This is a genomic window from Variovorax paradoxus EPS, from assembly GCF_000184745.1.
Classification (GTDB): domain Bacteria; phylum Pseudomonadota; class Gammaproteobacteria; order Burkholderiales; family Burkholderiaceae_C; genus Variovorax; species Variovorax paradoxus_C.
Window position 1 is genome coordinate 850,066 of the sequence record NC_014931.1, and the last position, 56,112, is coordinate 906,177.

Annotated in this window: 51 protein-coding genes and 2 riboswitches (2 of these 53 cut by a window edge); of the genes, 30 read left to right on the forward strand and 21 right to left on the reverse strand. The window is 65.2% G+C overall.

Annotation, left to right across the window (positions count from 1 at the left end; translation table 11 throughout):
• Positions 1–721, forward strand: the end of a protein-coding gene (locus tag VARPA_RS03755) for a chloride channel protein (RefSeq protein WP_013539216.1). The gene continues 1,025 nt to the left of window position 1, outside the view; 721 of the gene's 1,746 nt are visible here — the last part of the coding sequence; the start codon falls outside the window, past its left edge; it ends in the stop codon at positions 719–721.
• Between the two features lie 4 nt (positions 722–725).
• On the opposite strand, the gene VARPA_RS03760 is transcribed toward VARPA_RS03755, so the two are convergent.
• Positions 726–1,736, reverse strand: a complete 1,011-nt coding sequence (locus VARPA_RS03760; RefSeq protein WP_013539217.1) for a zinc-binding alcohol dehydrogenase family protein — start codon at positions 1,734–1,736, stop codon at positions 726–728.
• Between the two features lie 84 nt (positions 1,737–1,820).
• Between VARPA_RS03760 and VARPA_RS03765 the strand changes: the two genes are divergently transcribed.
• Entirely contained in the window at positions 1,821–2,726 is a 906-nt protein-coding gene (locus VARPA_RS03765) for a LysR family transcriptional regulator (RefSeq protein ID WP_013539218.1), read from the forward strand.
• A gap of 369 nt (positions 2,727–3,095) precedes the next feature.
• Here VARPA_RS03765 and VARPA_RS03770 read toward each other — a convergent pair whose 3' ends face one another.
• On the reverse strand, positions 3,096–3,893 hold the full coding sequence (locus VARPA_RS03770; protein ID WP_013539219.1) for an SDR family oxidoreductase: 798 nt from the start codon (positions 3,891–3,893) through the stop codon (positions 3,096–3,098).
• Positions 3,894–3,960: 67 nt separating this feature from the next.
• Between VARPA_RS03770 and VARPA_RS03775 the strand changes: the two genes are divergently transcribed.
• On the forward strand, positions 3,961–4,788 hold the full coding sequence (locus VARPA_RS03775) for a creatininase family protein (protein WP_013539220.1): 828 nt from the start codon (positions 3,961–3,963) through the stop codon (positions 4,786–4,788).
• A 7-nt stretch (positions 4,789–4,795) separates the two neighbouring features.
• Here the strand turns inward: VARPA_RS03775 and VARPA_RS03780 are convergent, their stop codons facing one another.
• The 9 genes from VARPA_RS03780 to VARPA_RS03820 form a co-directional block, all read right to left on the reverse strand.
• Positions 4,796–5,776 (reverse strand): threonine dehydratase, encoded by a 981-nt coding sequence (locus VARPA_RS03780; protein ID WP_013539221.1) that lies wholly within the window; start codon positions 5,774–5,776, stop codon positions 4,796–4,798.
• 17 nt (positions 5,777–5,793) lie between these two features.
• Positions 5,794–6,426 carry a LysE family translocator gene (locus VARPA_RS03785; protein WP_013539222.1) on the reverse strand — a complete coding sequence of 211 codons (633 nt, stop codon included), beginning with the start codon at positions 6,424–6,426 and terminating at the stop codon, positions 5,794–5,796.
• A 2-nt stretch (positions 6,427–6,428) separates the two neighbouring features.
• A complete protein-coding gene (locus VARPA_RS03790) occupies positions 6,429–7,121 on the reverse strand; it encodes a VOC family protein (protein ID WP_013539223.1) in 693 nt (230 codons plus the stop codon).
• A 20-nt stretch (positions 7,122–7,141) separates the two neighbouring features.
• Complete coding sequence (locus tag VARPA_RS03795) at positions 7,142–8,065, reverse strand: PhzF family phenazine biosynthesis protein (protein WP_013539224.1); 924 nt, start codon at positions 8,063–8,065, stop codon at positions 7,142–7,144.
• A gap of 132 nt (positions 8,066–8,197) precedes the next feature.
• Positions 8,198–8,839 (reverse strand): glutathione S-transferase family protein, encoded by a 642-nt coding sequence (locus tag VARPA_RS03800; RefSeq protein WP_013539225.1) that lies wholly within the window; start codon positions 8,837–8,839, stop codon positions 8,198–8,200.
• 4 nt (positions 8,840–8,843) lie between these two features.
• Positions 8,844–9,509 carry a LysE family translocator gene (locus VARPA_RS03805; RefSeq protein ID WP_013539226.1) on the reverse strand — a complete coding sequence of 222 codons (666 nt, stop codon included), beginning with the start codon at positions 9,507–9,509 and terminating at the stop codon, positions 8,844–8,846.
• Positions 9,510–9,526: 17 nt separating this feature from the next.
• A complete protein-coding gene (locus VARPA_RS03810) occupies positions 9,527–10,729 on the reverse strand; it encodes a PLP-dependent aminotransferase family protein (RefSeq protein ID WP_013539227.1) in 1,203 nt (400 codons plus the stop codon).
• Positions 10,730–10,825: 96 nt separating this feature from the next.
• Positions 10,826–11,788 (reverse strand): DMT family transporter, encoded by a 963-nt coding sequence (locus VARPA_RS03815; RefSeq protein WP_013539228.1) that lies wholly within the window; start codon positions 11,786–11,788, stop codon positions 10,826–10,828.
• A gap of 55 nt (positions 11,789–11,843) precedes the next feature.
• The gene (locus tag VARPA_RS03820; protein WP_013539229.1) at positions 11,844–12,443 is read right to left on the reverse strand and encodes a LysE family translocator; all 600 of its coding nucleotides are present in this window, start codon (positions 12,441–12,443) and stop codon (positions 11,844–11,846) included.
• Positions 12,444–12,533: 90 nt separating this feature from the next.
• Between VARPA_RS03820 and VARPA_RS03825 the strand changes: the two genes are divergently transcribed.
• From VARPA_RS03825 to VARPA_RS03835, 3 genes are all read left to right on the forward strand, one after another.
• Positions 12,534–13,979: a PLP-dependent aminotransferase family protein gene (locus VARPA_RS03825; protein ID WP_013539230.1), complete on the forward strand. Its 1,446-nt coding sequence runs from the start codon at positions 12,534–12,536 to the stop codon at positions 13,977–13,979.
• A gap of 90 nt (positions 13,980–14,069) precedes the next feature.
• The gene (locus VARPA_RS03830; RefSeq protein ID WP_013539231.1) at positions 14,070–14,843 is read left to right on the forward strand and encodes a PhaM family polyhydroxyalkanoate granule multifunctional regulatory protein; all 774 of its coding nucleotides are present in this window, start codon (positions 14,070–14,072) and stop codon (positions 14,841–14,843) included.
• A gap of 45 nt (positions 14,844–14,888) precedes the next feature.
• Positions 14,889–16,166, forward strand: a complete 1,278-nt coding sequence (locus VARPA_RS03835) for an FIST signal transduction protein (protein ID WP_013539232.1) — start codon at positions 14,889–14,891, stop codon at positions 16,164–16,166.
• A gap of 9 nt (positions 16,167–16,175) precedes the next feature.
• Here VARPA_RS03835 and VARPA_RS03840 read toward each other — a convergent pair whose 3' ends face one another.
• Complete coding sequence (locus tag VARPA_RS03840; protein WP_013539233.1) at positions 16,176–17,477, reverse strand: D-amino acid dehydrogenase; 1,302 nt, start codon at positions 17,475–17,477, stop codon at positions 16,176–16,178.
• A 90-nt stretch (positions 17,478–17,567) separates the two neighbouring features.
• A riboswitch (glycine riboswitch) is annotated at positions 17,568–17,684 on the reverse strand.
• Between the two features lie 33 nt (positions 17,685–17,717).
• Positions 17,718–17,808: riboswitch (glycine riboswitch) on the reverse strand.
• Positions 17,809–17,923: 115 nt separating this feature from the next.
• On the opposite strand from VARPA_RS03840, the gene rfbB reads away from it, so the two are divergent.
• The 19 genes from rfbB (at position 17,924) to VARPA_RS03935 (ending at position 41,818) form a co-directional block, all read left to right on the forward strand.
• Positions 17,924–18,994: a dTDP-glucose 4,6-dehydratase gene (gene rfbB, locus VARPA_RS03845; RefSeq protein ID WP_013539234.1), complete on the forward strand. Its 1,071-nt coding sequence runs from the start codon at positions 17,924–17,926 to the stop codon at positions 18,992–18,994.
• Positions 18,991–19,881 (forward strand): dTDP-4-dehydrorhamnose reductase, encoded by an 891-nt coding sequence (gene rfbD / locus VARPA_RS03850; RefSeq protein ID WP_013539235.1) that lies wholly within the window; start codon positions 18,991–18,993, stop codon positions 19,879–19,881. Before rfbB ends, rfbD begins: the two co-directional genes overlap by 4 nt.
• Before the next feature lie 39 nt (positions 19,882–19,920).
• Positions 19,921–20,823, forward strand: a complete 903-nt coding sequence (gene rfbA, locus VARPA_RS03855; RefSeq protein WP_013539236.1) for a glucose-1-phosphate thymidylyltransferase RfbA — start codon at positions 19,921–19,923, stop codon at positions 20,821–20,823.
• A 32-nt stretch (positions 20,824–20,855) separates the two neighbouring features.
• Positions 20,856–21,860: a GDP-mannose 4,6-dehydratase gene (locus tag VARPA_RS03860; RefSeq protein WP_013539237.1), complete on the forward strand. Its 1,005-nt coding sequence runs from the start codon at positions 20,856–20,858 to the stop codon at positions 21,858–21,860.
• 13 nt (positions 21,861–21,873) lie between these two features.
• A complete protein-coding gene (locus tag VARPA_RS03865) occupies positions 21,874–22,590 on the forward strand; it encodes a sugar phosphate nucleotidyltransferase (RefSeq protein WP_013539238.1) in 717 nt (238 codons plus the stop codon).
• A gap of 2 nt (positions 22,591–22,592) precedes the next feature.
• A complete protein-coding gene (locus tag VARPA_RS03870; protein WP_013539239.1) occupies positions 22,593–23,519 on the forward strand; it encodes an NAD-dependent epimerase/dehydratase family protein in 927 nt (308 codons plus the stop codon).
• Between the two features lie 78 nt (positions 23,520–23,597).
• On the forward strand, positions 23,598–27,005 hold the full coding sequence (locus tag VARPA_RS03875) for a glycosyltransferase (protein ID WP_013539240.1): 3,408 nt from the start codon (positions 23,598–23,600) through the stop codon (positions 27,003–27,005).
• Positions 27,006–27,234: 229 nt separating this feature from the next.
• Positions 27,235–27,789 (forward strand): dTDP-4-dehydrorhamnose 3,5-epimerase, encoded by a 555-nt coding sequence (gene rfbC, locus VARPA_RS03880; protein ID WP_013539241.1) that lies wholly within the window; start codon positions 27,235–27,237, stop codon positions 27,787–27,789.
• Entirely contained in the window at positions 27,786–28,784 is a 999-nt protein-coding gene (gene galE, locus VARPA_RS03885) for a UDP-glucose 4-epimerase GalE (protein ID WP_013539242.1), read from the forward strand. Before rfbC ends, galE begins: the two co-directional genes overlap by 4 nt.
• A gap of 188 nt (positions 28,785–28,972) precedes the next feature.
• Positions 28,973–31,216 carry a glycosyltransferase family 2 protein gene (locus VARPA_RS03890; RefSeq protein ID WP_013539243.1) on the forward strand — a complete coding sequence of 748 codons (2,244 nt, stop codon included), beginning with the start codon at positions 28,973–28,975 and terminating at the stop codon, positions 31,214–31,216.
• A 571-nt stretch (positions 31,217–31,787) separates the two neighbouring features.
• Positions 31,788–33,116, forward strand: a complete 1,329-nt coding sequence (locus VARPA_RS03895) for a hypothetical protein (RefSeq protein WP_013539244.1) — start codon at positions 31,788–31,790, stop codon at positions 33,114–33,116.
• On the forward strand, positions 33,116–34,285 hold the full coding sequence (locus tag VARPA_RS03900; RefSeq protein ID WP_013539245.1) for a glycosyltransferase family protein: 1,170 nt from the start codon (positions 33,116–33,118) through the stop codon (positions 34,283–34,285). Before VARPA_RS03895 ends, VARPA_RS03900 begins: the two co-directional genes overlap by 1 nt.
• 43 nt (positions 34,286–34,328) lie before the next feature.
• Positions 34,329–34,982: a NeuD/PglB/VioB family sugar acetyltransferase gene (locus tag VARPA_RS03905; RefSeq protein WP_013539246.1), complete on the forward strand. Its 654-nt coding sequence runs from the start codon at positions 34,329–34,331 to the stop codon at positions 34,980–34,982.
• Positions 34,983–35,463: 481 nt separating this feature from the next.
• On the forward strand, positions 35,464–36,111 hold the full coding sequence (locus VARPA_RS03910) for a NeuD/PglB/VioB family sugar acetyltransferase (protein ID WP_013539247.1): 648 nt from the start codon (positions 35,464–35,466) through the stop codon (positions 36,109–36,111).
• Positions 36,112–36,145: 34 nt separating this feature from the next.
• Positions 36,146–37,246, forward strand: a complete 1,101-nt coding sequence (locus VARPA_RS03915; protein ID WP_013539248.1) for a DegT/DnrJ/EryC1/StrS family aminotransferase — start codon at positions 36,146–36,148, stop codon at positions 37,244–37,246.
• Positions 37,243–38,415: a glycosyltransferase family 2 protein gene (locus tag VARPA_RS30090; RefSeq protein WP_013539249.1), complete on the forward strand. Its 1,173-nt coding sequence runs from the start codon at positions 37,243–37,245 to the stop codon at positions 38,413–38,415. Before VARPA_RS03915 ends, VARPA_RS30090 begins: the two co-directional genes overlap by 4 nt.
• A complete protein-coding gene (locus VARPA_RS03925; protein ID WP_013539250.1) occupies positions 38,412–39,482 on the forward strand; it encodes a glycosyltransferase family 4 protein in 1,071 nt (356 codons plus the stop codon). The genes VARPA_RS30090 and VARPA_RS03925 overlap by 4 nt, the downstream gene beginning before the upstream one ends.
• A gap of 69 nt (positions 39,483–39,551) precedes the next feature.
• Positions 39,552–40,724 carry an acyltransferase family protein gene (locus tag VARPA_RS03930; protein WP_080559346.1) on the forward strand — a complete coding sequence of 391 codons (1,173 nt, stop codon included), beginning with the start codon at positions 39,552–39,554 and terminating at the stop codon, positions 40,722–40,724.
• Positions 40,721–41,818 (forward strand): acyltransferase family protein, encoded by a 1,098-nt coding sequence (locus VARPA_RS03935; RefSeq protein ID WP_013539252.1) that lies wholly within the window; start codon positions 40,721–40,723, stop codon positions 41,816–41,818. Before VARPA_RS03930 ends, VARPA_RS03935 begins: the two co-directional genes overlap by 4 nt.
• Positions 41,819–41,827: 9 nt before the next feature.
• Here VARPA_RS03935 and VARPA_RS03940 read toward each other — a convergent pair whose 3' ends face one another.
• From VARPA_RS03940 to VARPA_RS03950, 3 genes are all read right to left on the reverse strand, one after another.
• Positions 41,828–42,943, reverse strand: a complete 1,116-nt coding sequence (locus VARPA_RS03940; protein ID WP_013539253.1) for a class I SAM-dependent methyltransferase — start codon at positions 42,941–42,943, stop codon at positions 41,828–41,830.
• Between the two features lie 136 nt (positions 42,944–43,079).
• On the reverse strand, positions 43,080–43,781 hold the full coding sequence (locus tag VARPA_RS03945) for an ABC transporter ATP-binding protein (protein WP_013539254.1): 702 nt from the start codon (positions 43,779–43,781) through the stop codon (positions 43,080–43,082).
• Positions 43,782–43,784: 3 nt separating this feature from the next.
• Positions 43,785–44,588, reverse strand: coding sequence for an ABC transporter permease (locus VARPA_RS03950; RefSeq protein ID WP_013539255.1), 804 nt, complete (start codon positions 44,586–44,588; stop codon positions 43,785–43,787).
• A 316-nt stretch (positions 44,589–44,904) separates the two neighbouring features.
• On the opposite strand from VARPA_RS03950, the gene VARPA_RS03955 reads away from it, so the two are divergent.
• Together VARPA_RS03955 and VARPA_RS03960 are read left to right on the forward strand one after the other, a co-directional pair.
• A complete protein-coding gene (locus VARPA_RS03955) occupies positions 44,905–45,909 on the forward strand; it encodes a glycosyltransferase family 2 protein (protein WP_013539256.1) in 1,005 nt (334 codons plus the stop codon).
• Positions 45,910–45,937: 28 nt separating this feature from the next.
• On the forward strand, positions 45,938–46,993 hold the full coding sequence (locus VARPA_RS03960) for a glycosyltransferase family 2 protein (RefSeq protein WP_013539257.1): 1,056 nt from the start codon (positions 45,938–45,940) through the stop codon (positions 46,991–46,993).
• Here the strand turns inward: VARPA_RS03960 and VARPA_RS03965 are convergent.
• Both VARPA_RS03965 and VARPA_RS03970 read right to left on the reverse strand, forming a co-directional pair.
• Positions 46,990–49,035, reverse strand: a complete 2,046-nt coding sequence (locus VARPA_RS03965; protein WP_013539258.1) for an acyltransferase family protein — start codon at positions 49,033–49,035, stop codon at positions 46,990–46,992. The two genes, VARPA_RS03960 and VARPA_RS03965, sit on opposite strands and share 4 nt — an antisense overlap.
• A 78-nt stretch (positions 49,036–49,113) precedes the next feature.
• On the reverse strand, positions 49,114–49,884 hold the full coding sequence (locus VARPA_RS03970) for a glycosyltransferase family 2 protein (RefSeq protein WP_013539259.1): 771 nt from the start codon (positions 49,882–49,884) through the stop codon (positions 49,114–49,116).
• A 45-nt stretch (positions 49,885–49,929) separates the two neighbouring features.
• Between VARPA_RS03970 and VARPA_RS03975 the strand changes: the two genes are divergently transcribed.
• The 3 genes from VARPA_RS03975 to slmA all read left to right on the forward strand — a co-directional run bounded on the left by VARPA_RS03975 (position 49,930) and on the right by slmA (position 52,684).
• The gene (locus VARPA_RS03975; protein WP_013539260.1) at positions 49,930–51,027 is read left to right on the forward strand and encodes a glycosyltransferase family 4 protein; all 1,098 of its coding nucleotides are present in this window, start codon (positions 49,930–49,932) and stop codon (positions 51,025–51,027) included.
• Positions 51,028–51,077: 50 nt separating this feature from the next.
• Positions 51,078–51,971 carry an acetylglutamate kinase gene (argB, locus tag VARPA_RS03980; protein ID WP_013539261.1) on the forward strand — a complete coding sequence of 298 codons (894 nt, stop codon included), beginning with the start codon at positions 51,078–51,080 and terminating at the stop codon, positions 51,969–51,971.
• Between the two features lie 65 nt (positions 51,972–52,036).
• Positions 52,037–52,684, forward strand: coding sequence for a nucleoid occlusion factor SlmA (slmA, locus tag VARPA_RS03985; RefSeq protein ID WP_013539262.1), 648 nt, complete (start codon positions 52,037–52,039; stop codon positions 52,682–52,684).
• A 114-nt stretch (positions 52,685–52,798) separates the two neighbouring features.
• Here the strand turns inward: slmA and VARPA_RS03990 are convergent, their stop codons facing one another.
• The 4 genes in view from VARPA_RS03990 to VARPA_RS04005 are tightly spaced (at most 40 nt apart) and all read right to left on the reverse strand, a layout consistent with a single transcriptional unit that may run on beyond the window.
• Entirely contained in the window at positions 52,799–53,860 is a 1,062-nt protein-coding gene (locus tag VARPA_RS03990; protein WP_013539263.1) for a malate/lactate/ureidoglycolate dehydrogenase, read from the reverse strand.
• A 3-nt stretch (positions 53,861–53,863) separates the two neighbouring features.
• Positions 53,864–54,805, reverse strand: coding sequence for an SMP-30/gluconolactonase/LRE family protein (locus VARPA_RS03995; protein WP_013539264.1), 942 nt, complete (start codon positions 54,803–54,805; stop codon positions 53,864–53,866).
• Between the two features lie 40 nt (positions 54,806–54,845).
• Positions 54,846–55,844, reverse strand: a complete 999-nt coding sequence (locus VARPA_RS04000) for an ABC transporter permease (protein WP_013539265.1) — start codon at positions 55,842–55,844, stop codon at positions 54,846–54,848.
• Positions 55,841–56,112, reverse strand: partial view of an ABC transporter permease gene (locus tag VARPA_RS04005; protein WP_013539266.1) — the 3' portion only. 643 nt of this gene lie beyond the right edge of the window; the window shows 272 of its 915 coding nt (coding positions 644–915); the start codon falls outside the window, past its right edge; it ends in the stop codon at positions 55,841–55,843. The genes VARPA_RS04000 and VARPA_RS04005 overlap by 4 nt, the downstream gene beginning before the upstream one ends.

Below are 56,112 nucleotides of genomic sequence, written 5' to 3' on the forward strand. Positions count from 1 at the left end.
GATGATGGGCGCAGGCCTCGGCGTGGTGCTCTCGCACGTGCTGCCCGGCAACGACCCGATTCTGTGGCCGCTGGTCTGCATGGCCGCCACGCTCGGCGGCGTGATGCGCGCGCCGCTCACCGCCACCATCTTCGCCTTCGGGCTCACGCACGACAGCAATGCGCTGCTGCCGCTCTTGACCACCTCTGCCGTGGCCTACGGCTTCACTGTGCTCACGATGCGCCGCTCGATCCTCACCGAGAAGATCGCGCGCCGCGGCTATCACATCTACCGCGAATACGGCATCGACCCGCTGGAGCGCCACTCGGTCGAGGAAGTGATGACGCGCGAGGTGCGCAGCATCGATGCGGCGCTGCCCGTGGCCGAGGCGCTCGCGCAGTACTTCGGCGAAGGCCAGATGCACCGCGCGTACCCGGTGCTGCGCGGCAACGCGGTGATCGGCATGGCCGACCGCGCGATGCTCGCGGCGTTCAGCGTCGGCACCGTGGGCGATGCCTGCGAAGGTTCGGCGCCGCTGTTCGCGCTCGCGGGTGAAAACTGCCGCGTGGTGGCCACGCGCCTCGCGCGCCACCGGCTCGAGCGGCTGCCGGTCGTGAAAGATGCACAGTCGCTCGCGCTGGTCGGACTCGTCGCGCGCAGCGACCTCATCAAGCCTTCGCTCGCGCACTTCGATGAGGAAGAAAAGCGCGAGCGAATGCGCGGCCTGCCCTGGCAGGCCTAGAAAGTCAGAACCCGGCCAGAACGACCTTGCCCTGCGCCTTGCCGCTCTCGATGAGCGCGTGCGCTTTCTTCAAGTTGGCGGCGTTGATGGTGCCGAAGCTCGCATTCGCCGTCGTGCGGATGCGGCCCGCATCGACCAGCGCGGCCACTTCCGCCAGCAGTGCGCCTTGCTCGGCGATGTCGGGCGTGGTGAAGCGCGAGCGGGTGAACATCATTTCCCAGTGCAGCGAGATGCACTTGGTCTTCAGCGGCATCGCGTCGAGCACCTTCATGTCGTCGATCACCGCGAGCTGGCCCTGGGGCTTCAAGCTCTCGATGATCTGCGCGTAGTGCTGCTCGGTCTGCGTGAGGCTGGCGACCATGTCGACCTCGCCGATGCCGGCCGCCTTGAGCTCCGCCGCGAGCGGCTTCGAATGGTCGATGACCGCGTGCGCGCCGAGCGCCAGGCACCACTCGCGCGTCTCGGGACGCGAGGCGGTGGCGATCACGCGCAACTGAGTGAGCTGGCGGGCGAGCTGGATGAGGATCGAGCCCACGCCGCCCGCACCGCCGGTGATCAGGAGCGTCTGGCCCGCGCCGCCGCCCTTGGGCACCTGCAGGCGGTCGAACAGCAGTTCGTACGCGGTGATGGTGGTCAGCGGCAACGCTGCGGCCTGTGCGTCGTCCAGGCTCTTGGGCGCGATGGCGGCGATGCGCTCGTCCACCGCATGCAATTCCGAATTGGCGCCGGGGCGAATGATCGAGCCCGCGTAGTACACGCGGTCGCCGACCTTGAAGTTCTCGACGCCGCTGCCGATGGCTTCGACGATGCCGACCGCATCCCAGCCCAGCACCTTGGCCTGGCCGGCTTCGGGCGCGGCGTTCTTGCGGACCTTGGTGTCGACCGGGTTGACCGACACCGCCTTCACGCGCACCAGCAGGTCGCGCGGGCCGGCGACGGGCGCGGGCAGTTCGATGTCCTGCAGCGATTCGGCGTTGTCGATGGGAAGGGGCTGGTAGTAACCGATGGCTTGCATGACGGGACCTTTCTGTAACGATGGCTCCACTGTAGGATGGCAACGGGCATTTGATAAGACTGCCTCGAACAGCAACACTTTCAAATGAAGATTGAAAATACCTCGGACCTGCAGGTGCTGGTGCATACGGCGCGCGGCGGCACGCTCACGGCTGCGGCCCATGCGCTGGGCATCACGCCGGCGGCCGCCAGCGCCACGCTCAAGCGGCTGGAAACGCAGCTCGGCGCGCGGCTGTTCGAGCGCTCCACACGTGCGATGCGCCTGACGCCGCAGGGGCAGACGCTGCTCGACTACGCGGTGCGGGCCTTCGAGCTGCTGGACGAAGGCGAGTCGCTGGTCACGGCGGACCGCGGCGAACTGGTCGGCACTTTGCGCGTTGCCGCGCCTTCCGACCTCACGCGCAGCACGCTCTTGCCCTGGTTCGATGAATTTCTCGCGCTGCATTCCGGCGTGCAGCTCTCGCTCTCGGTCGGCGACCGGCCGCTGGATGTGATGCGGGACGAGGTCGATGTGGCGCTGCGTTATGGCGCGCTGGCCGATTCGCGCCTGGTGGCGCGGCCGTTTGCGATGACGAATCCGCTGCTCACCGCCTCGCCCGAGTACCTCAGCCGCCATGCCGCGCCGAAGACGCCGCAGGACCTGGTGCATCACAACTGCCTGATCTTCAATCGCGGTGGGCGGCGGCACCGCGTCTGGCGGTTTGCGCAGAACGGGCAGTGGACGGAAGTGCGGGTGAATGGCAATCGCAGCGTGGATGACGCCTCGCTGGCGCGCGAGTGGGCTGTGGCGGGGTATGGCATCACGCTGAAGTCGGCGCTTGATGTGCGGGATGACGTTCGCAGTGGGCGGCTGGTGCAGCTCATGGCCGATTGGCAGACGGAGCCTTATCCGCTGCATGCGTTGCTGCCTAGTGGGCGTTTTGTGCCTGCTCGGGTTCGGGCGTTTGTGGATTTTCTTGCGTTGAAGTTCGAGGCGCTGACGGGTCGATAGGGGGTTTTTTGTTTGAGTTCCGAGGCCGGGTCTCGCCCCGGCGGGCGACTTACTTTCTTTTGCTTCGCCAAAAGAACGTAAGCAAAGAAAAGGCGACCCTGCTGTCTGCGTCCCTACGCTTCGCTTCGGGCAACCTGCGGTGCTCACGTTTCGCGGGGTCTCGCCCAAACTCGCTTCGCTCAAACAAGGGCGAGCCCTGATCCGCGAAACGCTCCGCTCCTCGGCGCATACAGAAGGGCTTTGGGAACCGACACGCCTTCGCTGCGCTCGGCCAGCTCACGGGCCTTTGCTTCGCTCGGCCTGGGACTTGCTCCCTCTTCCCTTGGGAGAGGGCTGGGGTGAGGGCAGCGGCGGTCGAACGCCGCGCGGTCAGATCATCGGCGTGACCGCGCCATCCATCGCGACGATCGCGCCCGTCACGTAGCTCGCCTTCGGCGACGCGAGGAACACGACCGTGTTGGCGATTTCTTCCGGTGTCGCGATGCGGCCGAGCGGCAGGCGCGCGGTGGCGCGCTTCAACGCTTCGTCGGTGTCGATGCCCTGCAGCTTCGCATCGGCCTTCATGCCTTCCTGCAGCCGCGCGGTCAGCGTGAGGCCGGGGTTCACGGCGTTCACGCGCACGCCCTTGGCCGCGTAAGCGGCGGCCATGCCGGCGCTTACCAGCATCAGCGCCGCATTGGCGGCACCGCCGGCCATGTGCACGGGGCTCGCGACCTTGCCGCCCTGGCCGATCACGTTGACGATCGCGCCGCGGCCGCGCTCGCCCATGCGCTTGACCACCGGGTCGATCATGTGGATGTAGGTGAAGTACTTCGCGTCCATCGCGTCGTGCCACGCGGTGGGGGTCAGGTCGTCGGGCGGGGTGCGGCGCGCGGCGCCGGCCGAGTTGATGAGCACGTCGACAGGGCCGAAGACCTTCTCGGCCGCGTCGAGCGCGGCGACGGCGCTGGCCGGGTCCTTCAGGTCGGCGGCATGCACCGAGACCCGGCCATCGGCCTCGGCGAACGCCTCGATCAGCGTCTTGCGGCCTTGCTCCAGGTTCTGCAGGTCGCGCGAGACGAGGCTCACGCGCGCGCCTTCGCGGAGGAACCCCAGCGCGCAGGCGAGGCCGATGCCCTTGCTGCCGCCGGTGATGAGAACGTGCTGGTCCTGGAGCTGGAGATCCATGTGAAGGTCCTTGTGTCGTTGAGGGGGCGGGGTCGCGTGGATTGAATCACCGCTCTAAGATCGCCGGATGAACGCATCCCCGGTATCCCTGCCCCGCTTCTGGTCTCAACTCACGACGCGCGACTTCGCGGGGCTCGATATGGCAGCCACCGTGGCGGTGCTGCCGCTGGGCGCGACCGAGCAGCACGGGCCGCACCTGCCGCTGGGCGTGGACTCGGTGCTGGCCGACGGCATCGTGGCCGCGTCGCTGCCGCTGCTGCCGGCGGCGCTGCCGGTGCTCTTTTTGCCGACCCAGCAGATCGGCCTGAGCCCCGAGCACGCGCGCTTCGCGGGCACGCTCACGCTGTCGGCCGAGACCTTGATCCGCATGTGGCGCGAAATCGGCGCGGGCGTCGCGCGTGCCGGTGTGAAGAAGCTGGTGCTCTTCAATGCGCACGGCGGCCATGTGGGCGCGATGGACATCGTGGCGCGCGAACTGCGCGCGGCGCACGGGCTCATCGTCTACAGCGTGAGCTGGTTCAACCTGCCGCTGGGCGATGCGGGTGCACAGTTCAGCACGCAGGAGCACCGCTTCGGCGTCCACGCGGGCGAGATCGAGACCTCGATGATGCTGGCGCTGACCCCGCGGCTCGTGCGCATGGGCGAGGCGAAGGATTTCCGTTCGACGTCCGAGAAGCGCGCGGCCGACTACGCGATCCTCGGCAATGGCAAGAGCGCCAAGCTCGGCTGGGCGATGGAGGACTACAACGCAGAGGGTGCGGCTGGCAATGCAGCCGCGGCGACTGCGGCCAAGGGGCAAGCGGTGATCGATGCGGCCGCGCAGCAATTGGCACTGCTGCTGGCCGAGGTGTCGCGCCTGCCGCTGGACACGGCCAACACCCAGCCGCTGCCCTGATCCGCCTTCAGGAAGTTGAGGAAGCGCTGCGCGCGAGCACCCCGGCGAACATGTCTGAATCGACATTCCCGCCGCTCACGCTGATGCCCACCGTCTTGCCGCGCCAGCGCGCCTGCTGCTGAAGCGCGCCCGCCAATGCGGCGGCACCGGCGCCTTCGGCCACGTTGTGCGTGTCGCTGAAAAGGATGCGCATTGCCTCGCCCACCTCGTCGTCGGTGACGGTGATCACGTCGTCGGCTTCGCGCAGGATCACCTCGACCGATTCGGGCACCGGCACGCGGCAGGCCATGCCGTCGGCCAATCGTGTGCTGACCGGCGATTCGACGGGCTTGCCCGCGCGAAAGGAATCGCGGTACGCCGTCGCGTGGGCCGACACCACGCCGATGATCTTGGTCGACACGCCGCAATGCGCGCGCGCCACGGCCGCGCCGGCAAAGCCGGAGCCGAGGCCAATGGGCACGAACAGCACGTCGGGTGGCGCATCTTTCAGCGCGCTGAAGAACTCGACATACGCAGTCGACACGCCACGCACCAGCTCGCGGTGGAACGAAGGCACGCGGTGCAGCGCGTCACGCTCGGCCAGCAGGGCCGCGTGCTCCGACGCCGCCTGGAAATCGTCGCCATGCTCGACCAGCTCGACGCCGAGCGCGCGCATCGCGGCGTTCTTCTCCAGCGAGTTGCCGTGCGGCACCACGATGGTCGCGCCGAGGCCGTGCCGCCGCGCCGCGAAGCCGAGCGACTGGCCGTGGTTGCCGCGCGTCGCGCTGATCACGTGGCGTACTTCGGGGTGCTCGCGCGCAAGGGTCTCGAAGTAGGTGAGGCCGCCGCGGATCTTGAAGGCGCCGACCGGCGTGTGGTTCTCGTGCTTGGCCCAGAGCGTCGCGCCCAGGCGCTGCGACAGCAGCGGCCAGGTGTATTGCGGGGTCGGCGGCATCGCCGCATGCACGGTGCGCTGCGCGGCTTCGATCTCTTCGCGGGTGAATTTCACTGGCGTCCCTTTGTTGTCTATTTGCGTTCCGTCAGCGCGACCCGCACCGCCAGCGCGGCCAGCACACTGCCCATCACGTAGCGCTGCGCGCGCAGCCAGCTGGCGCTTTGCGACAGCACCGCCGTGATGCTCGCGGCGCCGAAGATCATCACCGTGTTGACCACGGCGCTGCTCGCCATCTGCGCGATGCCCAACTGCATGCTCTGCAGCAGCACCGAGCCGCGTTCGGGATGGATGAACTGCGGAAAGAACGACAGGTAGAACATCGCCACCTTCGGGTTCAGCAGGTTGGTGAGAAAGCCCATGCGGAACAACTTGCCTGGCGGATCGGCCGGCAGCGCGCGCGCTTCGAAGGGCGCATTGCCGCCGGGCCGCACCGCCTGCCACGCGAGCCACAGCAGGTAGGCCGCACCCGCGATGCGGATCGCATCGAACGCGAGCGGCACCGCCAGCAGCAGCGCGGTGAGACCGAGCGCGGCGGCGAAGAGGTGCACGAGGAAGGCCATCAGCACGCCGCCCAGCGAAATCATTCCCGCGCGGCGGCCCTGGATCAGCGTGCGCGAGACGCAATAGATCATGTTCGGCCCCGGCGTGAGCGCCAGCAGCAGCGAGGCGAGGGCGAACCAGGCGATTTCGGTGAGGGTCAGCATGCTCAGAGTCCTTGCGATTCGAGGGTGACGATGCCGCGCGGCGTATCGAGCACGGCGACGAGGTTCGGCGGGCCGGCGTCCACTTGCAGGCCCTTCATGCCGACGGCCGAAAGCGCCGCCGACAACGCCGGCGCGCGCGGATGCGCGGCGCACAGCGAACGCAGGGCGAGGCCCGACGAAGGCATCGCATCGGTCGGATGCACAGCGCCCCACTGGATCAGCGTCGGCAGCGCGCCATAGAAAAGGCGCTGCCCATCGTCGCGCACCGTGATCTGCCATTCGAGCCGGCCGGCCGGCGTGTCGCGCGAAGCCTCGAGCACGCGGCCGCGGTCGATGTGCGCATGCTCCTCGCGGGCCAGTGCCTGCACGGCGGCGTGCGCATCGGGCACGCGCGCCACGAAGTGGATCAACCGCGGGCCGTGCTGCGCGAGCGCGGCTTGCAGTGCCGCATCGTCCAGGTCGAACCAGCGGCGTGTCTTCGGCCGCGACGGCGCCTTGCCGGGCTCGATCGCGATGATTTCCGCATAGGCCTTCGGATAGGCCTCGCTCGCCACATTCAGCAGCCGGTTGTGCGTGCCCATCAGCGGATGCGTGCCGCCAGGGCCGGGCGTGATGCCGAGCGTGGCCTCGCACCATGCGACGCCCTCGGCCAGCGAACGGGCGGCAATCACCAGGTGGTCGACTTCGGCGTGCATGGCGGCGTCCTCGTTCGCGATCAGAGCGTGACGCTGCCGTCGATGCAGGTCACGGCATCGCCGCCGACCCAGATCTTTCCTTCGGCGTCGCGCTCGATGTAGACGCGGCCCGCGCGGCCGAGGCACTGGCCTTGCGCCGCGAGGTAGCGCTCGGGCATGTGGCCGTCGGCGATCAGCCATTCGGCGAGGCTCGCGTTCAGGCTGCCGGTGACCGGGTCTTCCTGCACGCCGATGGGTTCGGCAAAAGCGCGCACTTCCAGGTCGATCTTCGCGCCGTCGTCGTTCGGCGTGGCGGGCCGGTTGCCGAAGGCGCGCGCCTCGCGGTTCGAGCGGCCGATGAGCAGCGAGGTGTCGTGCGCCGCTGGCACTCCCGCCACGCCGGCCTTCACGCCCAGCTCCTTCAGCGCGCGGTGGTCGGGCTGCAGCGCCAGAACCGCGTCGGCGTCGTTCAGCAGCAGGCCGAACCAGACAGGTCCGTTGTCCAGAACCTGCGCCGCAACGACGTGCTGCGCCTTCAAGCCCAGGGCGCCGGCCACCTTGGCCAGCAGCGCGGGGCTCGGCGCGCTGCGCTTGAGCGGCGGCGCGGCAAAGGCAAGGCGGTCGCCGTCGCGGCGCAGCGGCACGAGGCCGGCGCCGCATTGCTGCACCACGCGACCGGCCGCCTTGGGCTTGCCGCCCGCCTGCAGCCACGCATGGCAGCTGCCGATGGTCGGATGGCCCGCAAACGGCAGCTCGCCGCCGGGCGTGAAGATGCGCACGCGGTAGTCGGCCGCCGCGTCGGTCGGCGGCAGAAGGAACGTGGTCTCGGACAGGTTCGTCCATTGCGCGAAGCGCTGCATCGCGGCGTCGTCGAGGTCCTGCCCATCGATCACCACGGCAAGCGGGTTGCCGTAGTAGGCGGTGGCGGTGAAGACGTCGACTTGCTTGAAGGGGCGGGATTTCATCGATTTCAAACGGTTCAGGTCAATGGGCAATGTCAGTCAGGGAGACACCGTGGAACCGGCTTTGCCGGGCCACTGGTGTCGCCCCCTGCAAGGGGGTTGGCGAAGCGACACGAAGTGCGCGAAGACTGGGGGTCATTCCAGTCCTAGATCGAGCACGCCGCGCGTGCCCGGGCGTGAGAGGAGGTCGGCGTACCAGCGCTCGACGTTCGGCCAGCTCGGCCGGTGGTATTCGGCGGCCGGCAGGCCGAACCAGCGGTGCGCTTCGCAGCCGATGGGAATGTCGGCCATGGTGAAGCGCTCGCCGGCCATGTAGGGCTGCTTCGCAAGGTGCGCATCGAGCATGGCGAAGAGCGCCTCGCTCTCGCGCACCGAGGCCTCGATGAGCGCCGGCTGCCGCTCCGAAGGGGCCGTGCGCACCCACTGGATGAAAGCGTCGCGGCTCGCGCGGTTGAGCGTGGTCTGCTGCCAGTCCATCCAGCGCTCGGCATCGAAGCGCGCGGGCAGGTCGCTCGGGTAGAGGGTGCCGTGCGAATGCTTCGCGCAGAGGTAGCGCACGATCACGTTCGACTCCCAGAGCGTCACGCGCTCGGCGCCTTCGCCGTCGTCGATGGCCGGCACCATCGCATTCGGATTGAGCGCGAGGTACTCGGCCGTCTGCACCACGCCGAACTTGCCGCCGGCCTCGGTGCGCTGGAAGTCCAGGCCGAGTTCCTGCGCGCACCACACGACCTTGCGGACGTTGATCGAGCTGATGCGGCCCCAGATGTTGAGCATGATTTCAGTGTCCTTGTGCGGGAAGTGCGGCCATGGCGGCCGCGGGGCGGTCGAGCATCAGCAGGCGGATCGCCAGGCCGATCATCACGAGGGCGAGCAACGTGCGCTGGAATTTCTCGGCTCCCGGCCGGCGCTGCAGCCAGCGCCCGACCTGTCCGCTGCAGGCGCCCAGCAACGTGTTGAAAGCGAGCGCGGCCACCGACAGCACCACGCCCAGCTGCACCAGCTGCAGCGCCACGCTGCCACGCGACGGATCGACGAACTGCGGCAGGAACACCATGAAGAACAGCAGCGCCTTCGGATTGACGAGGTTGTTCAGGAGCGCCATGCGCACGATGCGCCCGAAGCCGGCGGGTTGGGCCTCCGCACCCACGCGAAGCCCGCCGCCGCTGCGCAGGGCCTGCACCGCGAGCCACACCAGGTACAGCGCGCCCGCATAGCGCAGCACGTCGAACGACGGCGGCCAGGCGGCCACCAGCGCGGTGACGCCGGTCGCCGCGAACAGCGTGTGCACCAGGTCGGCGGCCGAGATGCCGATGGCCGCCGCGAACCCGCCGCGCGGGCCGTGCGCCACGCCGTGCGAGAGCACGAAGGCCATGTTCGGGCCGGGCGAGAGGAACAGCGCCAGCACCGCGAGCAGGAAGAGCGAGAGCGTCGCGAGTCCGATCATCGGCAGGCCCCTTTTCTTTACACCGGTGCGGGGGCGAGCTTGTGCTCGCCCAGCAGTTCCAGCTCTTCGCGCAGCGTGATGGCGAGCGCGGCGATGGCGACATCGATTTCTTCCACGCTGGCTGTCACGAACGACAGGCGCAGCGTGCGCGGATCGCCCAGGCCCGCGTAGAACGGCGCGCCGGGCACGAAGGCCACGTTGCGCTCGACGGCCTTGGGCAGCAGCTTCACCGTGTCGATGCCCTCGGGCAGGCGCGCCCACAGGAACATGCCGCCCTTGGGCGCGTTGAACTTCACGTCCAGGCCCGCCATTTCGCGGGTGAGCGCGGCGATCATCGCGTCGCGCTGGCGCTTGTAGAGGGCGCGGATCGTGGGCACGTGGCGGTCGAGGAAACCGTCCTTCATCACGGCCGACACCATGCGTTGCGTGAAGATCGGCGTGTGCAGGTCGACCGCCTGCTTGGCTTGCAGCAGCTTCGGGTAGATGGCCTTCGGCGCGACCAGGAAACCCAGGCGCAGGCCCGGTGCCAGCACCTTCGAGAACGAGCCCAGGTAGATGCAGCCCTCGGGGTTGCGCGCGGTCAGCGGCAGCGGTGGGGCTTCGTCGAACCAGAGTTCGCCGTAGGGGTTGTCTTCGATGATCGGCAGGCCCGCTTCGGCTGCAGCGGCCGATACGGCGGCGCGGCGCTCTTCGGTCATGGTGCGGCCCGTCGGGTTCTGGAAGTTGGGCAGGAGGTAGACGAAGCGTGCGTCCTTCGCCTTGGCGACCAGGTCGTCGACGATCACGCCGTCTTCGTCGCTCGCCACGCTCACCGGGTTGGGCTCCATCGGGCCGAAGGCCTGCAGCGCGCCGAGGTAGGTGGGCGTCTCGACCAGCACCTTGCTGCCCGGATCGATCAGCACCTTGGCCACCAGGTCGAGGCCCTGCTGCGAACCGGTGGTGATGAGCACCTGCGCGGGGTCGACGTTCCACGGCAGCATGTCGGCCACGGCCTGGCGCAGCGGCGCGTAGCCTTCGCTCGCGGCGTACTGCAGCGCGGCCTGGCCGTCGTTGTGCAGCACTTCGGCGCAGGCATCGGCGAAGGCCTGGATCGGGAAGGTCTTGGGCGAGGGCAGGCCACCCGCCAGGCTGATGATGCCGGGGCGTTCGGTGACCTTGAGGATTTCACGCAGCACCGACGGGTTCATCTTGGCGGCGCGGGCGGCGAGTTTCCAGTTCATGGTGTTTCTTCTTTCAAGCGGGTGAGGTGAGATTCGAGGGCAGGTCGCCAGGGGATGCAACAAGGATTTTGTTGCAGCCGGCGTGGCGTGGAGCGGTCATCGGCTTCTTCCGGCCGCGCCTGCCGGGAGCGGCGCCGCAGCGGGAGCGGCCTGCGGCTGCGAGAGCTTCTTGCCGATGACCACGGTGACCACCACCGCGATCGCGAAGCCCAGGGTCACCACATCGAGCGGTTCGCCCAGGATCGGGATCGACGCGAGGATCGACAGAAAGGGCTGCAGCAACTGCGTCTGGCTCACGCGCAGCGCGCCGCCGAGGGCGAGGCCGCGGTACCAGGCGAAGAAGCCGATCCACATCGAGAACATGCCGACGTAGACGAAGCCCAGCCATGACGCCGTGGCGATGGGCGTCGTGGGCCAGAGGAACAGCGTGGCCGGCAGCGTCACCGGCAGTGCCATCACGCAGACCCAGCAGATCACGCGCTCGGCACCCAGCGAAGGCGTTACCTGCGCGCCGTAGATGTAGCCGAATGAAGCGGCGATGACCGCGCCCACCAGCAGCAGGTCGGCCCATTCGAAGCCGAAGCCGTGTCCGCTTTGGCTCGCGCGCAGCACCGAGAACACCACCACCAGCAGGCTGCCGGCGACCGCGCAGAGCCAGAAGCCGAGGCGTGCGCGCTGATGCAGCACCCAGGCCGCGACCGCGGCGGTGACCAGCGGCAGCAGCGCCGTGACGACCGCCGCGTGGCTGGCCGTGACCACCCGCAGTGCGTAGCCCAGCAGCAGCGGATAGCCGATGACGTTGCCCAGCACCGCCATGCCCAGCGGCTTCCACTGGTGCGATGCAGGCCGCGGCGAGCGCGTGGCCAGGAGGAAGATGGCCGACAGCACGCCCGCCAGCGCCGCGCGCCCGAGCGTGACGAACCACGGCGACAACTGAGGCGCAGCCTGCGTGCCGGTGGCCAGCCGCGTCATGGGCAGGGTCACCGCGAACAGCGCCACGCCGATTACGCCGAGCCACATGCCCAGCGTCTCGTCCTTGATGTCGAAGCGCTTTGTCATGGCGCAGCCTTCGCGCTGCGCGCTGCGGCATTCGCCTTGGGAGCGGCCCGGCGGCTCATACGCTCACCATCCACCATGCGGTCAGCACCAGCACGAAGCCCATCGCGCGGTTGAACCACAGGAGGCGCTTGCCCTTGGCGAGCCAATCGCGCAGCAGCGCGCCGACCAGCGCATAGGCGAAGTTGCTGACGAAGGCATAGAACAGCATCACCGGCGCGACGATGGCGAAGCGCGAGAGCGCATCGGGCTGGCCGGCGATCCATCCGGCCACCAGCGTGAGCGCGAGGAGCCACGCCTTGATGTTGACGAACTGCAGCATCACGCCCTGGCCGAAACCGACCGAGAGGCTGGCGTTGTCGGCCTTGCCGAGCTTGGCGCTGCCGCTGAGCTTCCAGGCCAGCCACAGCAGGTAGGCGATGCCCAGGCCCTTGATCGCCAGCCGCAGCGGCGGCACCGCGACCACCAGCGCGCCCAGGCCGGCAGCGCAGATCGCCAGCAGCAAGGTCCAGCCGACCGGCACCGCGACCACGAAGCGCATCGCGCGCGACAAGCCGCCGTTGGCCGCCAGGGCGGTGGAAAGCGTGGTGTTGGGACCGGGCGAAAAACTCATCGCCGTGGCCAGCACCAGCAGCGCGGTGAATTCTTGCCAGTTCATGACGCACACTCTAAACTTGAGACCATTACAGTGCCAGTACAGATGGTCGGACAAATCCGGAATCTGTATTGGTCAATCTTTCGACACAGCATGCTGACACGAACCTCCACCCAGTCGTTGACCAGCCAGCTCGCAGACCGCCTGGCCGAGCGCATCCGCACCCGGCTGCTGCCGCCCGGCGCCCGATTGCCCTCGGTGCGCGAGTGCGCGCGGCAGCAGGGCGTGAGCCCGTACACGGTCGTCGCCGCCTACGACCAATTGCTGGCGCAGGGGCTTGTCGAAGCCCGCCGGCAACGCGGCTTCTACGTGCGGGATTCGGCCCCGATACAGGACAGCCGCTCAGGCAAAACCTCCGACGTCGTCGGCGTGGGCGACATGCCGGCGGCAATGGCCGTGCAGATGATGGCCTCGCGCGTACCGGCCGACGCGAGTTCGCTGATCCGCAGCATGTTCCACCGCCCGAGCGACAAGCCGCAGCCCGGCATGGGCGTGTTCCCGCCGGACTGGATGACGTCCACCTTCATCCCCACGGCGGTGCGGCGCATGACCGGTACAGCCGTGCTGCAGGAGCTGTCGCTCCAATACGGCGAGCCCTCCGGCGACATGAGCCTGCGCCGCAGCCTCTCGCAGAAGCTGGTGGGCATCAACGTGCCGGCAGCGCCGGACCAGATCATCACCACCATCGGCGCGACCCATGCGCTGGACATCGTGAGCCGCACGCTGTTGCGGCCGGGCGATCCAGTGATGGTCGAGGAGCCGGGCTGGGCGTTGGAATTCGCGCGGCTCGAGGCGCTGGGCATGCGCATCCTGCCGGTGCCGCGCCGTGCCGACGGGCCCGACCTGGAGGTGATGGCGCAGTACTGCGTGCTGCACAAGCCCAAGCTCTTCGTGAGCGTGAGCGTGCTGCACAACCCGACCGGCTACAGCCTCACGCCCGGCAGTGCCCACCGGGTGCTCAAGCTGGCGAACGAGCACGACTTCCACATCGTCGAGGACGACACCTACAGCCACCTCGCGCCCGAGCACGCCACGCGGCTGAGCGCGCTCGACGGGCTGCAGCGCACCGTCTACGTGAGCGGCTTCGCCAAGATCATTGCGCCCAACTGGCGCATCGGTTTCCTGGCCGCGTCGCCCGCGCTGAAGGAGCGGCTGCTGGAGACCAAGCTCCTGGCCACGCTCACTTCGCCCACGCTGTTCGAGCGGGCCTTGTCGTGGTGCATCGACCAGGGGCAACTGCGCCGGCATGCGGACCGCATACGCATCCGGCTCGACGGCGCGCGCGGACGGGCGGTGAAGCTCGCCATGTCGCACGGCTGCACCTTCGCCTCGGAGCCGGCGGGCCTGTTCGGCTGGGTCGACACGGGCGTCGACACCGACTCGCTCACCCAGCGCATGCTCGACCAGGGCTATCTGCTCGCGCCGGGCTCGCTCTTCCATGCGCGCCGGCCGCCGAGCACCATGATGCGGATCAATTTCGCGACCTCGCAGGACGCCACTTTCTGGAAAGTTTTCAGCAAGGTGCGGGGCGAGCTCTGACACAGGTAAAAGCCCGCGCCCGGCGGGCCAAAGGCCAAGGCCTTGGAGTAAGCTGGCAGCACAAGAAAACCCAGCCAGGAGACCTCCCGCATGACCAACGCCAGCAAACCCTTCGACTTCAGCCAGTTCGTCCCCGGATTCGACTTCCTGAAGAACCTGGCCGGGGGCGCCGCAGCAGGCACCGGCGCCGCATCGTCGGTGCCGGGCATCCCCAGCCTCGCGAGCTGGGTGGCGCCCACGCTGAGCGTGGAGGAGGTCGACAAGCGCATCCAGGAACTCAAGACCGTGCAGTACTGGCTCGAGCAGAACGGCCATGCGCTCAAGGCCACGATCCAGGCGCTCGAGGTGCAGAAGATGACGCTCTCGACCCTGCGCGGCATGAACGTGCGGATGGAAGACCTGGCCAGCGTGTTCACCAAGCAGGCCGCTGCGGCCACGGCGGCTCCTGCGCCCGCGCCCTTTGCAGCGGCCGCCGCGCCCGAACCCGAGCCTGTCGAAGAAGAGGAAGAAGACGAGGCCGAGATCGAGGAAGAAGAAGCACTGGTGCCGAAGAAAAAGCCGCGCGGCAAGGCTGCTGCCGACGGCGCTGGCGTGGTCGATCCGATGCAATGGTGGGGCTCGCTGACCGAGCAGTTCCAGCAGATCGCCAGCACGGCGCTGCAGGACGCGGCCCAGCTCAAGGTCCCCGCCATGGCCCAGCCGCTGGCCGATGCGGTCGGCAAGGTGATGGGCAAGACAACGGCCGCCGCGAAGAAGCCCAAGGCCAAGACTGCGGCAAGAACCGCGGCCAAAAAGGCGGCAACGCCCGCCGCGAAGAAAAAGACGTCGACCGCCGCGCGCAAGCGAACCACCGGCCGCCGCTGACGTCCTACACATTCCACTTTTGAAGAGAACGGGTTGGCACGCATCATGAAGTTGTTTCCTACGGGTCATGCCACCCATCCGCAATGGCGCATGGCCGCCGGCCTCGTGCTGGCCCAGTTGCGCGCGCAGATGGCCTTGCCCGACTACGCGTCGTCCCCGACGCTCGGGCTGCTCTACATCACCGACCACTACGCGCCCGAGGCGCAGGAGATCCTCGATCACCTGAGCGCCGAGTTGCCCGAGGTGACCGACTGGTCGGGCACCGTCGGCATCGGCGTCTCGGCCAACAACGCCGAGTACTTCGACGAGCCGGGCATGAGCCTCATGCTCTGCGCGCTGCCGAGCGACCAGTACCGCGTGTTCTCGGGCGTGGCGCCGCTGAGCAATTCGGAGATGAGCGGCTTCGAGGCGCACACCGCGCTCGTCCACGCCGACCCCGCGACGCCCGACCTCACCGAGCTGATCGGCGAGATGGCCGGCCGCGTCGACACCGGCTACCTCTTCGGCGGACTCTCGTCGGGCCGCGGCGGCGCGCTGCAGTTCGCGGTCGGCGGCAACGGCAACATCCGCGGCCACGGCGCTGCGGGCGGCGTGTTCTCCGGCGGCCTCTCGGGCGTGGTGTTCGGTGAAGGCGTGCGGGTGGTGTCCCGCGTCACCCAGGGCTGCCAGCCGCTGCGCTCGGGCGTGCGCGAGCGCGAGATCACTGAAGCCGACGGCAACCTCCTGCTCAAGCTCGACGGCGAGCCCGCGCTCGACGTGCTGCTGGCCGACCTGCAGGTGTCGCTCGAACGGCCGCAGGAGGCCATCGACGCGGTGCGCAACACGCTGGTCGGCCTGGCCGATGCGGGCAGCGACGGCGTGCGCCGCACCGGCGACCTGGGCGCCGACGTGCTGGTGCGCCACATCATCGGCCTGGACCCGACGCGCCGCGGCATCGCGATCGCCGACACGGCCGAGGCCGGCATGCGGCTGACCTTCTGCCGCCGCAACGCGCAGGCTGCGCGCGCCGACCTGATGCGCATCTGCGCGGAGATTCGCGAAGAGCTGGAGCCGGAAGAGCAGACGCTGGCCACCGCCCGCGCCGTTGCTGCTGGCGAAGCGGAGGCTGCCCCGCACCCCGCGCGCCGAATTGCAGGCGCGGTGTACGTGAGCTGCTCCGGACGCGGCGGCCCGCACTTCGGCGCACCGGGCGCCGAACTGCAGATCGTGCGCCACGCGCTGGGCGACGTGCCGCTGGTCGGCTTCTTCGCCGCGGGCGAGATCGCCCGCCATCACCTGTATGGCTACACCGGTGTGTTGACGGTGTTCACCAGCAAGGATTGACGACCGCGGTCAGGCCGGCTGCAGCACGCGCGGCTGCGGCGCCGGCATGCCCGTGAACGCAAAGTCCACCTCGGGCGCCAGCCCGCTCACGATCCGCGCGATCGACTTGCCCGAGCCGCACGCGTGCGTCCAGCCGAGCGTGCCGTGGCCGGTGTTCAGGTACAGGTTCGGCAGCTTCGTCTTGCCGATCATCGGCACGTTGCTCGGCGTCGCGGGGCGCAGGCCGGTCCAGAACTGGGCCTGCTCGGTGTCGCCGGCGCCGGGGAACAGCTCCTCGACGCGCCGCACGATGGCTTCGCAGCGCACGCGGTTCAGGTCGCGGTCGTAGCCGTTGAGTTCGGCCGTGCCCGCGATGCGCAGGCGGTCGCCCGATTCAGACGTGTAGCGCGAGAACACCAGCTTGTATTCGTCGTCGGTCAGCGAGACCTGGTGCGCCTTCGAGGCGTCCTTCACGGGCAGCGTCACCGAGTAGCCCTTGGCCGGGTAGATCGGCAGGCGGATGCCCAGTGGCGCCGCGTACAGCGGGCTCAGCGAACCCATCGCCAGCACGAACGCGTCGCCGCGGATGCGCTGGAAGCGGCCTTCGTTGTCGGTCGCCTCGACGTGGTCGATGCTGCCGCCGGCTTCGCGCAGCGCGGTCACCGTGTGGCTCATGAGGAACTTCACGCCAGCCGCGGCCGCGAGGCCGACCAGTTCGCGGGCGAAGCGATTGGCGTCGCCCGATTCGTCCTCGGCCGTGTAGGTGGCGCCGGCCAGCTGGGGGCGGATGTGAGCGAGGGCAGGCTCGATCTTCACCGCCTCGTCGGCCGAGATCACCAGCCGTTCGCAGCCGAGGGCGCGCATCTGCTCGGCCGGCTTGAGTGCGCCGTCGAACTCCTTCTGCGTCGTATAGAAATGCAGGATGCCCTGGGTGCGCTGGTCGTAGCTCAGGCCCGTATCGCGGCGCAGCTGCTGCAGCGTGTCGCGGCTGTAGGTGCCCAGGCGCACGATCTGCTCGATGTTGTGCTTCGTGCGCGCCGGGGTGCACTCGCGCAGGAACTGCAGGCCCCAGAGCCACTGGCGCATGTCGGCGCGGATGCGAAAGAGCAGCGGGGCGTCTTCCTTGCCAAGCCACTGCAGCACCTTGAGGGGCGCGCTGGGGTTGGCCCAGGGTTCGGCGTGGCTGACGGATATCTGCCCGCCGTTGGCGAAGCTGGTTTCGGCGGCGGGGGTGGCCTGCCGGTCGATGACGGTCACTTCGTGGCCGAGTTGCTGGAGGTAATAAGCCGAAGTCACGCCGAGCAGGCCGGCGCCAAGAACGATCACGCGCATTGCAAGTACCTTTGAGGTGCAGCGCTTGAATGGCGGGCGTGGCGTGCTACTTAATCAATAGCAAGCAACCGGACGTCCGCCGTCCAAGTTGCCGCTCCCCCTGTCCTCGATACCTGAGAGATTCACCTGTTGCGCCTTGCAACGGGTTTGCTCCTTCGGTGCATCGCGACACCTTTGCGGGTGCGATGGCTCTCCAGACGGCGTTTGATTTGATGCAGTACTGACCCCTTGCCGAAATTACAAAGAACTTCGTTGGGCCGACCTGAGCGTTTATGGGAGTTTGCGCCTTCGGTAGGGCCACCGGGGTGGCCCGCTCTCCTGCAGTGGGGGCGATTGTAGGTGGGCCCCGCGGATGCGCCAACCCTGGATTTCGGCCCTGTGGGCCGGTGGGATAATCTCCCGTTCATTCGCCAAAGGGCGATCGTTCGACAACAACAGGGGACCCCATGATCCTGGTTACCGGCGGCGCAGGCTTCATTGGCGCCAATTTCGTACTCGACTGGATCGCGCAGAGCGATGAGCCGGTCGTGAATCTCGACAAGCTGACCTACGCAGGCAATCTCGAGACGCTCGCGTCCCTCAAGGACAACCCGAAGCACATCTTCGTGCAGGGCGACATCGGCGACAGCGCGCTGCTCGACCGCCTGCTGGCCGAGCACAAGCCCCGTGCCATCGTGAACTTCGCCGCCGAGTCGCACGTCGACCGCTCGATCCACGGCCCCGAAGACTTCGTGCAGACCAACGTGCTGGGCACCTTCCGCCTGCTCGAATCCGTGCGCGGTTTCTGGAATGCGCTGCCGGCCGACCAGAAGGCCGCCTTCCGCTTCCTGCACGTGTCGACCGACGAGGTCTACGGCTCGCTCTCCAAGACCGACCCGGCCTTCACCGAAGAGAACAAGTACGAGCCCAACAGCCCCTACTCGGCCAGCAAGGCCGCCAGCGACCACCTCGTGCGCGCCTGGCACCACACCTACGGCCTGCCGGTGGTCACCACCAACTGCTCGAACAACTACGGGCCGTTCCATTTCCCCGAGAAGCTCATCCCCCTGATGATCGTCAACGCACTCGCAGGCAAGCCGCTGCCCGTGTACGGCGACGGCATGCAGGTGCGCGACTGGCTCTACGTGAAGGACCACTGCAGCGCCATCCGCCGCGTGCTCGAAGCCGGCAAGCTCGGCGAGACCTACAACGTCGGCGGCTGGAACGAGAAGCCCAACATCGAGATCGTCAACACCGTCTGTGCGCTGCTCGACGAACTGAGCCCCAAGGCCGACGGCAAGCCGTACAAGGAACAGATCACCTACGTGACCGACCGCCCGGGCCACGACCGCCGCTATGCCATCGACGCGCGCAAGCTCGAGCGCGAGCTCGGCTGGAAGCCCGCCGAAACCTTCGACAGCGGCATCCGCAAGACGGTCGAGTGGTACCTCGCGAACGGCGAGTGGGTGCGCAACGTGCAGAGCGGCGCATACCGCGAATGGGTCGAAAAGCAATACGACGCGAAGGCGACCGCATGAAGCTGCTGCTGCTGGGCAAGGGCGGACAGGTCGGCTGGGAGCTGCAGCGCAGCCTCGCGCCCCTGGGCGAACTGGTGGCGCTCGACTTCGACAGCACCGATTTCAACGCCGACTTCAGCCGCCCCGAGCAACTGGCCGAGACCGTGCTGAAGGTGCGGCCCGACGTCATCGTCAATGCCGCCGCGCACACCGCGGTCGACAAGGCCGAGAGCGAGCCCGACTTTGCCCGCAAGCTCAACGCCACCTCGCCCGGTGTGGTGGCCGAAGCCGCGCAGCAGATCGGCGCGCTGATGGTTCACTACTCGACCGATTACGTCTTCGACGGCAGCGGCAGCAAGCCCTGGAAGGAAGACGATGCGACCGGTCCGCTCAGCATCTACGGCAGCACCAAGCTCGAAGGCGAGCAACTGGTGGCAAAGCACTGCGCGAGGCACCTGATCTTTCGCACCAGCTGGGTGTATGCCGCACGCGGCGGCAACTTTGCCAAGACCATGCTGCGCATCGCCAAGGAGCGCGACAAGCTCACGGTCATCGACGACCAGTTCGGCGCGCCCACCGGCGCGGAACTGCTGGCCGACATCACCGCGCACGCCATTCGCGCGACGCTGCAGGACCCGTCCAAGGCCGGTCTCTATCACGCGGTGGCCGGTGGCGTGACCACCTGGCATGGCTATGCGCGCTTCGTGATCGAGCAGGCGAAGGCGGCGGGCGTGGAACTCAAGGCCGGCCCCGAGGCGGTCGAGCCCGTGCCCACCACCGCATTCCCGACGCCGGCCAAGCGGCCGCACAACTCGCGCCTGGACACCACCAAGCTGCAATCGACCTTCGGCCTCGTTCTGCCCGAGTGGCAGTCCGGCGTCGCCCGCATGTTGCGCGAAACCTTCTGACATCCGTCGAGCAAGACAAGAGACACGAACGAACATCCCATGACCCCAACGACGCAACGCAAAGGCATCATCCTCGCCGGTGGCTCGGGCACCCGCCTGCATCCCGCGACGCTCGCCATGAGCAAGCAACTGCTGCCGGTGTACGACAAGCCGATGATCTATTACCCGCTGAGCACGCTGATGCTCGGCGGCATGCGCGATATCCTGATCATCAGCACGCCGCAGGACACGCCGCGTTTTCAGCAGTTGCTGGGTGATGGCAGCCAATGGGGGATCAACCTGCAGTACGCGGTGCAGCCGAGCCCGGACGGGCTGGCGCAGGCTTTCATCATCGGGGACGAGTTTCTGGGGAACGATCCCAGTGCGCTCGTGCTGGGCGACAACATCTTCTACGGGCACGACTTCGCGCACCTGCTCGCCGACGCAGACGCAAAGCAGTCCGGCGCGACCGTTTTCGCGTACCACGTGCAAGACCCCGAGCGTTATGGCGTGGTGGCCTTCGATGCCCAGGGCAAGGCCAGCAGCATCGAAGAAAAGCCGCTCAAACCCAAGAGCAACTACGCGGTGACCGGCCTCTACTTCTACGACAACCAGGTCGTCGATATCGCCAAGGCCGTGAAGCCCAGCGCGCGCGGCGAGCTCGAGATCACGGCGGTCAACCAGGCCTACCTCGACCTGGGCAAGCTCAATGTGCAGATCATGCAGCGCGGCTACGCGTGGCTGGACACGGGCACGCATGAAAGCCTGCTCGAAGCCGGCCAGTTCATCGCCACGCTGGAGCACCGCCAGGGCCTGAAGATTGCATGCCCTGAAGAGATCGCCTGGCGCAACGGCTACATCGACAAGGAGCAGTTGGCGCGGCTGGCCGCGCCGTTGCAAAAAAACGCCTATGGCAAGTACCTCAACCGCCTGCTTGTCGAAGACGCTCAATCCGGTCTCTGACACCTAAAACAATTCCTTCAGCAATACAAGTCATGCACTCATCAAGCCAGACCCTGACGGGTCAGAAGTACCTCGTAACCGGCGCAGGCGGATTCATCGGCAGCCACTTGGTCGAAGCACTCGTGCGTGCCGGCGCCGATGTGACGGCCATGGTCCGCTACGGTTCTGCATCGAGCTGGGGCAACCTCGAGTTCGCGCCGGATGACGTGAAGGGCCAGTTCCGCGTCGTGGCGGGCAACATCGATGACGGCGACTTCGTCATGCACGCCATGCAGGGCATCGACGTCGTCTGCCATCTGGCGGCCTTGATCGCCATTCCGTATTCGTACGTTGCCCCGCGCAGCTACGTGCGCACCAACGTCGAGGGAACGCTCAACGTCGTGGAGGCCGCGCGCCGGCTGTCGGTTCGCCGCGTCGTCCACACGAGCACCTCGGAGGTGTACGGCACCGCGGTGCGCGTGCCGATCGACGAGGAACATCCGCTGCAAGGGCAGTCGCCCTACTCGGCCTCGAAGATCGGAGCGGACAAGATCGCCGAGAGCTACTACCGTTCGTTCGATACCGGCGTCGTGACCTTGCGCCCGTTCAATACTTTCGGTCCGCGCCAATCGGCCAGGGCATTCATCCCGACGATCATTTCGCAGGCTCTGACGCAGGATGTGATCAAGCTCGGATCGCTGACGCCCGAGCGCGACATGACCTTCGTGACGGACACGGTCGCCGGCTTCGTCGCCGCTTCGGTGACGCCCGGCATCGAGGGACAAACCATCAACCTCGGAACCGGCTCGACCTACACGATCGGCCACTTTGCCGAGCGCATCCTCAAGCTGATGGGCGTGGAAAAGGAGATCGTTGCGGACACCGCGCGCATGCGTCCCGACAAGAGCGAGGTCTTGAAGCTCGTCTCCGACAACGCGCTGGCCGCGAAGTTGATGGGATGGTCGCCGCAAGTCGATCTGGATGAGGGGTTGCGCCAGAGCATCGAATTCATCCGGCGCAATATCCACCTGTACCGCCCCGCGGTCTACACCGTCTAAGGGAGCAAGCACCATGAAAGCAGTCGTCATGGCGGGCGGCAAGGGCACGCGCCTTCAGCCGTTCACCGCCTCGTTTCCGAAGCCTCTCATGCCCCTCGGGGACATGCCCGTGCTGGAGCTGCTGTTGCGGCAGCTTCGCCGTGCCGGCGTCGACGAAGTCATCCTTGCGGTCAACCATCTGCATCATCTGATCCGCGCGTTCTGCGGCGATGGTTCGCGGTTCGGTCTGAAGATCGACTACAGCCTCGAGGACAGCCCCCTGGGGACGGCAGGCCCGCTCGGCGCATTGATCGACAAGGTCGGCGAGAACTTCATCGTCACCAACGGCGACCTGCTCACCACTTTCGATATCGGCCAGCTCATCCGCACCCATGCCGAGCGGCAGTCGGATGCCACGATCTGCGTCTACGAAAGAGAAGTGAAGATCGATTTCGGGCTCATCCAGGTCGATGCGGAAATGAATCTCCAGGGCTACCTCGAGAAGCCCATGAGCAAGCACCTGGTCAGCATGGGCCTCTACATGCTCAATCGCGATGCGGTGAAGCCGCACGTCAGCGAGGGCGTTCATCTGGACATGCCGGACCTGTTGCTCAAGCTGAGTGCGGCCGGCAAGAAGGTTCGCTGCCATCAGCAGCCCGAGAGCTTCTGGCTCGACATCGGGCGGCCGGAAGACTACTCGACGGCGCAGAAGATGTTCGACGAGAGTCGCGAGCTTTTCCTGCCCGAATAACCATGCGCGTGCTTGTCACCGGCGCCAGCGGATTCGTCGGACGGGCGGTGCTTGATGAACTGCGGGCGCGTGGCCTTGAAACCATCGCCGTCAGCAGAACCGAACGGGCTGCCGTCGCAGGCGAAGCGAGGCGTGTGCTTTCCAACCCTGGCGACGCGGCCGAGGTTCGAGATCTGCTCCTGGCCGTGGCGCCGCAGATCGTCATGCATCTGGCGGGCGTTTCCGCTGCGCCCTCCTACAGCGAGCTCTACGAGGCCAACGTGGTCTTCGCGGCCAATCTTCTGGACGCCGCGCTCGCCATGCCGCTCAAGCCCCGTGTGGTTCTTGCGGGCAGCGCGGCCGAATATGGGCCGGTGCCCGCCGCCCTTCAGCCTGTGCGAGAGGACGTGGCGTGCCGCCCCAACACGGCCTACGGCGCCAGCAAGCTGGCCCAGACAAGCCATGCCTTCATCGCCGCGTCACGCGGCTTGTCCGTCGTGGTGGCCCGGCTGTTCAATCCCATCGGGCCCGGCATGCCGAAGTCCCTGGCCCTGGGAAGCTTCGCGCACCAGATCGCGAGCATGGGCGGGCAGGGAGGCGTGCTCGCGACGGGTGATCTCGATGTCGTGCGCGACTTCATGGATGTACGGATCGTTGCGAAGCTTCTCGTCGATCTGTCGCTGGCAAGCGATGCCCCTGCGGAGGTGGTGAACATCTGCACCGGCAACGGCCAGCGGCTGCTCGACCTGACACAGCGTTTGATTGCCGTCTCCGGCGTGCCGGTCGAATTGCAGCATGACGAATCGCGGCGCGGCAACAGCGATGTCAGGGCGTTCGTCGGCGATCCATCCCGGCTGAAGGCATTGGGGCTTCGCACCGAGCCTTCCGACATGGATGCCGTTCTCGAAGCAATCCTGCACAGCGCACGCAAAGCGATCTCCGCAACCTAGAACGAGGGCTCGCAAGGAACGTGTCCAGCCCGGTGCCGGATATACAGCCCTTCGTTTTTCACAGGCAAACCCACAAAGATGATCTGCAACGCGTGCTCCGGTACCAGCTTCAAGCCATTCGCCGTTCGGGCAGACGGCATGGAAATCCAGCAGTGCACCCGCTGCGGCCTGGGTGTGATTGCCCGCTTGCCCGAGAGCACAGAGGCGTACTACGACGACAACTACTACGTGAACGGAGAGAGCAGCGGCTATGCGGACTACAGCTTCATGGCCGAGCATGGGCTGGGCTGGGCGTTTGCGCTGGTTCGCCTGCTGGCCGATCACGGAAAGATTCTCGACATAGGTTGCGCGGACGGCTATCTGCTGGACAAGTTCGCGGACGCTTTCGACAAGTTCGGCATCGAGGTCAACGCCAAGGCGGCCGGTCAGGCGCAGGGCAAGGGCATCAAGCTTCTCGGCAACGACCTGCTGGATCCGCAACTGGTGCATGCGCATCGAGCCGCGTTCGACGTGGTGACCGCCATCGCGGTGTTCGAGCACCTGCTCGATCTGCGCGGCGGATTCCGCGCGGCCCTCGATCTGCTGAAAGACGACGGATTCCTGTTGTTCGAGGTTCCCGTCATGTCGGCCGAGTCCAGCAACGCGGCCTGGCTGAACAGTTCGCTGGAGCACATCTACTATCCGACCGAGGAGTCAATCCGCCACATCGTCGAGAAGGAACTGGGCGCTCATCTGACCGGCGCGGAAATTCCCATCAAGGACTACGCCTCGACCTATATCGGCATCGTCACGAAGAACGAACGCCAGGCTGCCCGCGTCAACGACGTTTTCGAACGCTTGCTGAACGCCGATTTCGACAGCGCCGCGACCGAGGATGTCAGTGCCTCGACGCACCTGCATCTGCTGCATGCGGGGCAGGCGACCGAGGCTTCGGTGCAATCGCTCACAAGACTGGACGGCAGCGAGTTCACGCCGCCGCTGGTTGCGCGCATCGCCCAGCTCTGGTCGTTCGACCTCAAGAGGCTGCAATCCGGTGCCGTGCAAGCGGCGGATTGCGAGGCCGCGAGCCGCGAGATCCAGCGCCTGAAGAGCGAAGTCGAGGTGATCCTCGCGGACGCGCGCCTCAATGCGGCGCAGGCCACCGAGGCCATCAACTTCGAGATCAGGCGCGCTGCGGAGCGCGAGGGGGAAGCGGCAGCGCTTCGCAGGAAGCTGTCCGAGGAGGTTGGGAAGACCGCCGCCATCGAACATCGGGCTTTGGAGACTGCGGGTCGGCTCGAGGCCATGCAGCAAACCATCGCATGGCGGGCCACCGCGCCCGTGCGTCGCTGGGCGACGAACAATCCTCACGCTGCAAGGCGGACCAAGCAACTCGCAAAGCTTGTGTGGTGGACGCTGCGAGGTCGCATCTTCGACCACCTTCGGGAATTCAGGCGCCGGCGCGCGCTGGCCGGGAGTGGCGCGGGGAGCCTGGAAGCCATAAGGCGCACCGCGGAGGCGGTTCGCCTCCTTCCGCCAGCGTGCATTGTTCCGGATGCGGTGAACCCGCCGAGCGGACCGGACTGGCCGTCGGATCGTCCGCTCGTCAGCATCGTGATTCCTTGCTTCAACTACGGCCACGTGGTGAGCGATGCGATCCGATCGGTCGAGGCGCAGACCTTCACCGACATCGAGATCATCGTGGTGGAAGGCGGCTCGAGCTCCCCCGAATCCCGCCAGCGCCTGATCGAGGCTGTCGGCAAGGCCTCGCCCAAACTGCGGCTCCTAGTGCAGGACCGGCCGCACCGTGCAGGGGCCAACCGCAACTTCGGCATCAGCCACGCGAGAGGCAAATACATCTGCTGCCTGGATGCCGACGACCGTATCGCCCCTACCTACATCGAGAAAGCCGTCTTCGTGTTGGAGCATTCGGGCTATCAAGTGGTCTCGCCGGGACTCCAGTTCTTCGGCGACAAGTCGGAAATCTGGACGCCGCACGAACGCCCGACACTGGATATGTTGCTGGAAGGTAACAACGCACTCACGTGCGCGGTGTATCCCAAGGATCTCTGGCGCAGGGCGGGCGGATATCGGGACTCCGATCCGGTGACCGGACATGTTCACGAGGACTGGCTGTTTTGGGTGAGACTCGCCGCGCTGGGGGCGCGCTTTATCGGCATTCGCGAGCCTCTTTTTCTTTACCGCAGCCACGGCGAAACCTTGAGCAATAGCCGAGCCGTTCTGGATAACGACGTTCAGAAAATACTGGTTCATCGCTTCAACGAGGACGTGCTGACTGAGGAAGCCATTCGTACCGCGCGAACGAACGGCGCATCGCCGCCGCCACGCTTGCCCCAATCCTTTGCGAGCCGACGCCGTTTTCATATTCAGCCTGCGGGTCCCTCGCTGCTGATTGCAATGCCATTTCTTGTTTTAGGTGGCGCAGAACGTTTATTGAGTGGCATCGTCTCGCAATTGGCAAAGAATGGCTGGCGCGTGACCATTGTGACAACCGTTCCAGTGGGCCAGGCGCACGGCGATACCACGTCCTGGTTTGAATCGGCGACTCTTGAGATATTCCATTTGCCGAGATTTCTCGAGCAGGAATACTGGCGGGATTTCATCGATCATCTGCTGCAATCGAAAAATATCCAATTGCTTTGGGTGATTGGCAGCGCCTTTGTCTACGACCAATTGCCGGCGCTGAAATTAAGGCACCCCCGCCTTGCCGTGGCCGATTTGCTTTTCAATACGGTCGGGCATACCGCCAACAATCGGAGATATGCCGATTGCATCGATCTCACCTTTGTCGAAAACTCGGAAGTCCGGCAGTGGCTGATTGCCGCGGGGGAGAGGCCCGAACGCATCCAGATGGTGGAGAGCGGCGTCGACCTTGACCAGAATGCCCCCGCGGCAAAAGACCAATTGCCAGTTGGCTTTGACGAAATTTCCAGCGAGTCGGTCGTGGTCGGATTTTTCGGGCGATGGTCCGAGGAGAAAGATCCTCTTGGATTTGTCGAAATTGCCAAGCGCCTGTCCAAGGATATCGACGTCGTGTTCTTGATGACCGGCGCTGGTCATCTTGAATCAGAAGTAAAAGCCGCCGTGGCGGCGGCCAACTTTCCGACAGGACGCTTTCTGCTGCGGGGCACTGTGCCGGAAATGAAGCCATACCTGCAAGCGTGCGACATTCTGTGCCTGCCCTCCCGCCTGGACGGGCGCCCGAACATCGTCATGGAAGCATTGGCGAGCGGGACGGCGATCGTTGCATCAAGAGTCGGTGCGCTGCCGGAGATGATGGAAGAGGGGCGGCAGGGTTATTTGTGCGAGCCCGGAGCCTACGATGAATTCGCTCGAAGAATCGAAGGATTGGCTGCAGACAAAGAAAAGCTCAATAATTTCAAACTGAGCGCCAGAGAATTTTCCGAGCGCCGGTTCGACATAAAGAAAATGCTCCGGCGCTACGAAGAAGAGCTTGTTAAATTGATGAAGGCCTCGAAGAGTTGAGGAAAACCATTCGGGCGGCGAATATTGCGCTGTGTTTTATTTGAAATGGCAAAGGTTTTATTTTGAATAAAAGAAAGTGAGCAAGTAAATTCGCGTCCGCCCTTGTTTGATCTTTCCGGTTGCAGCAACACGGGGTGCGTGCAGAAAGACGACAGCGATCGTTTTTGCGTAACAATCCCCGCTACGCAGCCGATCGATTGCGGCGCAGGTGTTCTCCCAACGTTGAAGCATGAAGATTTCTCCCACCATCATTCCGGACGTCTTGATCCTGGAGCCCAAGGTCTTCGGTGACGCCCGAGGTTTCTTCCTCGAAAGCTACAACGAAGAAGTTTTCCGCCGTGCCACGGGCTCGGACCTGGCGTTCAAGCAAGACAACCACTCACGTTCGTCCAAGGGCGTGCTGCGTGGCTTGCACTATCAGGTCAAGCAGCCGCAAGGAAAGCTGGTGCGCGTGGTTCAGGGCGCGGTGTTCGACGTTGCAGTGGACATCCGGCCAACCTCCCCGACTTTCGGGAAATGGGTGGGCGTGGAGCTCAACGAAAGCAATCATCGACAACTCTGGGTGCCGCCCGGCCTGGCGCACGGCTTTCTCGTATTGAGCGAGACGGCAGACTTTCTCTACAAGACCACCGACTACTACGCGCCCGCCCATGAGCGGAGCATCGCGTGGAACGACCCGGCGATCGGGATCGATTGGCCCCTTTCGGGCGCCTCGCCGGTGCTGTCCGCCAAGGACGCCGCGGCACCAACGCTTGCCGAAAGCATCGCCGGAGATGGCCCTTGATTCTGGTGACCGGAGGCGCCGGGTATATCGGATCTCACACATGCGTTGAACTGGCGCGCGCGGGGTACGAATTTGTCGTTCTGGACAATTTCTCCAACAGCACCCCGGTTGTCCTCGAACGCATCGAGCGCATCACCGGGCAACCGGTGCGTTGGCATGAAGGCGACATCCGCGACCGAGCGACGCTCGACCGGATCTTCGCGCAGTACCCGATCTCCGCCGTCTTGCATTTCGCCGGCCTGAAAGCCGTGACCGAGTCGATCGATCGCCCGATCGACTATTTCGACAACAACGTTCATGGCTCCATCGCTCTCGTGGGGGCCATGGAGCGTGCAGGGTGCAAGACCCTGGTGTTCTCGTCGTCGGCGACGGTCTATGGCCCCGAGCAGCCGATGCCCGTGGCCGAGAGCGCACCCCTCACCGTGAGCAATCCATATGGCCGCACCAAGCTGGTCGTGGAGGACCTGCTCTACGAGTTGAGCCGTTCGGATCCGCAGTGGCGAATTGCGACGCTGCGGTATTTCAATCCGGTGGGTGCGCACGACAGCGGCCTGATCGGCGAGAGCCCTGTGGGCACACCTAGCAACCTGATGCCGCTCGTGTGCCAGGTTGCCGCGGGGCTCCGGCCTGCCGTGCAGATCTTTGGCGACGACTACCCGAGCCCCGATGGCACGGGGATCCGCGATTTCGTCCATGTCATGGACCTTGCGGACGGACACGTGGCCGCACTGGCTTTCCTCGAACGGAATCAGACGCACATCGTGGTCAATCTCGGCACCGGGCGTGGTGCTTCGGTGATGGACGTGATCAAGGCGTTCGAGCGATTGAGCGGCCGGCGCATCCCGTATGAAATCGTGTCGCGCCGCGCGGCCGACATCGGCATCAGTTTTGCCGACGTCAGCCTCGCGAACGAGTTGCTGGGGTGGGTCGCCAAGCGCGACCTCGACGACATGTGCCGCGATGCGTGGCGATGGCAATCCGCGAACGGCCAGTGAAGTGAATGCGGGGGCGGCCGCCGGAAAGATCCGCCGACGAATGACGGTCAATAAGAATCCCGAAACGGGAAGGTGGGGAATAGCGTTTGATTCAAATTTGCCAAAGAGCCCGAGGCTCGAAATCCTGGGCGTCGGATAAACAAGCCCACGAGCTGGTCCCTCGGCATCGCCAGTTCCCTGGAGGCTGAATGGATCGCCTCGTCTTCGTTTCCACCGGACTGTTTCCCTGCACACCTGACGCGGCAGGCCGGGTGACGTCCGACCTGCTTCGCGCCCTCGACGAAGCAGACCGCCAACGTGCGACCCTGGTCATGGTCGACGCAGCCGTCGACCGTGTGTCGTTCGAGGCCGCCTTTCCGAACGTGACACTCGTCGAGGTCGATACCCGCATCGATCAGGATCGATTCGCGGATTCGCGTCAGCATCCCCCCGAATCGGCCTACTCGAACACATCTGCGCACTGGCGTTCGGCATGCGTGTTCAGGGCGCTTTCGGCGTTGAGCGAGAGCCAGCCGATCCAGTACCTGGAGTTTCAGGATGCGGGCGGGCTCGCCTTCTGCACGCTGCAGGAAAGCCGGCTGCAGGGCTTCCTGCCCGATGCCACCATCGTGGTTCGCCTCTGCGGATCTCACACCGCGTTGATGCATGCCGAGGCCTTGCCGCTGTCCATCGAGGATCTGAATCTCAGTGACCTGGAGCGCAAATGCCTGCGCGATTGCGATTTCGTCATTGCGCCGAGCCCTGCAGTGAGCGAGGCCACGCGCGAGATGTTTGGTTTTTCTCCAGAGGAATGGGAGCCGAGGGTCGTTTGCCACGCACCGCCGGTTTTGTCTGGCGATGTCACTGGCGTTGTACATGCGGTCTCCCCAGCTTCCGACCAGGCCATTGTCTTCAGCGCCGATCTGCGGAGATCGGAACGCCCCGACCTCTTCGTGCGCGGAGTTGCCGGTTTCATGCGCCAGTGTCCGAGCTACACGGGCGCGATGAAGCTCGCAGGCCATTGCCCTGACGAGCGCTACATCGCGCAGATCGAGCGCCTGGTTCCGCCGATGTTCAGCGAGCGCGCCAGCTTCATCCCGGAACTGGCGCCGCACACGCGTGAAGCGCTCGTCGGAGGCGCAACCGTCGTTTGCCCCGGTGCGTCCCCGGCGCGCGAGATGGCCGCCATCGAGGCGTCGCTCTTGGGCGCACGGGTGATCCTGAACGAAACGAATCCGGCCTTCGGCGAAGGCACGCGATGGCGTGACGGTGTCAATTGCCTGAAATTCGACGGAACGGTCGATGGACTGGTTGGCGCGCTGGAGCGCAATTTCGAGGACAAGGCGCCACTGACCCCGGTGCAGTACGCGCAAGAACCTGGGCCATGGCATGTCGCAACCAGGCAAAGGCCTCTGTGGCGTGTGCTGCAGGAACGGCCTCTGGTTTCCGTTGTGGTGCCGCACCACAACCTGGGAAGCTACCTGACGGCGACGCTCGACAACCTGGCCGCCCAGAGCTACCGGAACATCGAGATCGTCGTCGTGGACGATGCGTCGACGGATGCGCAAAGCCTGCGCGTGATCGATGAGCTCGCGTTCAAGGAAGACGCCCGTCTCAAGATCGCTCGCCTCACGGCGAACGTCGGCCTGGCGGCGGCGAGAAACATCGGCGTTCGTCTTGCAACGGGCCGCTACGTGCTGACGCTGGATGCCGATGACTTGATCCATCCGCGCTTCCTTGAGGTCGGCGTGGCTGCGCTGGAGAACAGCGCGGAATTCGACATCGTCGTGACCCCCGCCGGGTACTTCCTCGACGGAGAGGCAGAGCCCACACCGGGGGAGGCGGCGAACTTCTGCGACTACGCGATGTTCTCCGGCGAGGCCGTGGTTGCCGGTCTTCTGGAGAACCGGTTCTCTACCGCGACGGCGCTGTTCAGGAAATCGGCACTCGACGATTTCCCATACGTGGAGAGTTTGAACTGCTACGAAGACTGGTCGCTGTTCATGAGGATGTGCGATGCAGGCCGGCGATTCCTCGTCACGACGGATGTTTTCTTCTTCTACAGAAGAAGATTGAATTCGATGGTCCATGCGTCGCGCGATCTCGCTCGCAAGCGCATCGAATACGGCGATCTGTTGCGAACCAGTGCTCCCCACGCGGTCGCGCAGAAATCCAGGCACTTGCTGATCGGAATCGGCGCAGCGGTGGCCGGCAACCAGGCCGGTGCAGAACCGAAGGTGATCGAAGAGCCGCTGGACAATACCGAGGCCACGGCCGAGGAGCTCATCCAAGGGCTCTTCGGACCTGGGGGACAGTACGACGAGCAAGTCGTTTTCGCGAGCCTCAAGGCGTCCCGTTGGCTGGAGCGCAAGGTGCCCTGGATGATTCGGGGCAGCATGCTCGCGGCGCGTTGGACATGGCGGGCCTATCGTTTCGTTCGTGGCAGGCGGTGAAAAAAGCGTTCGAGTGGATCTGGCGACAGGGGTGATCCATGGGATTGGCGAAATAAAACCTTCGTCGGTGTCTGGAATTGATGGATTGATTGATTAATTAATTTGAAGAAGCGAATTCGATGTTGTCGAATTGCCTGCTCGATGAAAACTTCAGGTGTTGAAATCAGCGATCAAATAACGCCTGAGCATTTCAGGCTGTCGTTCATATTTTTTTTCAGCTTGCGCTGCTGCAAGAGGTGGCGTTTTCTACCGCGGCGTTGCCGTCAATGCTCATTTCGACGAGCAATAGACCATTTCGGTCTCAATAACTATCTTGCGCAGTGATGGGTGTGCCGGTGTATACAGTTTCAGTTACCGCCTACGTGGTCATCAGATATATAGTGTTTCGACCGGTACAAGCGGTGAAGTAGCGCGGCGGCCACGCTGGGCTGACTTCTAATTCGACAAAGACGAATTAATATTGAAAGAATTTTGCATTCTGTTCCTATTGAATTCGTGGCCGACTTGTCATCGTTGTCATACGTCTTGATCGATGTTTGCATGAAAAATTTATAAAAACTAGGAAGTCATGATGATTGCGCGAATTCGGAGATTCATAGCCTTCTGGTGGGACCAGGGAACCCCGGGGGCTGCACGGTTGATTCGCAGGAAGCTGGGCGAGATCGTTGGCGTGAATGGAAAGCCCGGGGAAACGAGCGACCCGAAAATGACGCTTCCCGAACTTTGGGCGCTGAAGTTCGTCTCGCAGCAGCCACTGCACACTTATGTGATCCCGAAGTCCTCGCTGCCGCGAATCAGCCTGGTGACCGACAGCATCGGTTCGGGGAGCCTCTTCGGTGGGGTCGGCACCGCGCTGCTGTTTGCGGCCCAACTGGCCAATCGAATGAACGCAACGCTGCGGATCGTGACCCGGACCGAGGAGCCCTCTCCGGCGAATGCCTCGCAGGTCCTGGACGCCTACGGCATTCGGCTGCGGCAGGAAATCCAGTTTGCCTTCGCACCGCACGTCGGAGGCGACTATCCGAGTGCCCTTCCCGCCGGAGAAACGGCGCCCAGCCTGGACATCCTCCCCGACGAAATCTTCGTCACCACCTCGTGGTGGACGACTGCGGCGGCGCTGCCCAGCGTTCCGCCCGCCTCGATCGTCTACCTGCTCCAGGAAGACGAACGGATGTTCTATCCCTTCGGAGAAGAGCGCGTTCAATGCGAGCGGGTCTTGCAAGTCCAGGACATCCGGTTCGTCGTCAACACCCAGCTCCTGTACGACCATCTGATCGCAACGGGCCTGGATCACCTGCGGCGCGCCGGATGCTGGTTCGAGCCCGCATTCCCGAAGTCGCTGTTCCACGAGCGCGAGCGGGAGCCGGGTGGCAAGAAGCGGTTCTTCTTCTATGCGCGACCGAACAATTCGCGCAATCTCTTCCACATCGGCCTGGATCTCATCGACAGGGCAGTCAACGAGGAGATCCTCGATCTCGCGCAGTGGGACATCTTCCTGGTCGGGAAGGACATTCCCAATGTGACTTTCGGCGACGGCTATTCGCCCCAGCGCATCGAAGGACTCGACTGGGAGGCCTATGCCGACCTGGTGGGAACGATCGATCTCGGGCTCTGCCTGATGTACACGCCGCACCCCAGCTACCCCCCTCTGGACCTGGCGGCCAGCGGTGCCGTCGTGGTGACCAACAAGTTCGCCAACAAGCAGGATCTGTCGGGCTATTCGCGCAACATCCTCGCTGCCGAACTGAACACGCAGGCGATGCTCGATGCGCTGAGGGCCGGCGTGGCGCTCGCAGGAGACAAGGAGGCGCGCAGCCGCAACTTCGCAGCCAATGCCCTGGGCTCGGACTGGACGCAATCGTTCGAATCGACGCTCGAGTCGCTCTCCACGGGGCGCTGATGTTTGCACTGCAAACCCCGCCCGTTCCCTATGCGGATCCCTGGCTTCAGCCGCTCTCGACCCGGCTGGCCATGCTGTACCGGCGCAAAATGCGGGTGGCCTATTTCTACGAAGAGCCGAACAACAGCACGTTTCGCTACCGGGCCTACAACATGGCTCACGTACTCAACGACGACGCGGCGGGCCACGTCTCGGCGAGCTATTTTTTCCTGTCCGACAGCGAGCGCTTCGACGAGATCGCCGACGCCGCCGATCTGCTGGTCATCTGCCGTTCGCGCTACTGCCATCGGGTCAATGGCCTCGTCACCAAGTTCCGCGCGCGCCGAAAACGCGTGCTGTTCGATGTCGACGATCTGGTCTTCGACTCCGACTATGCACACCTAGTGGTCGCCACTCTGGGCCTGGATGTCACGCAGAACGGCCTCTGGGACGACTGGTTCGCGATGATCGCCCGCATGGGCCAGACGCTGAAACTGTGCGATGGCGCGATCACGACCAACGACTTTCTTGCGCAGAAGCTCGCGGACTACTCGGGCCTGCCGGTGCACGTGGTGCCGAACTTCATGAACCGGGAGCAGCTCGCGCTCGCGCAGAGCGTCTTTGCGGAGAAGGAGCGGGCACGTTTTGCCGGCAACGGCAAGGTGACGCTCGGCTACTTCAGCGGTTCGCCTTCGCATCGCCTCGACTACGCGATCGTCGAGTCCGCACTGGCCGAGGTGCTGGCCCTGCGGCCGGAGGCTGAGGTCATGGTCGTCGGCTACATCGATCATGGGCCGGTGATGCGGGAGTTCGCCCACCGTGTCAGCCGACAGCCTTTTCATGACTACGTGAACCTCCAGCGCCTGCTCGGGACGGTGCAGTTCAACCTCATGCCGCTGCAGTCGAATGCGTTCACCGACTGCAAATCCGAGTTGAAGTATTTCGAGGCGGCGAGCGTCGGCACCCTGAGCATCGCTTCGCCGAGCTTCACCTATCGCCGAGCCATCCGCGACGGCGAAAACGGCTACCTGGCCAAGGCGCACGAATGGGCCGAAGTCATCCTGCGCGCCATGGACCGCAGCGACGCCTACGAATCGATGGCGCAGGAAGCGCGCAGCGATGCGCTGTCGAAGTTCGGCTGGCAGGAGCAGACGGGGGCGGTTTTGCGTGCATTGCAGCTTGCCCGGTAGCGCGGCCGCTCTTTCCTTTCCGATCACCACACCGTTGCACCACATGACTCTGTTGATCTATGGCGCAGGCGGACTGGGTCGGGAAGTGCTGTCCGCCCTGCAGACATGCGGGGAACACGTGTCCGGTTTCGTTATCGACCCCGGCTTCCCGGTGCCGGACATGCGAGGCCTGCAGGTGCGGGCCGAACGTCTGGAGACTTTGTGGACCCCTGCTGTGCGCCTCGTGCTGGCGGTGGGGGATGGCCGAGCGCGTCAACGTGCTGCACAGTCGCTGGATGCAGGCGCCGAGTTCGTCATGGTGCGGCATCCGGCCGCGGTGATCGGTTCTCGCGTCTCGATCGATGCGGGTGCCATGCTCATCGGCCCGTGCAGCATCACGACGGACGTTTCGATCGGGTCCCACACGCTGATCAATCCTGGTTGCACGATCGCCCACGATTGCGTGCTGGAGGACTTCGCCAATCTCGGCCCTTCGTGCGCTCTTGCGGGACGCGTCACGGTTCGAGAGGGCGCCAACCTGGGTGTCGGCGTCTCGGTGGCACCAGGTGTCGTGATCGGCGCCTGGTCGACGGTGGGCGCCGGCGCGGTGGTGATACGCGACGTCGAACCTGGAACCACCGTCGTCGGCGTTCCGGCGCGTCTCATCCAGCGCAGGGGCGACATTTCCCCGGCGGCGATCAAAATCCCGCGACCGTGACTGCCGGCGGCAGCCGGTCTCCTGCCATACCTCGAACGCATCGACAACTCGCGCACGTAGGCAACCACGGGCCGCTCAATGGTGAATTCGTCCACTGCCTCGGCGAGTTGGTCGGCGCAAGCCATGTGACGCTGAGCTCCAACGGAACACCCTGATCCGGTTGGCGTTGAGGCTGCGTTGCCAGCAAGGCGGCCATTGCCTATGGCTGCTGCCTTCATCGCCAGCGCGCACACGGTGCGTGTGCAAGGCCGCCCTGACGCCGCATCTCCAGTAGACGGAATGACACGGCATTCTTCGTCGTCTTCGGGGCCGCGGCCGCATTGACCTCGCTCCCTTGCTGGAGCGAGTTTCTCAAGCTCCAGGCCCGCCAAATGTTAGCGCAGCCGGTATCTGTTGTTAACTCAATGTTAACTGCGGCCGTATACTGGCCTGCCTTGCTCCGGCGCGGCCACCCTCTTTCTGATTTATCTCACCGTTGCGCATGACGCTTTTGATCTATGGGGCAGGCGGACTGGGCCGTGAAGTTCTGTCCGCTCTGCAGGCATGCGGGGAGCACGTCGCAGGCTTCGTCGTTGACCCGGGCTTCCCGGTCGCGGATATCCGCGGGCTTCAAGTACGAGCCGAGCGCCTGGAGACTTTTTCGGATCCTGTCGTGCGCCTTGTCCTCGCGGTCGGGGATGGTCGGGCGCGCCAACGCGCCGCGTTGTCGATCGGCACCGCAGTCGAATGCGTGGGGGTGCGGCATCCAGCCGCAGTGGTCGGTTCGGGCGTCTCGGTCGGCACGGGCGTCCTGATCATCGGTCTTTGCAGCATCACGACGGACGTTTCGATCGGGTCCCACACGCTGATCAATCCCGGCAGCACGATCGCCCACGATTGCGTGCTTGGAGATTTCGTCAATCTCGGCCCTTCGTGCTCTCTTGCAGGACGCGTCACGGTCGAGGAAGGCGCCAACCTGGGTGTGGGTGTCTCCGTGGCGCCAGGTGTCGTGATCGGCGCCTGGTCAACCGTGGGGGCCGGTGCCGTGGTGATCCGCGACGTCGAGCCCGGTTCCACCGTCGTTGGTGTTCCGGCGCGCCCGATTCAGCGCAGGGGCGGTACCGCGCCCTTCGTCCCGCCTCCGGCCTAGTTCCTATCGTCCAGTTGTCCAGATGCCTACAGTCATGCCCGTTCAAGACCGCAATATTTCCCCGGCGACGATCAAGGTCCTGCGACCGCGACTGCCGGCGGCAGCGAGCCTCCTGCCGTATCTCGAACGCATCGACAGCTCGCGCACGTACAGCAACTACGGGCCGCTCAATGGCGAATTCGCCCGCCGTCTTGGCGAGCTTGTCGGTGGAAGCCATGTGACGCTGACCTCCAATGGAACCACCGCGATCGAACTGGCATTGAGGCTGCGTTGCCAGCAAGGCGGCCATTGCCTGATGCCTGCATTCACCTTCATCGCCAGCGCGCATGCGGTGTGCAATGCCGGCCTGACGCCGTATCTGCTCGAGACCGATCCGAACTCCCTGGCGCTCACGCCCGAAATCGCCGCTGCAGCGCTGAGCGGGGTGCCCGGTCCGGTTGCCGCGGTACTGGTCGTCAGCGCCTTCGGTGCGCCGCCGGACTTCGCCGCCTGGGCTGCGTTCGAGCAACAACACGGCATCCCCGTCGTCTTCGATGCCGCGGCCGCCCTGACCTCTCTCTCGGGCATCGGCCGGCAACCCGTTTGCGTGAGCCTTCATGCCACCAAGACCCTGGGCATCGGCGAAGGCGGGGCCATCTTCTGTGCCGACCGGGAACTGATGGACCGCGCAACGGCCATGACGGGCTTCGGGTTCGTCGGTCAGGAGCGCCAGTCTTCGCTGCGCGCGGGCAACTACCGCATTTCCGAGTACTCGGCCGCAGTGGGCCTGGCGGGACTGGACGGGCTGCCCAAGCGCACCCAGGAAATGCGTGAATTGACGGCGGCATACGCAAGGCGGCTGGAAGGCAAGGCGGTGCATTTGCAACGCGGCGTCGGAAGCGATTGGGTCACGATGACGTTGAACGTGATCGTTCCGGCTGCGGACGTCGCTGCAACCACGCAGCGGCTCGACGATGCCAAGGTCGAGTGGCGCCGTTGGTGGGGGCTGGGTTGCCATCGGCATGCGGCGTTCAAGGACGTGCCGATGTCCAGCCTGTCCGTCACCGACACTCTCGCGCCGTGTGTCATCGGCTTGCCCTTCCACGACGACCTGTCGCCGGACGACCTGGATCGCGTCACGGGCTGCCTCCAATGAGCAAGAGCCCGCTTCTTTCGTACATCGTTCTCTCGTACAACTACGAACGCTACATAGGCAAGACGCTGCGAAGCATCCTGGACCAGACGGTGCAGGATTTCGAGATCGTGGTGGTGGACGACAGATCCATCGACAGTTCGGTGGCCATCGTGTCGGCCATTGAAGACCCGCGCATCAGGTTGTTCGTCAATGAGAAGAACCTGGGTGGGGCGGCGAGCTACAACCGGGCGGTTCAGGAAGCGCGCGGCGAGTGGCTGGTCAACCTGGATGCGGACGATTGGATCGACCCGCGAAAGGCCGAGATCCAGTTGGAGGCGGCTGCCCGGAATCCACAACTCGATGTCATCGGCACCTATGTCGAGATCTATGACGAGAACGACGATCGGCATCCATCGGCCGATGCGTTGGAGGCGGGATACAACAAGCCGCGCGACCTGAATCTGGTCGACACCTGGATCGGTGCCAACCATCTGTGCCGGTCTTCCACCATGGTGCGTGCTTCGGCGCACAAGCGAATCGGGCTGGACGATCCGCTGATGGTTCGCGCGCCGGATTACGAACTGTGGACTCGCGCCCTGCAGCATGGCTGCAGATTCGCCGTCATTCCCCAGCGCCTGACTTTCATTCGCGCTCATTCCCGTGGCGTAACGCACGGTGACCCTGTCGGCACGCTGCTCGAGGTCAGCTACGCGATGCAACGCAATCTGGTGCCTCTTGCAGAAGCTCGCTCGCTGCTTCTTTCCATCACTCGAATGGTTGCCTGGACGTGTCGCCATCCGTCGCTGAGTCAATTGCCGCCATTGCAGGCGTACAGACTGATCGGCACGATGATGCAATCGGCGGCGGCATCCGATTTCCAGCACTTCCGCGCAATGCTGGGCAACTACAGCGTTCAGCCTGAGCTTGCCGAAGTCGGCAGACGTTCCTTTGCGTTCGTGGGACCGAGTGCCGATGCATATCAGGAGGTCGACAAGCTTCACCGCGACATCCGGGCCTACATCGAAGCAAGGGACTATTTCAGGGGGGAAAGCGAAAAATGGGAGCAGGCCTATCGCTCGCTCGTGCTTGAGCGCCAGGCGGCCGCCGAAGCTCCGGCTCCGGCCTCAGGCTCTTCACCTTCTTTGCCCCGACGTGCATGGTCGCGTCTTGTCCGGACCCTGACCAAATGAATTCGCCTCGTATCCTGGCGCTGCTCCCTTTCCTGGTGAAGGGTGCTCTCTCGATTGCCATCTTCCGTGCCCTCAGAGCGCGCGGTGTGGATATCACGGTTGCCTATTGCGGCGATGCATCGGCAGCTTACGAACCTGATGCGCTGGAGGATTTCGCTTCGACCGGGCATCTTCTCGATCTGTCTGGCATGACAGCGATGACCCGGTTTGATCTGGTTCTCGAACAGCTTGTCGACCGCAAGGTGGATCTCGTGCTGCAGATAGGCGCTGGAGAGCTTTATCACTTGCTTCCTTATTGGAAAGAGCGGTTGCCTGGCCTGCGCATCGCCGACATTCTCTACAACGAGATCGGCCATACGTTGAATCATTTCCTCTATGAAGGATGCTTCGATGCCGTGATCGTCGAGAGTGATTTCATGGGCGATTACATCAGGCGATCGTCCCGCAGACCCGATCCTCCCGTCGTCGTCGTTCGCAGCGGTGTCGATCTGGATGAGTTTTCCCCTGTCGCCACGCAGAGCGGCCCCAGGCTCAAGGTCGGCTATGTCGGCCGGATGTCGGATGAGAAGAATCCGGTCGGATTCATCGAGTTGGCACGGCGGCTGGCGCCCCTGAACTCCGCGCTCGATTTCGAGATGTTCGGCACGGGTCCCGATGCGGCCATGGTCAAGGAGCGCGTTGCAGCCAGTGGGATCGCAGACAGGCTGAGATATCACGGCTTCGTTGAGCACGCCAGAGATGCACTGCACCAATTGGATGTGCTCGTTCTGCCCTCGAAATTCGATGGCAGGCCCGTTCTGGTCATGGAGGCGAATGCATGCGGCGTTCCCGTGATCGCAGCCCCAGTGGGCGGAATTCCTGAACTGGTGACCGACGGGGCCAACGGCTTTCTGATTCCTCCGACCGAAACCGAGCGCATACACGCATTGCTGTCCGGGCTGCACGAGCAACCGCAGGCGCTCGATGCGCTGAAGGCCGCGGCGCGCGCCCATGCGCTGGAGCACTTCAGCCGCGAAAAGATGATCGAGGCTTACGCGGCCGCCTTCGCGAAAGTGGCCCTGGTTTGAAAGAGGCTCACGACCGGTATCGCGCGCTTCGCCGCGGCGCGAGCGGCAGCAGGTGCACTGGCCCCAACGATGTCGCGACCACCAACAATTGAAAATCTCAAGGCGCTGACCAGCCTGCGCTTTTTTGCCGCAATGATGATTGTGGTTCTGCACGGGTCCAACAGCCTCGATTGGCCATGGTTGCGCGGCGCACCGTTGTCGCTCGCACAGGGCGTCAGTTTCTTTTTCGTGCTGTCCGGTTTCATCCTGACGCATGTCTATGGTGACCGCCCGCCCGGGTCGATTCTGGCGTTCATGCGCGCGCGGGTTGCGAGACTTTGGCCGGTGCATGTGGTGGGCATCGTCCTGCTGGTCGTCAGCGTGGCGCCGGACTCGATCACGTTCGACGGTCCCGGGATTTTCAGCAAGTGGGTGGTGCTCGGCTTCAATGCCATCCTCGTGCACTCGGCCTTCCCATTTCTGGCGTACTCGTTCTCGTGGAATTCCGTGTCGTGGAGCATTTCGACAGAGATGTTCTTCTACCTGGCGTTTCCGTTCCTGCTGGTCAACATTGAACGCACCTGGCACTGGAAGCTCCTGGGCGCCGCCCTGTTGGCGGCGGCCTTGATCGCGGTGCTTCGCATCGCAGCGGTACCGATCGAAAGCAGCGACTTCAATCGAATGACGGCCGGATATGCGACCTATCCGAGTCCATTGATGCGTGGATTCGAGTTTGTGCTCGGCATGTCGACCAACGTGCTGTGGAGGAAGTATCTGAGGCGTCAGTCCAGATCATTGTGGTGGTGGACGGCTGTGGAAGCGATCGCGCTCGCTGTCTGCGCATGGTGGATGTTGGCGGGCTTCCACGCGGTGCAACGACAATTCCCGAATCCGTGGTTCAACCTGTTCTTTCAGCCGGCCGGATCGTGCTGGGCCTTTGCATTGGCGATCGGGTGCCTTGCCTCCGGTCGCGGCCTGGTCGGACGGTTGCTGTCGGTGCGACCGCTCGTGTTCCTTGGCGAGATCAGCTTCTCCATCTACATGCTGCATCTCATTCTGATCAAGGCATTCGTCACCACTCTCGCATGGCCGGGCGTTCCCGAGTTTGTCTACTTCGGTGCGCTCTTCGTGCTGGCGACGACGGTTTATCTGCTTGTCGAAAAGCCTGCTCAGCGGCTGCTGCGCGGCGGGAGCAAGGCCAAGATGCTGCATCCGCCGATCACGGATGCGAGCAGCGGCAAAGTAGTGCGCACCGAAGCATGAGAGAAACCTACCTGGATGGCCTGCGCGGCTGGGCGGCGCTCGTTGTCGTCTTGTGCCATGCGGGAGAAATCTTCTGGCCGGCATGGCGTCCGGGTTTCTATCCTCTTCTCACCGACGGTTCATTCTCGGTGTTCATCTTTTTCGTTCTCTCCGGCTATGTGCTGAGCGTGGGATTCTTTCGAACCGGCGAGCGACGCGCAGTCGTCGACCTCGCGCTTAGACGCTATCCGCGGCTCACCGTGCCGATCTTCGCGGCCTCATGTCTGGCCATGGGGCTGATGGCTCTGGGGTGGATGCACAACATCCCGGCGAGCAAAGTGACGGGGAGCGAGGGCTGGCTGCCGATCGTCTATGCCTTCACGCCAACCGTGGCGGACGTGCTGCACTTTTCCTTTTGGAGGGTGTATGTCGATGGCTCGCCGGCAAGCTCATACGATGCGCCGCTCTGGACAATGCCCGTCGAGATGCAAGGCTCGATCCTTGTCTTCGCGGCGCTGCTTGTCATGGGGCGGGGTGGCGTGCTGCGAGCTGCCATGCATGTGGCGCTGCTGGCGATCACCGGATGGCTCGCATCCCCGTTCGTGGCGATGGCCGCCGGAGCTGCGATGGCGAATTTCACGCAGCTCGACATGCATCGAAAGCTGGGCGCGTCGAAGGCTGCGCCGTTGGTGTCGTGGGCTTTGCTGATCGGCGCGATCGTCTTCGCCGCGGCGCGGCCTAATGACTTCGGGCCCGTGTGGCTCACGCTCTGCAGTGCAGGGCTGCTCTATGGCGTGTTGCTCAACAGAGGATTTCAGCGGGCACTTTCGTTGCCGGTATCCCAGTGGCTCGGCCGAGTGTCCTTCTCGCTGTACCTGTTGCACGTTCTGGTGCTCTGCAGCTTCTCATCGTGGGCCTATCTGGCGCTCGGGGGCGGGGAGAGGCCTTCGACGACGGGCATCGCCGTGCTGCTGGCCGCAACGGTTGCCCTTTGCCTTGTCGCCGCCGCCCTGTTCCACTCGATGGAAAGGTTGGGGATCACGATGGGCCGACGCCTTTCACAGGCTGTCCTGCGCGTCGTCCCATCCGCGCGAAGTCGAGGCGTTGCCCGATAACCGCGGTCTTCAGCGTTGCTTGGGCGGAGACTGCAGCTGCTCGTGCATCGCAGCGTTGGCCACTCTCAATTCTTCGGTGTCGCGATGCAGGCGATCCCATTCGTACTGCCAGTTCTTCGCTTGCTGCGCATGCCATTGAGCGCTCTCCAGCGCACCCGCGGCACTGTCCGCGACGACCCGGTCCGAATGCCAGAGCTGGGTCAGCCGCTTGACCAGATTGAAGCTGTAGGCATGCTTGACGAGCGTCGGCAGCGCAAGAATGCGGTCGGCTGTCACGTTGAATGAATGAACGACGTTGTACGCAAGATTGATGCAGGTCTCCGCATCGGAAAGGCCGGCAGGCGACGGCTTCGTCATGGCCTCGAACAGTTGGGCGACGCGGGAGAAGACCTCTGGGTCGCGGGCGGCAACGCCGATATAAGTCGAGCTGTATCCGGCGATGGCGGACTCGAATCCAGTGAACTGATAGTCCGGGAATTCCTTGACCAGAGCCTCCATCCCCTTGACCGTCGGGTAGTAGACATGCTCGTACGAGGATTCGAGCCAATCCTTGTTGTCCCTTGTGTACGACATCAGCGGGACCTCGAAGATGAGCACGCCGTCATGCTGGAGGGACTTCAGGGAAACGTCGAATGCGCCCCTGAAATCGTTCACATGCTCGAAGGTCGCTATCGAGGTGATGAAGTCAAAACTTCCGTGCGTCCGATTGCTGACCGCAGGATCGAAGACGTCGGAAGCGATGATCGTCACGCCTCTGTTTTGGGCCACCCCGGCTGCGGCGGCGTTGACCTCGATGCCGAAGCGTTCGTAGGCCCCGTTCAGGCTCCGAAGCAGATGGCCATTGGCGCAACCGATGTCCAGGATCCGGCCCGTGGGGGAGATCGCCTCCAGTACGAGTTTGACCCACAGAAGACTGTGATCTGCCGTGAACTCGTAGTCGTGGTATCCCACTTCTGCATGGGTCGCGCCGTAATACGTGTCTTCATAGAAAACGCTCGTATCTTCGGGAACCACTTCGACGACCCCCATGTCGCAGTTCTCGCAGAACAGGACATTGCGCCCGTCGCCGCGCGTCAGTGTGCGGCCCACGCTGGTGGCTGCGCAGACATTGCATTTGAAATGCATTTCTTTCATCCTTGAGGCCGCGCAAGGCGCGGACGGTGATCATAGTCGTCGAATCGCCACAGGATGCGCGGAGGCTCATGAGCCAGAAATCACCCGCGGCGCGGCGATGGAATGCCGGCTTCCAGCGGGCTGATCGTCAGCGCTCGACGATCCGCCCATGCTCCATGTGGATCACCCGGTTGCACTCCTTGGCGATCAGATCCGGCGAGTGTGACGCCAACACCAGAATGCCAGACTTCGACACCACGTCGCGCATCCGCTTCTCGGCCTTCTCGGTGAAGGCCGCATCCCCCACCGACAGCCATTCGTCCATCAACAGGATGTCGGCCTCGACGCTGGTGGAGATCGAGAATGCGAGTCGCATCATCATGCCGGTCGAGTAGGTACGAACGGGCATGTTGACGTACTCGCCCAGACCGCTGAATTCGCAGATGTCGGGCGTGAGCCGTTCGATTTCCTTCATGCTCATGCCCATCACTAGGCCGCGCAGCATGATGTTCTCGATGCCGGTTGCGTCCATCTCGATGCCCAGGGCGGGATCGATCAGGCTGGCCACCGAGCCCTGGCGCGTGAATTCGCCCGCCGAAGGCTCGTAGACACCCGCCAGCGTGCGCAGCAGTGTTGATTTGCCCGCGCCGTTGTGCCCGACCAGGCCCAGCCGGTCGCCGCTCTTGAGTTCCAGGTTGAGGCCGCTGAGTGCCTGCACCACGGTGACCCCGGTTTCCTTGCCGAAGCGCCCACCGGTGACCGAAGCCGCCAGCGTCTTCTTCAGCGATGCCGAGCCCGCCCCGTAGATGGGGAAGCTGACCGAAACGTTTTTGAGTGAGATGGATGCCATGGATCAGAGCCAGTAGACGACGCGGCGGCGGTATTTGACGAACAGGACGCTCGCGAGGGAGACGCAAAACACGGTCCACAAGCCCATGCCGATCCAGCTGTGCAGGTGCGCCTCGCCGCCCATGAGTGGTGTGCGCAGCAGATCGAGCATCTGCGCGAACGGATTCCAGAGCACGTATTTGGCGCGGCCCGGGAGGTTCTCGGGCAGCCAGAACACGGGGGTCAGGAACATCAGCATCTGCATGAGGCTGGTGATGATCTGGGTCACGTCGCGGTAGCGCGTGCAGATGAGGCCCAGCAACAGGCCCAGGGCGTGCGCGTTGATGATGAGGATCACGAAGGCGGGAATGATCAGGAGCACCGACCACGACAGCGTGACACCCGCCCAGATGGCCACGGGGATGTACAGCACGATCTGGTGCAGGAACTGGATCAGGTTGCGCGCCAGGCCCCGCCAGACGAACAGGCTGATGGGAAAGTAGCCTTGCTTCAGGTAGTTGGACGATCCGACAAAGGCATTGCAGGCATCGGTGACCACCGCGGAGAAAGTGCCCCAGAAGATCACGCCCAGCGCCAGGTGCGGGAAGAACTTGTCCAGGTGGGTGCCGAAGAGCGAGGCATACAGCGGCCCCATGCCGCCGATCATCACGCCCATGCTCAGCGTGAGCCACAGCGGCCCCAGCATGGAGCGGCGGTAGCGCAGCACGATGTCGAACCAGGCGAGCGTCCACCAGATATCGGTGCGGCGGGTGCCTTCCCACCAGTCGGCCAGCGCGCTTCGATGCAGATTGGAATGGACTTGGCTCATGCGTATTCGTCAGTGTTTTTGTCTGCCATGCGGACGGTGTTGTCCTGGGTCAGGTCGCCGTGGCATGAAACGGCGGTAAGCAAATGCGCTTCGTTGCCGAAGTAGGTCAAACGGGATTTCTTCGGGACTATGGCCGGCCGGCCGGGGCGGTGCCTGCGAGGGCGCGCTCATTTTATTCATGAGTATCAACTGAGTGATAATTTTACCGGCTCCGGTTCCGCTGCAATTCGTAACCCCTGGAGAGTCCACTGCCCCCCGATCGGAAGGGCCGCGACTGCCCCGCAGGCAGCATGCCCCACAAGAATTCGATCCATCCATGAGCATTCCCCGCCTCCTCGAAGTCTCCGTCGCCCTCTGCACCTACAACGGCGCCCGGTTCCTCCGCGAGCAGGTGCGCAGCATCTGCCTGCAGACCCGGCCGCCGGTCGAGATCGTGCTGTCCGACGACGCCTCGCGCGACGGCTCGGTGGAGGTGGTGCGCGCCGCCGTTGCCGAATGCGCGGCCGAACGCCCGGGTCCGCCGATCGCGCTGCGGGTCTTCGAGAATCCGGTCGCGTTGCGCGTCGTCAAGAATTTCGAGCAGGCCATCAGCGCCTGCACCAGCGAGCTGATTGCGCTCAGCGACCAGGACGACGTGTGGATGCCCGACCGGCTCGCTTTGATGGTGGCGCACTTCGAGCAGGACGCCAACCTGATGCTGCTGCACACGGATGCACGGCTGGTCGATTCAGAGCGCCGCGACCTGAACCAGACGCTGTTCCACGCACTGGAGGTCACCCCCCTGGAACTCGCGCAGGTGCACGGCGGCAAGGCTTTCGACGCACTGCTGCGCCGCAACCTGGTGACCGGCGCGACCACGGTCTTTCGCCGCTCGCTGCTGGCCGACGCCTTGCCGCTGCCGGTCGAGTGGGTGCACGACGAATGGCTGGCCATCGTCGCCTCGACCACGGCGCGGGTCGACCTGCTGGAGCAGCCGCTCATCGAATACCGGCAGCACGAGTCCAACCAGATCGGCGCGCGGCGCGACACGTTCAAGGAAAAAGTGCGCAAGGCGCTCGCCTCGCGGGGTAACACGCACGTCGAGCGTGCGATCAAGGCCGAGTTGTTGCTGGAGCGCCTGCTCCAACTGGGCGACCGCGTGCCCGCCGAGATCATCGCCAAGGTGCGCAGCAAGATCGAGCACCAGCGTTTTCGCGCCGCCTTGCCCGCGTCGCGGCTCGCGCGCATCGTGCCGATCGCCCGCGAAGCGATGACCGGCCGCTACGACAAGTTCGGCCGCGGCGTGCGCGGCGTGGTTCGCGATCTTTTCGAATCTGTGTAGGCTCCGCCCCCAAAGAACCATGAACCGAATGAACGCCTCCCCAGATTCCACCACCATCGCAGCGCAGCCGACCGCCTGGCCGAGCGTCGTGGTGATCATCCCGTTCTACAACGGCGCCGATTTCATCGAGCGTTCGGTCAAGAGCGTCTTCGAACAGTCCGTTCCAGCGACCGAAGTCATCGTGGTCAACGACGGCTCGCGTCCCGAGGAACGCGCTTCGCTCGATGCGCTGGCGGCGCGCTATCCGTTCCGCATCATCGACAAGGAAAACGGCGGCCAGGGCTCGGCACGCAACGCCGGCGTGAAAGCGTCCACCTCGGACTTCATCTGCTTTCTAGACCAGGATGACTTCTACCTGCCCAACCACATCGAGACGCTGGCAGCGTCGATCCCTGCCGGCGACCGCCTGTTCGGCTACGTCTACGCCGACCTGTACGAGGCCGATGCCGACGGCAACGTGATCCGCACCGGCGTGATCAAGGAGCACGCGACGCATCCCAAGCGCAACATCAACGACCTGCTGCGCAACGACATGTTCGTGCTGCCGTCGGCCGCGCTGGTGAGCCGCAAGGCCTTCGAGGCCGTCGGCGGTTTCGATTCGCAGTTCATGGGCTTCGAGGACGACGACCTGTTCCTGCGCATCTTCCGCAAGGGATTCAGCAACTACTTCGTGGACAAGGCCGTCACCGTCTGGTGCATCCACACGGCCAGCACGTCATTCGGCATCCGGATGATCCGCAGCCGCTTCAAGTACTTCAAGAAGCTCACCCAGATGTTTCCCGACGAGCACCTGCGCGGGCGCTACTACTTGCGTGATTTCCTGGCGCCCCGGTTCCAGCCGTACTTCGTCAACCACGCGATCGAGTCGATCAAGAACGACGACCAGTACCGCGAGGAGATGACCGCGATGCTCAACGAATACGGCGCGATGGTGCTGGCCAACCCGTATGTGGGGCGCAAGAAGAAGCTGCGCCTGCGGATCACGCTGTTCCTGCTCAACCACTGCCCGCCGGGCGTGGTGCGCCTGGTCGGCGCCATCACGCGCCTGCCGGGCATCCGGAGCCTCCGGCGCCTTTACGCCTAGCGGGACGGCGCAGCCGCTGCCGGCTGCTTCGGCGTGGTCATCGCCGCATCGATCCACGTCGCGAACTTGCGCACGTACTCGGCGCGCAGGTGCCCGGCGTCCTTGTAGATCGGCGTCGCATCGGCATCCGCGCGGGTGCACCAGTCTTTCTCGCACAGCGTCGGAATCGGGTCGATCACGATGGCGCCGCTGCGCTTGGCGATCTGGCGCATGCGCTCATGCAGCGCCTTCTGCTCCGAGACCCAGGGCGCGGTCGGTGACATGCGCCCGACGGTCATGTTGCCCAGGCGGCCGCCCTTCACGAACTCCTCGGGGCCGAAGCCTTCGCCGACCGGGTTGTCCAGCAGCAGGTAGACCTGCTTGTGCTTGGACAGCGCAGTCAGCACGGTTTCCAGCGTATTGAGCGCGAAATCCGCGCCACCGCCGCCCATGAAGCGGCGCTTGTTCTTGCCGTCCTGGTAGTAGTAGCGGTCGGCCGCGGCGTTGTCGGCGGTGGGCTTGTCGGTCTCCGAGAAGTAGCAGTTCCAGCAGCCGCCGAAGACGACCGCATCGAACTTGTCGCTCACCGCCAGGCGCATGCCGCCGTCCCGGCGTTCCGCGCAGAGGTTGTTCTGCTCGTCGACCACGTTGGGAATCGGCGGGCAGGCGCCCCAGGTCGCGAAGGAGAGCGAGTCGAGCGTGTCGGGCGCGGTCTTGCTCAACTCGACCGCGCGCGGGCCGTACTGCTCGATGTGGCTGTCGCCGAAGAACAGCACCCGGCGCTTGCCGTGGCCGATCTGCTGCAGCACCTCGCCATCGACCTTGATCGGGCTCAGACCATCGGGGTAGCCCCAGTCCTTGGCCGCGGCCGCAGTCTTGTTGAAGTACGGATCGCTGTGGCGCCCGACGTAGTAGCCCGAGGTGGCCAGGAGGCCGAGCACGACGAACCCGACCATCGCGGCCACGAGGCCCGAGGTCACCGTGGGGTTCTCGGTCTTGCGCGTGTAGCGCTCGACGAAGCGGTAGGTCAGCCACGCAAGCACGAACGAGGCGACCAGCATCAGCGCCCGGATGCCGTCCGACGGCAGCTTGCCTTCCAGGATGCGCGCATACGCCAGCAGCGGCCAGTGCCAGAGGTACAGCGGGTAGCTGATGAGCCCGACCCACACCATCGGCTTGGATGCGAGCACATAGCGGTTCAGTACGCCCGTCGGTCCGGCGGCGATACAGAAGAAGGCGCCGAGCGCCGGCAGGATCGCCCAGAAACCCGGGAAGGCCTTGCCGCCGCGGATGAGGCACAGGCCCAGCACGATCAGCGCCAACCCGGCGATGGACTGCGCATGGCGCCCCCAGCCCGGCTTCGGCAGCGGCCGGTGCAGCCGCATGTACGCGAGCATGCCGCCGATCATCAGCTCCCAGAAGCGCGAGAGCGGCGAATAGAACGCGGCCGTCCGGTGGCTGTGGATGGTCGTCACGTTGAGCAGGAACGACGCCGCCGCCACGATGCCCACCACCCAGAGCACGCGCCACTTGCGCTTCCATGCGAGGCCCAGCAGCACGGGCCAGAAGATGTAGAACTGCTCCTCGATGGCCAGCGACCACAGGTGCAGCAGCGGCTTGGTCTCGGCGGCGTTGTCGAAGTAGCCCGCCTCGCTCCAGAACGCGAAGTTCGAGACGAACCCGGCGCCCGAGGCCACGTGCTTGCCCAGTTGCACCCATTCGTTGGGCAGCAGCGCATACCAGCCGAAGGCCAGCGTGGCCGCCAGCACCAGCGCCAGCGCCGGGAAGATCCGCTTCACGCGCCGGGCGTAGAACTCGCGGTAGCTGAAGCCGTCGCCCTCGAAGCTGCCCAGGATGATCGTGGTGATCAGGAAGCCCGAGATGACGAAGAAGATGTCGACGCCGATGAAGCCGCCCTTGATCCACTGCGGGAACGCGTGGTAACCCAGGACCGAGAGCACCGCCACGGCGCGCAGCCCGTCGATGTCGGGGCGGTATTTGGGGTGAACCAGGTGGGCGTGTTCGTTATGGAACGTCGGGCTCGTCGTTGTTGTCGTCGTCATCGTCTGTGTGAAGGCGCGCCTGCTTTTTTCGTTCCCGATTGTCCTCGCAAACGCTTTCCGCCCCGATCGGCGCGCTCGTCAGGCGCCGGGCCGCTGCATTCGCCGGTAGCGCCAGAAGGCGCCCGAGCGCCACACTTTGAGCAGGCTGGTGACGTGCCAGTACAGATAGCGCTTGCTGCGGTGGCTCGCGCGCTGGGCGTCGTGCCGCGCGAGCAGGTCTTCGCCGACCTGCAGCTTCCAGCCCGCGAGCTGGGTGCGGGCGCAGATGTCGAAGTCTTCGCCGTACATGAAGAAGCGCTCGTCGAAGCCGCCGATCTGGCGGTAGGCCTCGCTGCGGAACAGCATGAAGAGGCCCGGGATCCACGCGGGCGTTGCCGGCGGCACATAGCCCGGCTTGTTGCGCCCGAGGATCTCGACGGGGGTGAGCAAAGCCCGGTGCGGCTCGGGCCCGGGCTTGCCGGGTTCCAGGATGCGCGGGGTCATCAGGCCGGCGTCAGGTGCGGCCTGCACGATCAGCGGCGCGAGCACGTCGCTGTCGACGCGGATGTCCGGGTTGAGCACCAGGAACCAGGGCGTCGTGCAGCGCGCAAACGCCTGGTTGTGATTGACGCCGAAGCCCTTGGGGCTCGCGTTCTCGATCCGCTCGACCTCGAATCCCCAGCTTTTCCCCGCGAGCACGTCGGGCTCGGGAATGTTCACCGTGAGCACGACCTTGGCAATCGATGCGCGGCTGTACCGGTCCAACTGGTCGATCAGCGGCTGCACCAGGGCGAGCTGGCCGTGGCTCACGATGGAAATGGTGATCGGGGGCAAAGGAGCGGGGGAGGCGGGGGATGAAGGCGTGGGCATGGTCTAATTTCGCTCGGGAATTCTAGGGTTCCCCAACTCCCACACATGATTGCCCTGATCGTCATCAGTTTCTTCGTTGCCGCCTTCGCGGTCCAGCTCTTCATGCGCCGGGCGCGCAGGCACGCACGACTCTACGGCGCCGACATGCCGCAGCGCTTCCACAAGGGCCACGTGCCGCGCCTGGGCGGTGCGGGCATCCTGATGGGCATGGGGGTGGCTTGGCTGGCGGCGGGCATCACCGGCACCGATCCCTTCAACGTGTCGTGGCCGGTCAAGACCTCGATGCTGACGCTGCTGTGCATCCTGCCCGCGGTGCTCGGCGGCATCGTCGAAGACATGACGCAGAAGGTGAAGGTGCGCTACCGGTTGGGCCTCACCATGGGTTCGGCCCTTTTGGTGTGCTGGCTGCTCGGCCTGGGCGTTGCACGCACCGGCATCCCGATGGTCGATGGCTGGCTGGCGATGCTGCCGTATGCCACCGTGCTGTTCGCAGCGCTCGCCATCGGCGGCCTGCCGCATGCCTTCAATATCATCGACGGCTACAACGGCCTGGCCGGTACGGTCGCCGTTCTGGTCTGCCTAGCGATCTCGCACGTGGCCCTGCAGGTGGGCGACCGGCAACTGGCAGCCATGATGGTCTGCCTGGTGGGCGCCACGGTCGGCTTCCTGGTCTGGAACTACCCGCGCGGCAAGATCTTTGCCGGCGACGGCGGCGCCTACGTCTGGGGCATGGTGATCGCCGTGGCCTGCGTGACGCTGGTGCAGCGCCACCGCGTGGTGTCGCCCTGGTTCCCGATGCTGCTCCTGATCTACCCGGTGTGGGAGACGCTCTTCTCCATCTACCGCAAGCTCGCGCGTGGCCAGTCGCCTGGCACGGCCGATGCGCTGCACTTTCACCAATTGATCTTTCGCCGCATCGTGCGCGTGGCGCTGGCGGACGACGAAGCGCGGCAACTGCTGGCGCGCAACAACCGCACCTCGCCCTACCTCTGGATGTTCGCCGCCCTCTCGGTGGTGCCCGCGGTGCTGTTCTGGAACAACACCATCGTGCTGATGCTGTTCTGCCTGCTGTTCGTCACGACGTACGTGGGTGCGTACCTGATGATCGTCAGGTTCAAGGTCCCGCGCTGGCTGCGGCCTTGAGAGAATTTCCTTTCGTTCCCATCGATCAACGCTTTGGAGCCTGACCGCCCATGACCGACCCCGTCCTCAACATTCCCCCGCGCGACAAGGCCGAGATCCTGGCCCAGGCGCTGCCTTACATCCGCAAGTTCCACGGCAAGACCATCGTCATCAAGTACGGCGGCAACGCCATGACCGACCCGGCCCTGCAGGCCGACTTCGCCGAAGACGTGGTGCTGCTCAAGCTGGTCGGCATGAACCCGGTGGTGGTTCACGGCGGCGGCCCGCAGATCGAGGCCGCGCTCAACAAGCTGGGCAAGAAGGGCAGCTTCATCCAGGGCATGCGCGTGACAGACGCCGAGACCATGGAAGTCGTCGAATGGGTGCTGGCCGGCGAGGTGCAGCAGGACATCGTGGGCCTGATCAACCAGGCCGGCGGCAAGGCCGTGGGCCTGACCGGGCGCGACGGCGGCCTGATCCGCGCGCAGAAGCTCAAGCTGGCCGACCGCACCGATCCCAACGTGCAGCACGACGTGGGCCAGGTCGGTGACATCGTCTCGATCGACCCCAGCGTGGTGAAGGCGCTGCAGGACGATGCGTTCATTCCCGTCGTGAGCCCGATCGGCTTCGGCGAGGAGAACGAGAGCTACAACATCAACGCCGACGTCGTCGCCGGCAAGCTCGCCACCGTGCTCAAGGCCGAGAAGCTCATGCTCCTGACCAACACGCCCGGCGTCCTCGACAAGAACGGCAAGCTGCTCACCAACCTGAGCGCCCGCGAAATCGACGACCTGTTCGCCGACGGCACCATCTCCGGCGGCATGCTGCCCAAGATCGAGGGCGCGCTCGACGCGGCCAAGAGCGGCGTGAACGCGGTGCACATCATCGACGGCCGCGTGCCGCACGCGATGCTGCTGGAGATCCTGACCGACCAGGCCTACGGGACGATGATCCGCGCCCGCTGAGCGGGCGGGGGAGCGCCTGTTGCGCTGTGCGAGAATCAATTGATTACATCTTTGCACGCGCTCCCATGCAGAACGAAGAGACAGCTGCTCCCGGCGTAGAGACCTCAGCGGAAACGCCAGCCACCCCGACGCGCAAGCGTCCGAAACCGGGGGAGCGGCGCGTGCAGATCCTGCAGGCGCTGGCCGCCATGCTGGAGCAGCCCGGCGCCGAGCGGGTCACTACCGCGGCGCTGGCTGCGCGGCTCGAAGTGAGCGAGGCCGCGCTCTACCGCCATTTCGCGAGCAAGGCCCAGATGTTCGAGGGCCTGATCGATTTCATCGAGCAGAGCGTGTTCACCCTGGTGAACCAGATCCTCGAGCGCGAGGGCGCCACCGGCGCCCAGCAAGCCGCGCGCATTCTCACGTTGCTGGTCCAGTTCGCAGAGCGCAACCCGGGCATGACGCGCGTCATGGTCGGTGACGCGCTGGTCTACGAGAACGAGCGCCTGCAGCAGCGCATGAACCAGTTCTTCGGCAAGATCGAATCCACGCTGCGCCAGGTGCTGCGCGGCGCAGCCACCGCCGAAGGCTCCTCCACGCCCTCCGTCGATGCGCAGGTGCGCGCCGCCGCGCTCACCGCCTTCGTGGTCGGGCAACTGCAGCGCTTTGCGCGTTCGGGTTTCCGCCGCGCACCTTCCGAACACCTGGAAGCCACGATCGCCCTGATCGTTTGAGGTATTTCTCCCTCCCCTTCCGGGGGAGGGCAAGGGGTGGGCAAGCGGCGCACCCATCGAGCGCTCTGCCCGCCCCCATCCCAACCTTCCCCCAAAGGAGGAAGGAGCAAGAGGTCAGGCCGTGACCGTCACGCCCACTTTGGCGCCCGCAGCCAAGATCTCTCCCCACGTCGCATCGTCCACCCAGATGCCATCCTGCCGGCGCGCCACACGCGCCTTGCGCTCCGGCTCGCCGGCGATCTGCACTTCGTCGAAGCCTTGCCCCGGCGGGCTCTGCCGCAGCCAGTCGATGAACTCGCGCGCCTCGTCGTCGAAGGCCTTCTGCGTCCCGAGCTTCGCCGGATCGATCAGCACCGTCAGCATGCCGTTGAGCACCGAGCGCGCCGTGTCCGCCGGCCGGTGCCAGGTGCCGCCGCCGGTGAGCGCGCCGCCAAGCAGTTCGCAGGCCACCGCCATGCCGTAGCCCTTGTGCTCGCCGAAGGTCATGAGCGCGCCGAAGAGTCCGTTGCCTTGCGGCACGACCACCACGCCCGGGTCGTTGGTCGGCGCGCCGGTCTCGTCGATGAGGTAGCCGTCGGGCACCTGCTCGCCCTTGTTGTGCGCTACGCGCATCTTTCCCTGCGCCACGCGGCTCGTGGCGTAGTCAAGCACGAAGGGTTCCGCGCCCGCGAGCGGTACGCCGATGCAGCACGGGTTGGTGCCGAAGCGCCCATCACCGCCACCCCACGGCGCGACCACCGGCCGCGACAGCACGTTCACGAAATGCATCGCCACCATCCCTTGGGCCGTCGCCATCTCGGCGAAATGCCCGATGCGGCCCAGGTGGTGCGCATGCGCGAGCGTGAAGATGCAGCTGCCGTGCTGCTTCGCCCGCGCGATGCCCAGTTCCATCGCCTGCACGCCGACGATCTGCCCGTAGCCGCGCTGGCCGTCCAGGCCCATCAGCGTGCCGATGTCGAGATTGACCTTCACGGAGGCATTGGGCTTCAGCCCGCCCTCGGCCACCGCATCGATGTAGCGCGGCAGCATGCCCACGCCGTGCGAATCGTGGCCGCTCAGGTTGGCCAGCACGAGATTGGCGGCCACCTGCTGCGCCTCGGCAGTGCTGCTGCCCGCGGCTTCGAGGATGCGGGCGACGGTGGTTTGCAGGCCGTCGGCCGGCAGTGTTCTGGACATGGATCAGGCTCCCTTTGCGTTCAATGTGATGGCGTAGAGCGACGTCGTCGCGCAGATGAAAAGCCGGTTGCGCTTGGGTCCGCCGAAGCACACATTCGCCACGCGCTCGGGCAGGAGGATCTTGCCGAGCAGCGTGCCGTCGGGGTGGTAGGCGTGCACGCCGTCCAGCGCGCTGGTCCAGATGCGGCCTTCGGTGTCGAGGCGAAAGCCGTCGAACATGCCGCTCGTGCATTCGGCGAACACCTCGCCGCCGCTAAGGCTGCGGCCGTCGGCGCCCACCTTGAAGCGGCGCATGTGGCGCGGCCCGTCCTTCATGTGGCTCGCGCCGGTGTCGGCGATGTAGAGCAGCGATTCGTCGAGCGAGAAGGCGAGCCCGTTGGGCTTCACGAAGTCGTCGGCCATGCGCTCGACCTCGCCGCTCGCGGGGTCGATGCGGTAGACGTAGCACGCGCCGATCTCGCTCTCGGCGCGCAGGCCCTCGTAGTCGGAGAGGATGCCGTAGCTCGGATCGGTGAACCACACGCCGCCGTCCGAATGCACCACCACGTCGTTGGGCGAATTGAGCCGCTTGCCCTGCCAGTGCGAGGCCAGCACGGTGATCGATCCGTCGTGCTCGGTGCGCGTCACGCGCCGCGTGAGGTGCTCGCAGCTCACGAGCCGGCCTTCGCGATCGACCGTGTGGCCGTTCGTGTTGTTCGACGGCTCGCGGAAGACGCCGACCGTGCCGGTCACCTCGTCGTAGCGCAGCATGCGGTTGTTCGGAATGTCCGACCACAGGAGCGTGCGGTGCGCGCCGAACCACACCGGGCCCTCGCACCAGCGCGCACCGGTCCAGAGGCGCTCGACGCGCTCGGGGCCGGGGATGCAGGTGTTGAAGCGCGCGTCCAGCCGTTCGAAGCCGGTGCCTTCCAGGAAGCCGAAGGGGAGGTCTTGGGGTTGAGCCATGGGTACGTGTTTTTCCTTGCGTGAGAGATCGACGGCGGCTTCAGCGCGCGGGGCGAGCGCTCGCCACGACGATCACCGCGATGATGATGACGCCGGTCAGCAGCATGCGCAGCCCCGGCCCGGCGCCGATGGCGTTGAGCAGCGCCACCAGCAGGAACATGAACATGGCCGCGCCCCAGATGCCGGGCACGCTGGGCCGTCCGCCCGCCACGGCCGTGCCGCCGATGACGACGACGGCGATGGTCATGAGCAGGTACTCCTGGCCCTGGTCCAGCGAGTTGCCGCCCGAGAAGCCTGCGATCAGCGCGCCCGTCAGGCCCGCGAGGCCAGCGCAGATCACGTAGGCCATGAGCCGCGTGCGCTCCACCTTCAGGCCCGCGAGCTGCGCGGCCCGGCGGTTCTGGCCCACCGCCGCGATCGAGCGGCCGAGCACCGTGCGCTCCAGCATCAGGGCCACGAGCACCGTGACGACCAGTGCCCCGACGGCCACCAGCGGAATGCCCAGCACGCGCTGCGCCATCAGGTCCGAGAACAGCGCCGGCGGCTTCACCTTGAGGCCGCGCCCCACGTTGATGGCCACCGACATCACGATCAGCGAGGCCGCGAGCGTGGCGATGATCGGCGGAATGCGCAGCAGCCGGATCAGCCCGAAGTTGAAGAGGCCCACGCCGACGCCTACCGCGGTCGCTGCCAGCAGCCCTGGCACCAGCATCGCGTTGCTGCCCTCCATCACGATCATCGCGGCCGCGCCCGAGAGCGCGATGGTCGATGGAATCGAAAGGTCCGCATTGCCCGGCCCCACGCTGATCACCAGCATCTGCCCGAGCGACACCAGCACGGTGAACGCCGAGAACGCGAGCGCCGCGGTCAGCAGGTCGCCCGATCCTTGGCCGTGGCCGCTCCACACCGTGGCGGCCCAGGCGAGCACGGCAGCCACGCACGAGCCCAGCCACGGACGGTTGCCGGCCAGGCGCTTCCATCGCGGCGCCGCCGCTGTCGTGGTCGCCGGTGCTGTGATGCGTTCGTCCGCCGCGCTCATCGCTTGCCTCCGAACAGGTCGATGGCGGCGCGCAGTGCGAGCACCGCCACGAGGATCAACCCCTGCATGCCCACCTGCCAGTCGGGCGCGATGTTCAGGAAGGTCAGGAACGAGGCCGCCAGCGTCACCGTGAGCGCGCCGATGACCGCGCCCACCGGCGCCACCTTGCCGCCCGCGAACTCCGCGCCGCCGAGGATCGCAGCCGCAATCGCGACGAGCGTGTAGCGCGAGGCGATGTTGGCGTCGGCCGAGGTCGCCTGGCCCACCA

What these genes read in the sequence shown, in the direction of transcription:
- VARPA_RS03810 (WP_013539227.1), bottom strand. Translation starts at nt 10,729, where the DNA reads ATGAACTGGAAACTCGCCGCCCGCGCCGCCAAGATGAACCCGTCGGTG.
- VARPA_RS03875 (WP_013539240.1), top strand. Translation starts at nt 23,598, where the DNA reads ATGATCTGCAACGCGTGCTCCGGTACCAGCTTCAAGCCATTCGCCGTT.
- VARPA_RS03860 (WP_013539237.1), top strand. Translation starts at nt 20,856, where the DNA reads ATGCACTCATCAAGCCAGACCCTGACGGGTCAGAAGTACCTCGTAACC.
- VARPA_RS03825 (WP_013539230.1), top strand. Translation starts at nt 12,534, where the DNA reads ATGCTGACACGAACCTCCACCCAGTCGTTGACCAGCCAGCTCGCAGAC.
- VARPA_RS03865 (WP_013539238.1), top strand. Translation starts at nt 21,874, where the DNA reads ATGAAAGCAGTCGTCATGGCGGGCGGCAAGGGCACGCGCCTTCAGCCG.
- VARPA_RS03955 (WP_013539256.1), top strand. Translation starts at nt 44,905, where the DNA reads ATGAGCATTCCCCGCCTCCTCGAAGTCTCCGTCGCCCTCTGCACCTAC.
- VARPA_RS03890 (WP_013539243.1), top strand. Translation starts at nt 28,973, where the DNA reads ATGGATCGCCTCGTCTTCGTTTCCACCGGACTGTTTCCCTGCACACCT.
- VARPA_RS03840 (WP_013539233.1), bottom strand. Translation starts at nt 17,477, where the DNA reads ATGCGCGTGATCGTTCTTGGCGCCGGCCTGCTCGGCGTGACTTCGGCT.
- VARPA_RS30090 (WP_013539249.1), top strand. Translation starts at nt 37,243, where the DNA reads ATGAGCAAGAGCCCGCTTCTTTCGTACATCGTTCTCTCGTACAACTAC.
- VARPA_RS03790 (WP_013539223.1), bottom strand. Translation starts at nt 7,121, where the DNA reads ATGCACGCCGAAGTCGACCACCTGGTGATTGCCGCCCGTTCGCTGGCC.
- VARPA_RS03785 (WP_013539222.1), bottom strand. Translation starts at nt 6,426, where the DNA reads ATGCTGACCCTCACCGAAATCGCCTGGTTCGCCCTCGCCTCGCTGCTG.
- VARPA_RS03935 (WP_013539252.1), top strand. Translation starts at nt 40,721, where the DNA reads ATGAGAGAAACCTACCTGGATGGCCTGCGCGGCTGGGCGGCGCTCGTT.
- rfbB (WP_013539234.1), top strand. Translation starts at nt 17,924, where the DNA reads ATGATCCTGGTTACCGGCGGCGCAGGCTTCATTGGCGCCAATTTCGTA.
- VARPA_RS03930 (WP_080559346.1), top strand. Translation starts at nt 39,552, where the DNA reads ATGTCGCGACCACCAACAATTGAAAATCTCAAGGCGCTGACCAGCCTG.
- VARPA_RS03760 (WP_013539217.1), bottom strand. Translation starts at nt 1,736, where the DNA reads ATGCAAGCCATCGGTTACTACCAGCCCCTTCCCATCGACAACGCCGAA.
- VARPA_RS03960 (WP_013539257.1), top strand. Translation starts at nt 45,938, where the DNA reads ATGAACGCCTCCCCAGATTCCACCACCATCGCAGCGCAGCCGACCGCC.
- VARPA_RS03770 (WP_013539219.1), bottom strand. Translation starts at nt 3,893, where the DNA reads ATGGATCTCCAGCTCCAGGACCAGCACGTTCTCATCACCGGCGGCAGC.
- VARPA_RS03795 (WP_013539224.1), bottom strand. Translation starts at nt 8,065, where the DNA reads ATGAAATCCCGCCCCTTCAAGCAAGTCGACGTCTTCACCGCCACCGCC.
- VARPA_RS03870 (WP_013539239.1), top strand. Translation starts at nt 22,593, where the DNA reads ATGCGCGTGCTTGTCACCGGCGCCAGCGGATTCGTCGGACGGGCGGTG.
- VARPA_RS04000 (WP_013539265.1), bottom strand. Translation starts at nt 55,844, where the DNA reads ATGAGCGCGGCGGACGAACGCATCACAGCACCGGCGACCACGACAGCG.
- VARPA_RS03905 (WP_013539246.1), top strand. Translation starts at nt 34,329, where the DNA reads ATGACTCTGTTGATCTATGGCGCAGGCGGACTGGGTCGGGAAGTGCTG.
- VARPA_RS03945 (WP_013539254.1), bottom strand. Translation starts at nt 43,781, where the DNA reads ATGGCATCCATCTCACTCAAAAACGTTTCGGTCAGCTTCCCCATCTAC.
- rfbD (WP_013539235.1), top strand. Translation starts at nt 18,991, where the DNA reads ATGAAGCTGCTGCTGCTGGGCAAGGGCGGACAGGTCGGCTGGGAGCTG.
- VARPA_RS03895 (WP_013539244.1), top strand. Translation starts at nt 31,788, where the DNA reads ATGATTGCGCGAATTCGGAGATTCATAGCCTTCTGGTGGGACCAGGGA.
- VARPA_RS03970 (WP_013539259.1), bottom strand. Translation starts at nt 49,884, where the DNA reads ATGCCCACGCCTTCATCCCCCGCCTCCCCCGCTCCTTTGCCCCCGATC.
- VARPA_RS03975 (WP_013539260.1), top strand. Translation starts at nt 49,930, where the DNA reads ATGATTGCCCTGATCGTCATCAGTTTCTTCGTTGCCGCCTTCGCGGTC.
- VARPA_RS03805 (WP_013539226.1), bottom strand. Translation starts at nt 9,509, where the DNA reads ATGATCGGACTCGCGACGCTCTCGCTCTTCCTGCTCGCGGTGCTGGCG.
- VARPA_RS03830 (WP_013539231.1), top strand. Translation starts at nt 14,070, where the DNA reads ATGACCAACGCCAGCAAACCCTTCGACTTCAGCCAGTTCGTCCCCGGA.
- VARPA_RS03820 (WP_013539229.1), bottom strand. Translation starts at nt 12,443, where the DNA reads ATGAACTGGCAAGAATTCACCGCGCTGCTGGTGCTGGCCACGGCGATG.
- VARPA_RS03910 (WP_013539247.1), top strand. Translation starts at nt 35,464, where the DNA reads ATGACGCTTTTGATCTATGGGGCAGGCGGACTGGGCCGTGAAGTTCTG.
- VARPA_RS03900 (WP_013539245.1), top strand. Translation starts at nt 33,116, where the DNA reads ATGTTTGCACTGCAAACCCCGCCCGTTCCCTATGCGGATCCCTGGCTT.
- VARPA_RS03965 (WP_013539258.1), bottom strand. Translation starts at nt 49,035, where the DNA reads ATGACGACGACAACAACGACGAGCCCGACGTTCCATAACGAACACGCC.
- VARPA_RS03775 (WP_013539220.1), top strand. Translation starts at nt 3,961, where the DNA reads ATGAACGCATCCCCGGTATCCCTGCCCCGCTTCTGGTCTCAACTCACG.
- VARPA_RS03815 (WP_013539228.1), bottom strand. Translation starts at nt 11,788, where the DNA reads ATGACAAAGCGCTTCGACATCAAGGACGAGACGCTGGGCATGTGGCTC.
- VARPA_RS03835 (WP_013539232.1), top strand. Translation starts at nt 14,889, where the DNA reads ATGAAGTTGTTTCCTACGGGTCATGCCACCCATCCGCAATGGCGCATG.
- rfbA (WP_013539236.1), top strand. Translation starts at nt 19,921, where the DNA reads ATGACCCCAACGACGCAACGCAAAGGCATCATCCTCGCCGGTGGCTCG.
- VARPA_RS03990 (WP_013539263.1), bottom strand. Translation starts at nt 53,860, where the DNA reads ATGTCCAGAACACTGCCGGCCGACGGCCTGCAAACCACCGTCGCCCGC.
- VARPA_RS03995 (WP_013539264.1), bottom strand. Translation starts at nt 54,805, where the DNA reads ATGGCTCAACCCCAAGACCTCCCCTTCGGCTTCCTGGAAGGCACCGGC.
- VARPA_RS03765 (WP_013539218.1), top strand. Translation starts at nt 1,821, where the DNA reads ATGAAGATTGAAAATACCTCGGACCTGCAGGTGCTGGTGCATACGGCG.
- VARPA_RS03925 (WP_013539250.1), top strand. Translation starts at nt 38,412, where the DNA reads ATGAATTCGCCTCGTATCCTGGCGCTGCTCCCTTTCCTGGTGAAGGGT.
- VARPA_RS03915 (WP_013539248.1), top strand. Translation starts at nt 36,146, where the DNA reads ATGCCCGTTCAAGACCGCAATATTTCCCCGGCGACGATCAAGGTCCTG.
- VARPA_RS03940 (WP_013539253.1), bottom strand. Translation starts at nt 42,943, where the DNA reads ATGCATTTCAAATGCAATGTCTGCGCAGCCACCAGCGTGGGCCGCACA.
- slmA (WP_013539262.1), top strand. Translation starts at nt 52,037, where the DNA reads ATGCAGAACGAAGAGACAGCTGCTCCCGGCGTAGAGACCTCAGCGGAA.
- argB (WP_013539261.1), top strand. Translation starts at nt 51,078, where the DNA reads ATGACCGACCCCGTCCTCAACATTCCCCCGCGCGACAAGGCCGAGATC.
- VARPA_RS03800 (WP_013539225.1), bottom strand. Translation starts at nt 8,839, where the DNA reads ATGCTCAACATCTGGGGCCGCATCAGCTCGATCAACGTCCGCAAGGTC.
- rfbC (WP_013539241.1), top strand. Translation starts at nt 27,235, where the DNA reads ATGAAGATTTCTCCCACCATCATTCCGGACGTCTTGATCCTGGAGCCC.
- VARPA_RS03950 (WP_013539255.1), bottom strand. Translation starts at nt 44,588, where the DNA reads ATGAGCCAAGTCCATTCCAATCTGCATCGAAGCGCGCTGGCCGACTGG.